Annotated in this window: 50 protein-coding genes and 3 pseudogenes; 16 read left to right on the forward strand and 37 right to left on the reverse strand. The window is 35.0% G+C overall.

Annotated elements, in window-relative coordinates:
* Nucleotides 1-200: 200 nt before the first annotated feature.
* From pyk to dnaE, 3 genes are all read right to left on the reverse strand, one after another.
* Complete coding sequence (gene pyk, locus FHL05_RS04850) at nucleotides 201-1,970, reverse strand: pyruvate kinase (RefSeq protein WP_153384237.1); 1,770 nt, start codon at nucleotides 1,968-1,970, stop codon at nucleotides 201-203.
* A 67-nt stretch (nucleotides 1,971-2,037) separates the two neighbouring features.
* A complete protein-coding gene (gene pfkA / locus FHL05_RS04855; RefSeq protein WP_153384238.1) occupies nucleotides 2,038-2,997 on the reverse strand; it encodes a 6-phosphofructokinase in 960 nt (319 codons plus the stop codon).
* Nucleotides 2,998-3,100: 103 nt separating this feature from the next.
* Nucleotides 3,101-6,421, reverse strand: a complete 3,321-nt coding sequence (gene dnaE / locus FHL05_RS04860) for a DNA polymerase III subunit alpha (protein WP_153522178.1) — start codon at nucleotides 6,419-6,421, stop codon at nucleotides 3,101-3,103.
* Between the two features lie 93 nt (nucleotides 6,422-6,514).
* Here dnaE and FHL05_RS04865 point away from each other — a divergent pair, with 93 nt between their 5' ends.
* A complete protein-coding gene (locus FHL05_RS04865; RefSeq protein ID WP_153384240.1) occupies nucleotides 6,515-6,712 on the forward strand; it encodes a YjzD family protein in 198 nt (65 codons plus the stop codon).
* Nucleotides 6,713-6,793: 81 nt separating this feature from the next.
* On the opposite strand, the gene FHL05_RS04870 is transcribed toward FHL05_RS04865, so the two are convergent.
* The 7 genes from FHL05_RS04870 to obgE form a co-directional block, all read right to left on the reverse strand.
* On the reverse strand, nucleotides 6,794-7,528 hold the full coding sequence (locus FHL05_RS04870; RefSeq protein ID WP_153384241.1) for a hypothetical protein: 735 nt from the start codon (nucleotides 7,526-7,528) through the stop codon (nucleotides 6,794-6,796).
* Nucleotides 7,529-7,593: 65 nt separating this feature from the next.
* Nucleotides 7,594-7,776 (reverse strand): 50S ribosomal protein L32, encoded by a 183-nt coding sequence (rpmF, locus tag FHL05_RS04875; protein WP_153384242.1) that lies wholly within the window; start codon nucleotides 7,774-7,776, stop codon nucleotides 7,594-7,596.
* 88 nt (nucleotides 7,777-7,864) lie between these two features.
* Nucleotides 7,865-8,185 (reverse strand): lipopolysaccharide assembly protein LapA domain-containing protein, encoded by a 321-nt coding sequence (locus tag FHL05_RS04880; RefSeq protein WP_153384243.1) that lies wholly within the window; start codon nucleotides 8,183-8,185, stop codon nucleotides 7,865-7,867.
* A gap of 13 nt (nucleotides 8,186-8,198) precedes the next feature.
* On the reverse strand, nucleotides 8,199-8,996 hold the full coding sequence (locus FHL05_RS04885) for an SDR family NAD(P)-dependent oxidoreductase (RefSeq protein ID WP_153384244.1): 798 nt from the start codon (nucleotides 8,994-8,996) through the stop codon (nucleotides 8,199-8,201).
* Between the two features lie 14 nt (nucleotides 8,997-9,010).
* A complete protein-coding gene (gene rnz, locus FHL05_RS04890; protein ID WP_153384245.1) occupies nucleotides 9,011-9,937 on the reverse strand; it encodes a ribonuclease Z in 927 nt (308 codons plus the stop codon).
* Nucleotides 9,938-9,951: 14 nt separating this feature from the next.
* Entirely contained in the window at nucleotides 9,952-11,877 is a 1,926-nt protein-coding gene (locus FHL05_RS04895) for an acyltransferase family protein (protein WP_153522180.1), read from the reverse strand.
* A gap of 12 nt (nucleotides 11,878-11,889) precedes the next feature.
* Complete coding sequence (obgE, locus tag FHL05_RS04900) at nucleotides 11,890-13,176, reverse strand: GTPase ObgE (RefSeq protein ID WP_337692510.1); 1,287 nt, start codon at nucleotides 13,174-13,176, stop codon at nucleotides 11,890-11,892.
* Nucleotides 13,177-13,371: 195 nt separating this feature from the next.
* Between obgE and FHL05_RS04905 the strand changes: the two genes are divergently transcribed.
* From FHL05_RS04905 to FHL05_RS04915, 3 genes are read left to right on the forward strand one after another with little or no spacing between them, the layout of a single operon-like run.
* Complete coding sequence (locus FHL05_RS04905; RefSeq protein WP_162000214.1) at nucleotides 13,372-14,124, forward strand: DeoR family transcriptional regulator; 753 nt, start codon at nucleotides 13,372-13,374, stop codon at nucleotides 14,122-14,124.
* Nucleotides 14,124-15,044, forward strand: coding sequence for a 1-phosphofructokinase (gene pfkB, locus FHL05_RS04910; RefSeq protein WP_162000215.1), 921 nt, complete (start codon nucleotides 14,124-14,126; stop codon nucleotides 15,042-15,044). Before FHL05_RS04905 ends, pfkB (FHL05_RS04910) begins: the two co-directional genes overlap by 1 nt.
* A 22-nt stretch (nucleotides 15,045-15,066) precedes the next feature.
* Nucleotides 15,067-17,013 carry a PTS fructose transporter subunit IIABC gene (locus FHL05_RS04915; protein WP_153522182.1) on the forward strand — a complete coding sequence of 649 codons (1,947 nt, stop codon included), beginning with the start codon at nucleotides 15,067-15,069 and terminating at the stop codon, nucleotides 17,011-17,013.
* Nucleotides 17,014-17,108: 95 nt separating this feature from the next.
* Here FHL05_RS04915 and FHL05_RS04920 read toward each other — a convergent pair whose 3' ends face one another.
* The 7 genes and pseudogenes from FHL05_RS04920 to FHL05_RS04935 form a co-directional block, all read right to left on the reverse strand.
* Nucleotides 17,109-18,473, reverse strand: coding sequence for a PTS transporter subunit IIC (locus FHL05_RS04920; RefSeq protein ID WP_153384250.1), 1,365 nt, complete (start codon nucleotides 18,471-18,473; stop codon nucleotides 17,109-17,111).
* A 52-nt stretch (nucleotides 18,474-18,525) separates the two neighbouring features.
* Nucleotides 18,526-18,966: a hypothetical protein gene (locus FHL05_RS12475; protein ID WP_202879058.1), complete on the reverse strand. Its 441-nt coding sequence runs from the start codon at nucleotides 18,964-18,966 to the stop codon at nucleotides 18,526-18,528.
* A gap of 15 nt (nucleotides 18,967-18,981) precedes the next feature.
* Nucleotides 18,982-19,644 carry a hypothetical protein gene (locus FHL05_RS12480; RefSeq protein ID WP_202879059.1) on the reverse strand — a complete coding sequence of 221 codons (663 nt, stop codon included), beginning with the start codon at nucleotides 19,642-19,644 and terminating at the stop codon, nucleotides 18,982-18,984.
* A gap of 96 nt (nucleotides 19,645-19,740) precedes the next feature.
* A pseudogene (locus FHL05_RS12830) lies at nucleotides 19,741-19,899 on the reverse strand (hypothetical protein); the annotation flags it as partial.
* Nucleotides 19,857-20,849, reverse strand: coding sequence for a beta-galactosidase (locus tag FHL05_RS12490; RefSeq protein ID WP_202879060.1), 993 nt, complete (start codon nucleotides 20,847-20,849; stop codon nucleotides 19,857-19,859). The gene FHL05_RS12490 and the pseudogene FHL05_RS12830, both read right to left, overlap by 43 nt.
* Before the next feature lie 23 nt (nucleotides 20,850-20,872).
* A pseudogene (locus tag FHL05_RS12835) lies at nucleotides 20,873-22,128 on the reverse strand (oligosaccharide MFS transporter).
* Between the two features lie 109 nt (nucleotides 22,129-22,237).
* Nucleotides 22,238-23,152: an AraC family transcriptional regulator gene (locus tag FHL05_RS04935; protein WP_153384251.1), complete on the reverse strand. Its 915-nt coding sequence runs from the start codon at nucleotides 23,150-23,152 to the stop codon at nucleotides 22,238-22,240.
* A gap of 174 nt (nucleotides 23,153-23,326) precedes the next feature.
* On the opposite strand from FHL05_RS04935, the gene FHL05_RS04940 reads away from it, so the two are divergent.
* Together FHL05_RS04940 and FHL05_RS04945 are read left to right on the forward strand one after the other, a co-directional pair.
* Entirely contained in the window at nucleotides 23,327-26,629 is a 3,303-nt protein-coding gene (locus FHL05_RS04940; protein WP_153384252.1) for a tetratricopeptide repeat protein, read from the forward strand.
* Entirely contained in the window at nucleotides 26,626-27,648 is a 1,023-nt protein-coding gene (locus FHL05_RS04945; protein ID WP_153522184.1) for an aldose epimerase family protein, read from the forward strand. The genes FHL05_RS04940 and FHL05_RS04945 overlap by 4 nt, the downstream gene beginning before the upstream one ends.
* A gap of 138 nt (nucleotides 27,649-27,786) precedes the next feature.
* Here the strand turns inward: FHL05_RS04945 and map are convergent, their stop codons facing one another.
* A complete protein-coding gene (gene map, locus FHL05_RS04950; protein ID WP_153384254.1) occupies nucleotides 27,787-28,623 on the reverse strand; it encodes a type I methionyl aminopeptidase in 837 nt (278 codons plus the stop codon).
* 15 nt (nucleotides 28,624-28,638) lie between these two features.
* Complete coding sequence (gene uvrC / locus FHL05_RS04955) at nucleotides 28,639-30,456, reverse strand: excinuclease ABC subunit UvrC (protein WP_153384255.1); 1,818 nt, start codon at nucleotides 30,454-30,456, stop codon at nucleotides 28,639-28,641.
* A 173-nt stretch (nucleotides 30,457-30,629) separates the two neighbouring features.
* On the opposite strand from uvrC, the gene FHL05_RS04960 reads away from it, so the two are divergent.
* Nucleotides 30,630-31,187 (forward strand): hypothetical protein, encoded by a 558-nt coding sequence (locus tag FHL05_RS04960; protein ID WP_153384256.1) that lies wholly within the window; start codon nucleotides 30,630-30,632, stop codon nucleotides 31,185-31,187.
* Nucleotides 31,188-31,335: 148 nt separating this feature from the next.
* Nucleotides 31,336-31,491, forward strand: coding sequence for an SPJ_0845 family protein (locus FHL05_RS04965; protein WP_153384257.1), 156 nt, complete (start codon nucleotides 31,336-31,338; stop codon nucleotides 31,489-31,491).
* 114 nt (nucleotides 31,492-31,605) lie between these two features.
* Here FHL05_RS04965 and FHL05_RS04970 read toward each other — a convergent pair whose 3' ends face one another.
* From FHL05_RS04970 to pfkB (FHL05_RS04990), 5 genes are all read right to left on the reverse strand, one after another.
* Entirely contained in the window at nucleotides 31,606-32,136 is a 531-nt protein-coding gene (locus FHL05_RS04970; protein WP_153522186.1) for a hypothetical protein, read from the reverse strand.
* Between the two features lie 134 nt (nucleotides 32,137-32,270).
* Complete coding sequence (locus tag FHL05_RS04975; RefSeq protein ID WP_153384259.1) at nucleotides 32,271-32,975, reverse strand: MgtC/SapB family protein; 705 nt, start codon at nucleotides 32,973-32,975, stop codon at nucleotides 32,271-32,273.
* A gap of 96 nt (nucleotides 32,976-33,071) precedes the next feature.
* A complete protein-coding gene (locus FHL05_RS04980) occupies nucleotides 33,072-33,656 on the reverse strand; it encodes a PTS sugar transporter subunit IIA (RefSeq protein ID WP_153384260.1) in 585 nt (194 codons plus the stop codon).
* A gap of 98 nt (nucleotides 33,657-33,754) precedes the next feature.
* On the reverse strand, nucleotides 33,755-35,677 hold the full coding sequence (locus FHL05_RS04985; RefSeq protein WP_153384261.1) for a fructose-specific PTS transporter subunit EIIC: 1,923 nt from the start codon (nucleotides 35,675-35,677) through the stop codon (nucleotides 33,755-33,757).
* A gap of 2 nt (nucleotides 35,678-35,679) precedes the next feature.
* Nucleotides 35,680-36,609, reverse strand: coding sequence for a 1-phosphofructokinase (gene pfkB / locus FHL05_RS04990; protein WP_153384439.1), 930 nt, complete (start codon nucleotides 36,607-36,609; stop codon nucleotides 35,680-35,682).
* Nucleotides 36,610-36,735: 126 nt separating this feature from the next.
* On the opposite strand from pfkB (FHL05_RS04990), the gene FHL05_RS04995 reads away from it, so the two are divergent.
* Nucleotides 36,736-37,497: a MurR/RpiR family transcriptional regulator gene (locus tag FHL05_RS04995; protein ID WP_153384262.1), complete on the forward strand. Its 762-nt coding sequence runs from the start codon at nucleotides 36,736-36,738 to the stop codon at nucleotides 37,495-37,497.
* Nucleotides 37,498-37,510: 13 nt separating this feature from the next.
* On the opposite strand, the gene FHL05_RS05000 is transcribed toward FHL05_RS04995, so the two are convergent.
* From FHL05_RS05000 to FHL05_RS05010, 3 genes are all read right to left on the reverse strand, one after another.
* Nucleotides 37,511-37,966: a low molecular weight protein-tyrosine-phosphatase gene (locus FHL05_RS05000; protein ID WP_153522188.1), complete on the reverse strand. Its 456-nt coding sequence runs from the start codon at nucleotides 37,964-37,966 to the stop codon at nucleotides 37,511-37,513.
* A gap of 1 nt (nucleotide 37,967) precedes the next feature.
* Nucleotides 37,968-38,225 carry a helix-turn-helix domain-containing protein gene (locus tag FHL05_RS05005; protein WP_153384264.1) on the reverse strand — a complete coding sequence of 86 codons (258 nt, stop codon included), beginning with the start codon at nucleotides 38,223-38,225 and terminating at the stop codon, nucleotides 37,968-37,970.
* A gap of 588 nt (nucleotides 38,226-38,813) precedes the next feature.
* Complete coding sequence (locus FHL05_RS05010; protein ID WP_153384265.1) at nucleotides 38,814-39,683, reverse strand: LysR family transcriptional regulator; 870 nt, start codon at nucleotides 39,681-39,683, stop codon at nucleotides 38,814-38,816.
* A gap of 104 nt (nucleotides 39,684-39,787) precedes the next feature.
* Between FHL05_RS05010 and FHL05_RS05015 the strand changes: the two genes are divergently transcribed.
* Complete coding sequence (locus FHL05_RS05015; protein ID WP_153384266.1) at nucleotides 39,788-41,410, forward strand: malolactic enzyme; 1,623 nt, start codon at nucleotides 39,788-39,790, stop codon at nucleotides 41,408-41,410.
* 32 nt (nucleotides 41,411-41,442) lie between these two features.
* Nucleotides 41,443-42,408, forward strand: a complete 966-nt coding sequence (locus FHL05_RS05020; protein WP_153522190.1) for an AEC family transporter — start codon at nucleotides 41,443-41,445, stop codon at nucleotides 42,406-42,408.
* 103 nt (nucleotides 42,409-42,511) lie between these two features.
* On the opposite strand, the gene FHL05_RS05025 is transcribed toward FHL05_RS05020, so the two are convergent.
* Together FHL05_RS05025 and FHL05_RS05030 are read right to left on the reverse strand one after the other, a co-directional pair.
* Nucleotides 42,512-42,841: a hypothetical protein gene (locus FHL05_RS05025; protein WP_153384268.1), complete on the reverse strand. Its 330-nt coding sequence runs from the start codon at nucleotides 42,839-42,841 to the stop codon at nucleotides 42,512-42,514.
* A gap of 90 nt (nucleotides 42,842-42,931) precedes the next feature.
* A complete protein-coding gene (locus tag FHL05_RS05030; RefSeq protein ID WP_153522192.1) occupies nucleotides 42,932-43,783 on the reverse strand; it encodes a fructosamine kinase family protein in 852 nt (283 codons plus the stop codon).
* A gap of 183 nt (nucleotides 43,784-43,966) precedes the next feature.
* On the opposite strand from FHL05_RS05030, the gene FHL05_RS05035 reads away from it, so the two are divergent.
* Nucleotides 43,967-45,298 (forward strand): MATE family efflux transporter, encoded by a 1,332-nt coding sequence (locus FHL05_RS05035; protein WP_153522194.1) that lies wholly within the window; start codon nucleotides 43,967-43,969, stop codon nucleotides 45,296-45,298.
* Nucleotides 45,299-45,355: 57 nt separating this feature from the next.
* On the opposite strand, the pseudogene FHL05_RS05040 reads toward FHL05_RS05035, so the two are convergent.
* The 3 genes and pseudogenes from FHL05_RS05040 to FHL05_RS05050 form a co-directional block, all read right to left on the reverse strand.
* Nucleotides 45,356-46,251 (reverse strand): annotated as a pseudogene (locus FHL05_RS05040) (EamA family transporter).
* Between the two features lie 140 nt (nucleotides 46,252-46,391).
* Nucleotides 46,392-47,528: a glycerate kinase family protein gene (locus tag FHL05_RS05045; RefSeq protein ID WP_153384271.1), complete on the reverse strand. Its 1,137-nt coding sequence runs from the start codon at nucleotides 47,526-47,528 to the stop codon at nucleotides 46,392-46,394.
* 11 nt (nucleotides 47,529-47,539) lie between these two features.
* Nucleotides 47,540-48,823 (reverse strand): GntP family permease, encoded by a 1,284-nt coding sequence (locus FHL05_RS05050; RefSeq protein WP_153384272.1) that lies wholly within the window; start codon nucleotides 48,821-48,823, stop codon nucleotides 47,540-47,542.
* Between the two features lie 344 nt (nucleotides 48,824-49,167).
* Between FHL05_RS05050 and FHL05_RS05055 the strand changes: the two genes are divergently transcribed.
* The 3 genes from FHL05_RS05055 to FHL05_RS05065 all read left to right on the forward strand — a co-directional run bounded on the left by FHL05_RS05055 (nucleotide 49,168) and on the right by FHL05_RS05065 (nucleotide 51,498).
* Nucleotides 49,168-50,217 carry a CdaR family transcriptional regulator gene (locus tag FHL05_RS05055; RefSeq protein ID WP_162000216.1) on the forward strand — a complete coding sequence of 350 codons (1,050 nt, stop codon included), beginning with the start codon at nucleotides 49,168-49,170 and terminating at the stop codon, nucleotides 50,215-50,217.
* A 78-nt stretch (nucleotides 50,218-50,295) separates the two neighbouring features.
* Entirely contained in the window at nucleotides 50,296-51,021 is a 726-nt protein-coding gene (locus FHL05_RS05060; RefSeq protein WP_153384274.1) for an alpha/beta hydrolase, read from the forward strand.
* A gap of 162 nt (nucleotides 51,022-51,183) precedes the next feature.
* A complete protein-coding gene (locus FHL05_RS05065; protein WP_153384275.1) occupies nucleotides 51,184-51,498 on the forward strand; it encodes a hypothetical protein in 315 nt (104 codons plus the stop codon).
* Between the two features lie 123 nt (nucleotides 51,499-51,621).
* On the opposite strand, the gene FHL05_RS05070 is transcribed toward FHL05_RS05065, so the two are convergent.
* The gene (locus tag FHL05_RS05070) at nucleotides 51,622-52,827 is read right to left on the reverse strand and encodes a NupC/NupG family nucleoside CNT transporter (RefSeq protein ID WP_153384440.1); all 1,206 of its coding nucleotides are present in this window, start codon (nucleotides 52,825-52,827) and stop codon (nucleotides 51,622-51,624) included.
* Between the two features lie 238 nt (nucleotides 52,828-53,065).
* Here FHL05_RS05070 and FHL05_RS05075 point away from each other — a divergent pair, with 238 nt between their 5' ends.
* Complete coding sequence (locus tag FHL05_RS05075) at nucleotides 53,066-53,911, forward strand: aldo/keto reductase (protein WP_153384276.1); 846 nt, start codon at nucleotides 53,066-53,068, stop codon at nucleotides 53,909-53,911.
* A 51-nt stretch (nucleotides 53,912-53,962) separates the two neighbouring features.
* Here the strand turns inward: FHL05_RS05075 and ribH are convergent, their stop codons facing one another.
* The 4 genes from ribH to ribD are packed head-to-tail and all read right to left on the reverse strand — an operon-like array spanning nucleotide 53,963 to nucleotide 57,255.
* On the reverse strand, nucleotides 53,963-54,427 hold the full coding sequence (ribH, locus tag FHL05_RS05080; protein WP_153384277.1) for a 6,7-dimethyl-8-ribityllumazine synthase: 465 nt from the start codon (nucleotides 54,425-54,427) through the stop codon (nucleotides 53,963-53,965).
* Complete coding sequence (gene ribA, locus FHL05_RS05085; RefSeq protein ID WP_153384278.1) at nucleotides 54,427-55,629, reverse strand: GTP cyclohydrolase II; 1,203 nt, start codon at nucleotides 55,627-55,629, stop codon at nucleotides 54,427-54,429. Before ribA ends, ribH begins: the two co-directional genes overlap by 1 nt.
* Nucleotides 55,622-56,218, reverse strand: coding sequence for a riboflavin synthase (gene ribE, locus FHL05_RS05090; protein WP_153384279.1), 597 nt, complete (start codon nucleotides 56,216-56,218; stop codon nucleotides 55,622-55,624). Before ribE ends, ribA begins: the two co-directional genes overlap by 8 nt.
* Nucleotides 56,218-57,255: a bifunctional diaminohydroxyphosphoribosylaminopyrimidine deaminase/5-amino-6-(5-phosphoribosylamino)uracil reductase RibD gene (gene ribD, locus FHL05_RS05095; RefSeq protein WP_193563028.1), complete on the reverse strand. Its 1,038-nt coding sequence runs from the start codon at nucleotides 57,253-57,255 to the stop codon at nucleotides 56,218-56,220. Before ribD ends, ribE begins: the two co-directional genes overlap by 1 nt.
* Nucleotides 57,256-57,449 lie beyond the last annotated feature (194 nt).

Genomic DNA, 57,449 nt, shown 5'->3' on the forward strand with positions numbered 1-57,449 from the left:
AAGCGTATCAATCTTCAAATTTTTTGGCTCCGAGCAAGCTCGTCAGCCAAATAAAAAACAGCTAGACCAATTATGATCTAACTGCTTATGTAAACTGCCATCAACTTAATTTGACGAACAGCCAAAAAAACTGAAAGAAACTCGTCAGTTTCTCTCAGTTAATTTATTATTCATTAAATTATTAAACTAAATGTTTAAAATTATAGTGAACGTGAAGCACCTTTGTATACAACACCACGTCTTGAATCAACAGTAACAGTGTCACCATCGTTAACAAGGTTTGTAGCATTCTTAGCACCAACAACTACAGGTAGACCCATAGCAATACCAACAACAGCAGCATGTGAAGTTAAACCACCGTTTTCAACAACAACGGCACTAGCTTTTTCAAGAGCTGGTAGGTAATCTTTGTCAGTCATTTCTGTAACAAGGATGTCACCTTCGTTGATCTTCTTGTTTGCTTCTTCAGCATTGTGAGCAACTACAACGTTACCAACAACTGATTCTTCACCAACACCTTGGCCTTTAACCAATGTTGAACCGATCAATTGAATCTTCATAACGTTTGTTGTACCACTTTCACCAACAGGAACACCGGCAACAACAAGAATCAAGTCACCTTCCTTAGCAAGTCCACGTTCTTGAGCTTTCTTAGCAGCAAGATCGAACATTTCATCAGTGTTTTCCGGCTTGTCAGCAATAATAGGATCTACACCCCAGTTAACTGTCAATCCACGTTGTGTAGTTTCGTCAAATGTGATAGCCAAAATGTTAGCACTTGGACGATACTTAGAAATCATACGAGCTGTGTAACCAGACTTAGTAGCTGCAACAATTGTGTTAATGTTCAATTCTTCAGCAGTTCTAACAACTGATTCACCGATTGATTCTGTAACGTTTGAACCTTTGTAATCTTCGAATCTTTGAATAGCAAGTTGGTTCTTCTTGTCTAATTGTTGTTCTGTACGTTCATCGATACGAGCCATAGCAGCAACAGCTTCTACAGGGTAGTCACCGTTAGCACTTTCACCTGAAAGCATTGTAGCATCTGTACCATCAAGAACAGAGTTAGCAACATCAGTAACTTCGGCACGTGTAGGACGTGGGTTTTCTTGCATTGAATCAAGCATTTGTGTAGCTGTGATAACTGGCTTACCAAGTGAGTTACACTTCTTGATCAATGATTTTTGAACGAATGGTACGTTTTCAAATGGAATTTCAACACCCATGTCACCACGAGCAATCATCAAACCATCTGAAACTTTAAGAATAGAATCGATATTGTCGATACCTTCTTGTGATTCGATCTTAGGGAAAATTTGTACGTATTCACAGTGTTTTTCTTCAAGGATTTCACGAATGTCTAAGACATCTTGAGCTTTACGAACGAATGAAGCTGAGATGAAGTTGATACCTTGGTCAAGACCGAAACGAATATCATCTGAATCTTTTTCTGTAATACCAGGTAGACGAACTTCAACACCAGGAGCATTGATACTCTTTCTTGAACCGATCATACCGTCGTTTTGAACAACTGTAACCAATTCACGGTTCTTGTCATCTTTTTCAGTAATCTTCAAGTCAACAAGACCATCATCGATCAATACGTGACCACCAACGTGTGTATCATCGTAAAGACCAGGGTAAGTAGAAGCAATTTTTTCTGGTGTACCTGTCAATGAGTCATCCATTGAAATACGGATTGTTTGACCAATCTTAGCTTCAAACTTGTTACCTTCTTGAACAGTTGTACGAATTTCAGCACCCTTAGTATCAAGAACGATACCTACAGTCTTACCAGTAATTTTTTCTGCTTCGTGAACCATTTCCATACGAGCTTTGTGTTCTGGATGGTCACCGTGTGAGAAGTTGAAACGGAAGATGTTAGCTCCTGCTTCAATCAACTTAACGATTGTATCAACATCGTTACTAGCAGGTCCGAGTGTACTTACAATTTTAGTTCTTTTCATCGAGAATCCCCTTTTCTTGTCTTATTCATCGTTTATTGTAACAAATTACATCATTTCATGCTTGAAATTATCTGCTTAAAGATTCATTCAAATCATAAAGTGATAAATCTGGTTTGTGCTTGCTATCGAATAAATCAAGAATATCATGTGAAGTAATCTTGTTATCTTCGATACCAATTGCAAGACCACCTTTGCCTTCAAGAAGAAGGTCAACAGCCTTAGCACCCATCTTGCTTGCTAAGACACGATCTCTTGCAGTTGGTGAACCACCACGTTGTACGTGTCCTAAGACAGTAGCACGTGTTTGGAAGTCACCATACTTGTCCAATTCATTCATGAAATCTTGAGCATGCATAACTCCCTCGGCCAAGACAATAATCATATTCTTATTGCCTTTTTCACGGCCTTCTGTAACTTTCTTTGCAATTTCTTTAATATCGAAATCACGTTCTGGAACGACAATCTCTTGAGCACCACCGGCAACACCAGCCCAAAGAGCAACGTCACCAGCACCTCGACCCATTACTTCAACAACGAAAGTTCTTTCGTGAGAAGTAGCAGTATCCCTTAACTTGTCAATGGCATCGACAGCAGTTGAAACAGCTGTGTCAAAACCAATTGTAAAGTCAGTATAAGGAATATCATTATCGATAGTTCCTGGTAGCCCAATTGCGTTGTAACCATGTTCAGTCAAACGTAATGCACCGTGGTAAGAACCGTCGCCACCAATAACAACTAGTGCGTCGATTCCAAATTTCTTCAATTGCTCAATACCCTTGAGTTGACCTTCTACGTTAGCAAATTCAGGGTATCTTGCAGAATGCAAGAAAGTACCACCGCGTTGAATACGGTCAGACACGTCAGCAGTTGTTAGTTGAAAGATGTCACCAGCAACCAAACCAGCATATCCATAATTGATACCAAACACTTCAAGCCCCTTGTCAATGGCTCTACGTGTGACTGCTCTAATAGCAGCATTCATACCAGGGGCATCTCCACCACTGGTTAAAATACCAATACGCTTCATTTGTTCACACTCCAAAATTATTTGTTTCTAAAACAAAACCTAATAAAATATAACATTTTTGTTACTTACTTTGTAGAGCTGAAAACGTTTTAAAATAAATAAATCAGTCTTTTTTTACGAAAACATTTCTTTTACCTAAAAAGTTTTCCAGTTTACTTTGCACATTACTATTAAAATCTATCCACCGGTTAGATTTCAAGAGTAAAGCCTGTCTTTTTTTCTCTCGATAAATTATCACCGGCATTTTACCACGTGAACTTTCAATCAATTGATACAATTCTTCAAGTTTTTCTGGATTGTCCATTTGAGGCATTATCCGTAAATATAACTTTTCTTTTGGTAATTTGACTGTATATTGTTTAGGATCCAAAAGACGTTCAGCAATTAATTCTAAATCTCCTCGCTGACCAACGTTGCTGCGACCTACAAAGAGAAAGATTTTACCATCCAGTTCCTCTTTTTCTATTTTTTGAAATAGCTTTGGAAAAACGGTCACAGATATACGGCCAGATTCATCTTCAATCGTCATAAAACACATACGTTGACCCTTTTTAGTCCTAATCACTCGTAAATTTTTAACTAATCCTAAAACATTAACATTGACATTTTGTCTATTACTTAAATCAACAATTTTGACGGTTTGTAAATCTAAAAGACGACTACGATATTTTTCAACCGGATGTCCTGAAACATAGACTCCCAAATATTCCTTTTCTTGATTGAGCTTTTCAGTCAAAGTAAAATCATTAACTTGATGTTTCTTTGGATCTAAGACATCGAATAACGATAAATTTCCACCAGCTAATTGAATGCTTTCAATCAAATCACGGAAATTATAGAGCAATTCTTTACGATTTTGATTGAATTTATCAAACGCCCCAGACAATACCAGTGGTTCTACGTAATCTGTCTTAACGAACCTTCGGTCAATTCGCTGTAAAAAGTTAATTGGACTAGTATATTCGCCATTTTTTTCACGCTGTTGAATAATTTCTGATGCCAAGTCTCGACGCATCCCTTTAATACTCAACAATCCAAAACGAATAGCCTCTTTCGTATCGACAAATTCATATTGGCTCTGATTGATATCGACATTCAAAATTTTTAAATGTGCGTCTTTAGCATCCTGAATATACGTCGTCACCTTAGATTCAGCATTCAAGTTTGAATTTAATAAGCAAGTAAAAAAGACATCTGGGAAATGGACTTTGATATACGCTAGCCAAAAAGCAATCATCGAATAGGCAACTGAATGGGATTTGTTGAATCCATAGTTACCAAACTTTTCGATATACTGATAAACCTTTTGAGCAGAGGCTTCATCATGTCCTTGAGAAACTGCCCCGTTAACGAATTTTTGTCGATTCTCTTCAATTAAAGCTTCATTCTTCTTACTGATAGCCCGACGTAAAATATCGGCATCAGCCAGTGAAAAACCAGCCATTTCAGATGATACTTGCATTACTTGCTCTTGATAAACCAGAACTCCATAAGTGGGTTTGAGAATTTTTTCAAGCGATTGATCAGGATAGACTACCGGTTCTTCACCGTGTTTTCGGGCAATAAAAGTGGAAATATTTTGCATGGGACCTGGGCGATACAAGGCATTAGTGGCCACAATGTCATCAAAACTAGTTGGAACCAATCTGCGCAAGACGCTTCTGATTCCATCTGATTCAAATTGAAAGACACCGTCCGTCGCTCCTAACTGGAAGATTTTTAAAGTCCTTTCATCGTTTAAAGGAATCTTTTCAGGAATGAAAGTTTTACCATATCGTTTGGAAATCTTTTTAATAGCCTCATCCAAAATAGTCAAATTCTTGAGACCTAAAAAGTCCATCTTCAACAATCCAACACTTTCAACATTGTATTTAGTTTGCTGAGTTAAATTGATGCCATCATCTTCTAATTGAACAGCCACAATATCAGTCATGGGCTTTTTACTTAAAACTATCCCTGCAGCATGAGTTGAATAGTGCCGAGGGATTCCTTCAACTCTTTGAGCAACTTTAAATATTAATTGATTTTCACGAGAATTATTAACTAATTCTCTTAAGGAAGCTGATTCATCAAAAGAATCATGCAAACTGATATTAAGTTTTTTAGGAATTGCATTTGACCATTGAGAAATCTGAAATTGCGTTTGACTAAAAGTTCTCGAAATGTCTCTTAAAGCCATCTTCGCTGCCAAGGTTCCAAAGGTAATAATTTGTGCCATATGATCAGAACCATATTTGTCATGCATATACATAACCATCTCATCCCGTCGGTCATCTGGTAAATCTAAATCGATATCAGGCATATTGGCTCTTTGAGGATTTAAAAAACGTTCAAACAAAAGGTCATATTTAATCGGGTCTACTTGAGTAATACCTAGACAATATGACACTAAAGAACCAGCAGCTGAACCACGACCTGGGCCTGTTTTAATACCAACTTCATGTGCATGCTTAATGACAACCCAAACAATCAAAAAGTAGTCTGAGAAGCCCATTTTTTCAATTACACGCAATTCATAATTCAAGCGATCTACATAATTTTGAGCAATATTATTATTGAAACGTTTTTTTAATCCTTTCAAAGCTAAACTATGTAAAAATTGAATCGAAGTTGTTTTATCTGGCGTTTCAAATTTTGGCAATTCAGTTTCCTTAAATTCAATCTCAACGTTACAGGCATCAGCTATTTTTTCAGTATTTTTGACAGCTTGTTGCATGTCGACTTGTAAAAAATCAGCAGTAAATTCATCCGCTTTTTTTAAATAATGATCGCCAGTTTCCACAACTTGTTCTAAACTTTCAAATCTTTGACCAGTTCGTAAATTATTGACGACTTGATAAGCTAAATGGTCATCAGAATTGATATATCTCACATCGCCTAATGCAGTCATCGGCAAATTCTCCATCTGAGCAGTTTGCTTAATATTTTTGACATTATCGATTTGGCCGGAATTTAATCCAACTCCTAAAAAGAAAGCCCCTTTGTCAAATAAGCCAACTATCTTTTTTAAATAGTCTTTGACATCAACTTGTAAAATTTCAGCTCCGCTGCCTGGTGTGATGACAAATAAATTATTTAAGTAATCTTTTAATTCCAAAATATCAAGAGGTTCTTTATTAGACATTATTTTGGAAGATATTTTAATTAAATTCTTATACCCTGCATCATTTTTTGAGAGCAAGATCAATGAATATTTATTAGTTGTATCAATAATTCCAGCAAGTTCAGCAGTTAAACCAATGATTGGCTTGAGGCCAATTTTTTTGGCATATTTATAAAAATCAATCGAACCATACAAATTGTTAATGTCGGTTAAAGCTAATGCTTGATAGCCTCTTTTTTTTGCTTGTTCGATTAGTTCCGTTAATTTAGCGGGACTGTGCAGTAAACTATAACTACTCATCGCTTGTAGTTGTGCTTGCAATTTGTCGCCCCCTTTGGTTAAAATTATATCAAAAGCAAGTGAAAGTTTATTGGGAAAATTATTCTTTTGTGCTAAACTACTTGAGAAAGCGAGATGGAAGAAATGAGATATATTGCTATTATTTTCTGGTCTATCATGCTGGGACAAGTTGCCGGATTCATTGGTGGTGCTTTAAACCAGCAAACTTTTAACATGAGTTATTCAGCAATCGTCAGCGTTGTATTTGCTGTCATTTTTAGTATAATTCCATTGATTCTAGATAGTTCTGTTAAAGACGAAAAAAACGCTTAATTTTATTAGGCGCTTTTTTATTATTTACAATTTATAAAAAAACTGTTAATTCATAATTTGAATTAACAGTTTTTTTGTTGATTAATATTTAGTGATATAAAGATAGAACTCACTTGTAGTCAAATTAATATTAAAATTGATACCCTTTGAAGTTATTTGATCCATCGAAGTCTTAGTAGAACTTTGTCCAGTATTCTTGATTTGTTTCGAAAAGTCTTTCAAAACCTTTTTCCCATCTGCACCTAAAATATTCGATACGACCATCAAATCAGTTGCAAAGTCCTTTTGTCCTGATTTAGACTTCAAATCTTTATATGAAAATTTCGTAGCAATGCCCATCAACTGATTATTTTGGACATTATAGTACCATTTAGTCCCATCATTCTTCTTATGAGTAAAAATCCCATTTTTTGAGATCAACTGTAATTGATCCGTTGGTTGACCTAACGACAACAACGTATAGTTATAACTTTGAGCAAAAGTCAGGTAGTCTGTAAGAGCCTTGGCTTTTTTTACTTTTACTAATTTAGTTTCAGTATCTTTTCCATTTGTAGCTTTGATTCTAACATTTTGATTTGTATTAGAAACTGGTACTGAAATGGCAAAATGTCCTCCATCAACCGCAACTTTCTTAGTTTTTCCAGCAACTGTATAAGTCAATTTTTTATAATCAGTGGCTTTCCCCTTGATTGTTGCTACTAGTCCATTGGCACTATATGACTTTTTAGTCGTAGACAGGCTTAAAGAAGAGCATCCCGTTAGCAATAAAAAGAATAGCGGAATAACCATCAATAACATGTATTTAAGTTTTTTCATAGTTGTTTCCCCATCTAATTTTAAATATGAAAAAAAGCCAAGACTAAATTGACTTGACTTTTTTATTAAGCTTCTTTGTTATCGTCGATAACTTTTTCACCTTTGTACATACCTGATGGTGATACGTGGTGACTCAAACGATATTCACCTGTAGCAACATCGAATTGCATGTTTGGTGTAGCTAATTTAATATGTGCACGTCTTTGACGCTTTCTTTGTTTTGATGATTTTCTCTTTGGAACTGCCATGTTTAAAAACTCCTTTATTTATATTAACCTAATCAAATCTAACGTTTAATATAATACTATCATAAAAACGTTTGAGCAAGCAAATTTACTATTTTGTTTGCTTTTTAGCATTATTTTCCTTTAATGCGTCAGCAATTTGACTGTCATGAGAAACTTTAACATTGGAAATTTGTTTCTTAGCATGACGGTTTAAATCATTATCTTTTTTCTTACCAGTGCCAGCTAGAAGCAACGTAACTAATGCCCCTAAAAGTAACGATACGATGATCAAAATGATCAAAGGTAACTTAACACGCGTGAAGCCAAAGCTGACTGCCACTGGATCTACATTTAATACAGCGAAGATCACTACGATTAAAACAATAACTAATCCGATGACGAATTTCGATTGTTTTCCATTACCATTCATTGTAAAGCTCCCCCTACTTCCGATTTCCAAGTGTTGAAGCAAAATAATCCCCAAGACTTGGAGCTAATTTATAAAGCACTGCTGCTAATTCCATATAGCGAGGACGATTAATCTCACGTTTATTCTTATCAAAAGTATTAACGATTTCCCATGCTAACTTATCCGGATCTAAGACAAAATTTTTGACCGAATCGAGATAAGTACCATTATGATCAGCCACATTGAAGAAATTAGTCTTCACTGGCCCTAGATTAATAGTTGTTACATATACACCCATTGGTCTTAATTCAAGTCTTAGACCATCAGAGAAGGCAATCACGGCTGCTTTTGTAGCTGCATAGGCTGCTGACTTAGGTGTTGTTATCTTACCAGCCATAGAGCCAACATTCAAGATATGTCCTCTGCCATTTTTGATCATTTCAGAAGCCACTAATCTCGTCATCAACATCAAACCGAGAACATTTACTCGAAACATCTTTTCAATCTTATCGAAGTCTGTTTCTAGATAATTAGAAAAGTCTCCAAAACCGGCTGCATTAACTAAATAGTCAATGTCGTCATTAATCTCATAAACGTCTTTAACACCTTGAGTAATTTGTTTTGGATCACTCATGTCAATTGATAAGTACTCATGATGCGCACTTTCAGCACCAACACGAATACATTCATTTTTAACTTGAAGCAATTTTTCTTCATTTCTGGCAATTAGAATTACATTGGCACCACATTTAGCAGCATTAACAGCCACGTCCTTGCCAATTCCAGAAGAGGCTCCAGTAACGATCAGTGTACGATTCAATAAATTAGTCATAACCATCCTCTTTTCTATTTAAATGGTACCTCATACAGGTCAAAATCTTTAGCCACGCGCGTATTCTTAAAAATCTTTTGAGCTTCTTTTTGTAAAATCAAAGCACCTCTACCAGTATATCTAGCAGAAATATGCGTTAAAATCAAACCCTTTGCATGGCATCTTTTCGCAACTTGAGCTGCTTGAGTAGCTGTGGAATGGAAATAGTTATAAGCCATTTGTTTCTCATCATTTGAAAAAGTCGATTCGTGAACGATCACATCAGCATCTTGAGACAACTTATCTATTTCTGGAGTGTATCTCGTATCAGAAATGATTGTCACGATTTTACTTGGCTTATCTGGTCCAATAAAATCTTTACCATTTAAAACTGTTCCATTTTCTAATTCAACAGTTTTCCCAGCTTTTAATTGACCAAAGATTGGTCCATTAGGAATATTATACTTCTTTAAATCATCAACTAACAATTCACCCGTTCGAGGTTTTTCAACAACTCGATAGCCAAAACAAGTAACACGATGCTTCAATTTTCCAGCGTAAACACTAAAGGTCTTATCATTAAAAATCTCGCCTTCATTTTTTAACTCGATATATTTAATTTGATAGCTCAGTTTGCTGCCAGTGACTTTCAAAGATGTTTCTACATATTCTTTAATTCCCACTGGTCCATATATTTCAAGTGGAGAATCGCCGCCTTGATTGGCCCGGCTAGACAACAACCCAGGAAGTCCAAAGATATGGTCGCCGTGTAAATGGGAGATAAATATCTTAGTTATCTTCCTTGGTTTAATTGTTGTTCTCAATATTTGATGCTGTGTAGCCTCGCCAACGTCAAAAAGCCATACTTCGTTTCTTTCATCAAGCATCTTAAGTGCTGTACTTGAAACATTGCGACCTTTCGATGGAACTCCGGCACCAGTTCCTAAAAATTCTAATTCCATAAAAAAATCCTATTCTATTTTTTATCTATTGTTTTCAAAATTTCTTTAGCAACATATGAAGTGTAATACATTGAACCATCAGGATTTGGATGAACATTGTCATCATAGAACCAGTCTGTATGGTTTTCTGAATAACCATTCCAATCAATGACTGTTAAATTCTTATACTTCTTTTGTGCTTGGTCTAAGACACCATTAACAGTCTTTTCCCATGGTCTTGTTGGTACGTGAACATTAATCCAGTAAACATGACGTTTAGGTCCAACTAAATTCATAATCTGACCTAATTGTTGCATATTGAATGGTCCGTTAGTTCCCAAACCAATCATAACATTTTGAGCTAAGACGCCTTGATCTTTATAGTTTTGCAAAATATCCACACTGGCAGTTAATTGACGACTGACAGCAGCATCGACGATAACTTTCTTATCATCGAATAACTTCAAGAAATTATCTGAACCATCGGCCATAACAGAATCACCAACAGCTGTCATTGGGATATCCTTTAATCTTTGCAAGTCAATTTGCGTCAAGCCATATTTCTCGAAATCAGTATTGATAGGATGATCTTTTGCAGCCTTCTTATACTTAGCATAGTCTGCTGCAGACATCTTACCTGTTGAATTCTTTTGCTTCTTAGCTTTCTTCAAATTCTCAATTGCTCGTTGTTTCTTAGCTTTATTAGCTTTTTCATTCTTAGTAATCTTGTTAGCTAATTGGCTGTGGTTAACATTTGGCTTAGGAGTACTTACCGCTTTAACCACGCTATAACAACCAGTAATACTAATAACAGCTACTACTAAGGCAATAATTCTTTGCCAACCTGAAGAAATCTTAAAGAAGTTCTTTACATCGCTCCACTTAGCATGTGCTAGTGGTTGTTCAACAAATCTAAATGAAAATTCAGTTACTAAGAGAATCAAAATAACTTCGATTACAGGATAAAGCACTGGATGATCAGCGACATTCTTGAATTTTGATTCAAAGAATATCATTACTGGAAATTGATATAAATATAATCCATAACTTCTTGCACCTATATAGTGGAAGACGCGATTCGATAAAATATCATTCCAGAATGAATCAGGGTGAGCTACAACAGCAATGAAAATACATGTCGTAACTGAGAAAATAAACATTCCGCCACGATACAAGAATGGATCAGAATCTTTGATTGTAAAAATCATTAAAATCATTAAAGCAAGCGACAATAAACCAACTATATTTAGCTTCCATTTATCGCTCTTATGCAAATTGCTCTTCAATTTTTCAGCTGGCCAAATCAGTGCCAAACCGCAACCTAAAAGAATTGAGAATAATCTCGTATCAGTTCCATAGTAAATTCTACTTGGGTCAACGCCTGGCTTAAATAACATTGCCATCCAAATTGCTGAAGCAATTGAAACTATTAGAGAAAAGCCAAAGATACGACTCTTCTTAACGTGAAACTTAGTAAATAAAATCAAAAGAATTGGCCAAATAATATAGAATTGACCTTCGATTGACAGTGTCCATAAGTGAACGAATGGCGATTCATTATTAGCGAATCTTTCAAAATAAGATTGACCATTAAAAATTTGCCACCAGTTATACACGTTCAAAACATTGGTTAACACTATCTGATCTAAATGATAGAGTAACCCCTTTAAAAATATAACGATATATGCCCCAGATGCTAGTAAAACAAACAGCATCCCAGGATATAGTCTCTTAATTCTCTTTACATAGAAATTACTTAATGAGAAGGAACCACCATAATCAACAGTATTGAAGAAATGATCTGTGATTAAATAACCCGATATCAGGAAGAAAATTGGCACTCCCAAATACCCGCCGGAAAAAACATTAGGATTCAGGTGATACATAATAACACCAATCACACCTAAGGTACGTAGTCCATCAAATCCAGTAATAAACCTTTTTTTCGGTGATTTATCCATTTTTTATTGCCCCTAAATAAATTCAAAAGTGAAATCAAGAATTGTTACTGAATCGCCTGATTCAGCACCAGCCTTGATCAGTGCATCTTCGATACCCATCGACTTGAGTTGACGAGCAAAACGCATAATTCCATCTTGATGATCCATATTGGTTCTTTGAAGAAGCGATTCAACTTTCTTACCCTTAACGATAAAGCTGTGTTCATATTCTGGATCTTTTTCAATCGTGAAGGCTTTTTCTTCAGGTTCATAGTTGTAATCCTTATTCTCCTGCGTTTGAACATCAAAATGAATTGGTTCTGCCTTAGATAATACTTCACTAGTATGATTCAATAATGCCTTTACACCAGTATGTTGAATACTTGAAATTGGGAAAATATCAACATCATCTGGCAATTGTTTCTTGAACTCATCTAGACGTTCTTGCGAACCAGGTACATCCAATTTAGTTGGTACGATGATTTCTGGACGTTTTAAGACATTTTCATCATAATTACCCAATTCTTTTCTAATAGCTTGGTAGTCTTCCATTGGATCACGACCACTATTAGGATCCATATCGACTAAGTGCAAAAGAACCCGAGTTCTCTCGACGTGTCGTAAGAATTGAATTCCCAAGCCAACGCCATTTGAGGCTCCTTCAATCAAACCTGGTAAATCGGCGATAACAAAATCGTTACCATTATCTAAACGAACCATCCCTAAATTAGGCGATAAGGTTGTAAAATGATAAGCCGCAATTTTAGGCTTAGCAGATGTTGCTACAGATAATAAGGTAGATTTACCAACAGATGGGAATCCAACCAAACCAACATCAGCAATCAATTTCAATTCAAGTTTGATATGTTTTTCTTGACCAGGTTCACCATTTTCTGCCAATTCAGGTGCTTGATTCTTAGACGTAGCAAAATGAATGTTGCCTCGTCCGCCATCGCCACCTTTAGCAACGACCAACTCTTGGTTATTTTCTGTTAAGTCACCAATTAAATGTCCATTATCAACATCATAAACAGAAGTTCCCGTTGGAACATTGATATAAACAGGATCAGCTTTGTGACCATACATTCCCTTAATTTGACCATTTTGGCCAGGATCGGCTTTAAATATTCTCTTATATCTAAAGTCCATTAGGGTATTCATCCCTTCGTTAGCCCTAAGGATGATATCGCCACCGCGACCACCATCACCACCAGAAGGTCCTCCAAGCGGTACATACTTCTCGTGACGAAAGGCTACAGCGCCATCGCCACCCTTTCCGGATCTAACGGTGATTTTAACGTTATCTACGAACATTAAAATCCCCCTTTCTAAACTATAATTATCATTTCTAAATTTTAGCACAAAAACAGCTTCCATAATACGTTGAACTGACATTGATTGTCCAGTAATTTATTAAATGGTCTATAATAATTGAAAGTTTTTGGAAGATTTTGGCATTTTATGATTGATTTTGACCGTTAATGGTTGTATTATATTTTTTGCGAGGTGATGAAAGTGCTTACTGAAGAACGACAACAAATTATCCTTGAACAACTAAAAATTCATAATATTGTCAAACTCCACGATTTAATTCCATTAACTGGTGCTTCTGAATCCACCTTGCGTCGTGATTTACAAGACTTAGAAAATTGTCATAAATTACTAAGGATTCACGGCGGTGCTCAAAACGTCATTTCTTTACATGAAGAACCTGCTTTATCGCAAAAAGCAGCCGTTCATATCAATGATAAAAAAATGATTGGCCAAACAGCTGCAAACTTGGTTAGAAATCATGAAGTGATTTTTTTGGACTCTGGTACAACCATCCAATTCATGATCCCTTATCTAATCGAGCACACAGACTTGTTAGTCATTACCAATAGTGTCGACAATGCTTCGATGTTAGCCGATTACAATGTGAGCACATTTCTTCCTGGGGGAAAGTTAAAGTCATCTACTAAGGCTTTGGTTGGAGCAAACATTATTCAAACTTTGGAAAATTACCATTTTGACCGTGCTTTTATAGGTACGAATGGTTTTTCAGTGGATGCTGGCTATACAACGCCAGATCCAGAAGAAGCTGCTATAAAAAGTTTAGCGATTGCGCAGTCAAACCAATCTTATATATTGTCTGATAGTTCCAAGTTTTCGCAAGTCAGTTTTAGTCGTTTTGCTACTTTAGATGAGGTTCCATTAATAACTAACCGACTATCGGATAAAGAAAATGCTGTTTTAAGTAAATATACCAAGATAACGGAGGCAATATAGTGATTTACACAATAACAGTCAATCCTTCAATCGATTACGTTTTACAATTGAAGAATTTAAATACCGGACAAGTAAATCGGACTTCAAACGATGTCAAGCTTCCCGGCGGTAAAGGAATCAATGTTTCAAGAATTCTAAAAGAATTACAAATTGATTCAACTGCACTCGGCTTTGTTGGCGGTGCAACTGGTTCAATGTTTGAAAGTTTACTTTCAAAACACGACCTCAAGACTTCTTTCACTCAAGTTAAAGAAGATACACGTATCAACGTTAAGATCAATGCTACTGATCAAAACGAAGAAACAGAAATCAACGGTGCTGGTCCAGCTATCAGTTCTGATGAAAAACAAAGTTTTCTAGATAATCTTAAAGATATCGGTAAGGGCGATGTTGTGATTATGTCTGGAAGCCTTTGCAAAAATTTGGATTCTAAATTTTATTTGGATATCGCTGAAATGATTCAAAAACAAGGTGCTGACTTTGTGATTGACACTACTGGTCAAGCTCTTCTTGACACTTTGCCATTGCATCCATTAGTGGTTAAGCCAAATCACCATGAACTAGCTGAATTATTCAATGTTACATTTAAAAATAATCAAGAAATTATTACTTACGCCAGAAAGCTTTTGGAAAAAGGTGCTAAACATGTGCTTATTTCCATGGCTGGCGACGGTGCATTACTAGTTACAAAGGATAAAGCTTATAAAGCCAATGCCCCTAAGGGTACAGTCATTAACTCTGTTGGTGCCGGTGATTCTATGATTGCTGGTTTTGCAGGAACATTTATGGAAACAAATGATCCTATTGAAAGTTTCCATATTGGTGCTGCTTGTGGTTCTGCAACTGCCTTCAGTCAAGATATCGCCATTAAATCAAAAATTGACGAAGTTTATAAGAATATTTCAATTACAGAAGTTTAATAACTAAGGGAGACTTTTAAGAATGGATTTAAAACAACTATTATTAAAAGACGCCATGATTATGGACTTGAAAGCTACTAACAAAGAGGATGCCATTGAAGAAATGGTTGATAAGTACTATCAAGTCGGCGTCATTGATGATAAAGAATTATATAAATCAGATATTTTAAAACGTGAAGCGCAAACTAGTACTGGTATCGGTGATGGTATTGCTATGCCCCACGCTCGTGATAAGGCCGTTAAACGTGCTACTGTCTTATTTGCTAAGAGTGCCAAGGGAATTGACTATAAGTCACTTGATGGCCAACCTGCTTACTTGTTCTTCATGATTGCTGCTCCAGATGGTGCAGATAATCTTCACTTGCAAGCTCTTGCTGCTCTTTCTTCACTTTTGATCAATCCAGAACTCGTTAAGAATTTAAAAGCTGCTAAAACAGCTGACGAAGTTCAAGAATTGTTCGATAAAGCTATGAAGGAAAAAGAAGCTAAAGACAAAGCTGACGAAGAAAAGGAAAAGGCTAAAGAAGCTGCTGCCGCAAAGGCTGCTGCTAGTGACAATGACAAGCCTTATGTTGTCGCCGTTACTGCTTGTCCTACAGGTATCGCCCACACATACATGGCTGAAGCTGCTTTGAAAGAACAAGCTGAAAAAATGGGTGTTGACATCAAAGTTGAAACTAACGGTTCTGAAGGTGTCAAACATCAATTAACTTCTGCCGATATCGATCGTGCTTCTGGTGTTATCATTGCTGCCGACAAAAAAGTCGATATGCCAAGATTTAATGGCAAGCACTTAGTTAGTCGTCCCGTTAGTGATGGTATCAACAAAGCTGAAGAATTGATCAACTTAGCCGTTGAAGATAAAGCTCCTGTCTTCCACTCAGAAGGTGGCGAAGAAGAAGAAAGTAGCGACTCCGGAGAAAAGAGATCGCTTTGGTCAAGAATTTACGCCGACTTAATGAATGGTATTTCTAATATGCTTCCATTCGTTGTTGGTGGTGGTATTTTAATGGCTATTTCCTTCCTATTGGAAAACTCTGTTGGTGCTAAGTCCCAATGGTTCTTGTTCTTCAATAACGTTGGTAATTATGCCTTTAGTTTCTTGATTCCTGTTTTAGCCGCTTATATTGCCGTTTCAATCGGTGATCGTCCTGCTCTACTACCTGGTTTCGTTGGTGGTTATATGGCATCTCAAGCTACTGCTTCAGTTGTTTCATCAAAGAGTCCTGCCGGATTTATCGGTGGTCTACTAGCTGGTTTTATCGCTGGTTGGATTATCGTTGCTTTAAAGAAATGGCTTAAAGTTATGCCTAAGTCATTGGATGGTTTGAAGACAATTCTAATCTATCCAGTTCTAGGATTGCTTTTAACTGGTGCCGTTATGTACTTCATGGTCGACCCAATCTTTGCGGTCGTTAACCACGCTATCACTGCTTTCCTTGAATCAATGGGTACTGGTAATGCTGTTGTTCTAGGCGCATTGCTCGGTGGTATGATGTCTATCGATATGGGTGGTCCTTTCAACAAGGCTGCTTACACATTCGCTATTGGTACCTTTACTGCAACTCAAGATGGTGCTTTGATGGCTGCCGTCATGGTTGGTGGTATGGTTCCACCTCTAGCTATTGCGATTGCTACAACTTTTTGGAAGAACAAGTTTACTGAACAAGAAAGACAAGCTGGTTTATCTAACTACATCTTAGGTCTTTCATTTATTACCGAAGGTGCTATTCCATTTGCCGCTGGAGATCCATTGCACGTTATCGTATCAAGTGTTATCGGTTCAGCTATCGGTGGTGGTTTGACACAACTCTGGGGCGTTAACGTTCCTGCTCCTCACGGTGGTATCTTCGTTACTCCATTAGCTAACAAGCCTTTGCTTTACTTAGTTGCCGTTATTATCGGTGCTATAATTTCAGGTGTTATCTATGGTGTTTGGAAGCCTGCTAAAAAAGAAGCAAATAAATAATTAAATTAACCAAAAAGGTTTCAAGTTGAGATTAATCTCTCACCTTGGAACCTTTTTTACTATTAATATAATAAATAGAAACTATTTGGCATCTTTTAAGAAGACTTTGAAATATATCGAGTATTACGTTTTTTCATTTGTTCTTGATACCAATAAAATAGCAACAAATAAATCACAAGTGAAATCACTGTTATTAGAATATATTTAACATTACCTTTTGAAGATTTACCGATCATAATTGCTAATATTTGTTCTATAGGTCCCTCTTTAGTTGCTGAACCTATTAAACCAATGCTTGTATTTGAAGTTAATAGAATATTTTTAAACATTGAAGTAATGAATGGTGCACTTAACGTTGCTGACCAAAGAAAAATTGGAATTTCAACTACTCCTATTACAATCATTCTCAAAACTTTTCCACGAGTAACAACTAATAAAGATGGCGTTATTCCCATAGCAATCAAGCCACCTAAAGGTAAAATATGATTCCCTGGTAAAATAAATGATTCAATAATGAGACAAGGTGCTAGAATATTAGCAACTGTCCAAACTTCTGGCCTACTGGATAAAAACGCCCAATCTAGGCCAATAAAACGTATTTGACCACCAGCTTTTTTGTTCAATTTGTCACTCAAAACTTGAATAATGGGATTCAGTGATGACGTTAACCAAGAACCAATAACATTGAAGAGCTCCAAAAAAGCACCTAAAAGAAACGCTAATCCTAAAGTATCTTTTATTGTAATTTTACCCACTATTCCAATGAGTATACCCACGAAGAAACCAGTGGCAAATTTTGAACCCCAAAACCCGACAATTTTATTTAATTTAGCCGAATCAAAATTAATTTTATCAATATTAGGAATGGTCCAAGAACATATCTCATTTAAAAGGAAAACTATTGGATTCATTAAATAATTCATATGAGTCGATGTCATTGGACTATTTTGATTATTCATTAAATCATCGAAAGTTGGTTTCATTAAATCAGAATTTTTTAACTTTAAAATCCCTAAACCCATAACAAAAATTAAACTTAATATAATGTTTGCACCCATATATACGGTTAATAAACCTACAAAAGATAAATGCCACATATCGAATATATCAATATCTAGCGTTTCTGTATAATGATAATGTAACATTGTTAAATTAACTACCATCATTAACGATAAAACTATCAAATTATAGATTGAACTCCATGTAATAATTGCAGCGGGAGTCCATCCCAAGTCGATGATATTTAATTTTAACGATGTTCTTTCAATTACTTTAGCGATGTCGTTATTATAAGTTCGCATTAATACGACAACTAACGTGGATGTTGCCATAATTGAAATAATGAACTTTGTAAGACTTTCAATCACTTTAGTAAATGAGGTCTTATTAATTGTTAAAACAACTGCTATGACTAAACATACTAGTGCTAGTCCATTTCCATACATTAAAAAATTATTCATCAGATTCTCCTAATAAAAAGACTGAGGAAATTAAGTTCCTCAGTCTTATTTTTTAAACTTTAAATTCATAAACTGGTTCAAGCTTAATTTCTTCAAGGTTGATTATTTCACCTGAATCAACTTCACTTCTAGCAGCCATAGGTGAATCACTTTTTATTTCTTGATCTTTTCTAATTGGAGTAATAGAAATATAAATCTTTTCATCGTGTCCAACATTCACATTATGACGCAAACCAATTTCCCAAGTTCTGCCATTCGAATAATTATCATTAATCAACTTATCTCGATAAAATGCATAGCCAATATCACCTTGATAATCAATCTTTAGTCGTAAATCTTTGATAGATTTTTTTATAAGGGCATTCGTATCAACACTTAATAGAACCTTGCCATCACTAATATATTCTTCACTAAATGAAGGTTTGATTTTAGCAGTCGTTAACGTATAGTCCGTTGTTAATTGATTTTTCGATTTGAGTGTTAATTTACTCAACAATTCATCTGAAATCTAACCATTGATAACTTTAATCTTAATTTCGTTATCTGAGCTCTCAAATCTCAAACCATTATTATCTACTAATAATTGAGCCGATGATAAAATCACATTATCACGCTCACCATAATTGAATTTCCAAAAATTCAAACTTTGTTCGTTAGTCAAAGTATATAAATCGATTTGTTCGTCATTTAAATCAGTTAAAGTAACCTTTGTTATTTCCGAACTTTCAGGATGAACAATAACCGAACCGTTTACCTTGTTGATAGTCCCTTTAGAAATTTGAATATCCTTAATCGTATCTTCATCAAAAACATATTCAGGCTTCATGCCACGTGGTTGATAGAAAAAGTAAGCTTCTTTATTTCCCCCTACTTTGGTGATTAATTGAACAGTTGCAGTTTTGAGGAGTATATTCTTAATATTTAAATTAAATGGCAAAATACAACTTTCTTCTTTATCTAAATCAAAGCCACCATTATAAGGGATTCTCAAGTTCTCATTATCTAGCTCTAAATCAATAGATTCATTTTTCTTATCTTCATTTTCAACGTGATCTTGGTAATTATTAATGAAAACAAACCCGGACCCATCATTTTGTCTAACCGAATATCTTAATTTATTAGTATCTTCTGGTTTGATATCTTGAGCTCCGTTAGGTAAAACGGTTTCCATCTTGCAAAATTGATTTTCAAAAGTCGTGAAAAAATAATGTTGACGTTTGAGCCGATAATATGAAGGTCTAGCTTGACCAAATTCTCCTAACGGTGCTTGATAATCATAACTAATTTTTGGTGTCGCATTTTCGTTAAGATATGGTGTTTTAAGCCCCAGTGGATTGGAACCACCATGAAAGACATAATAACCAACAAAATTACAGCCACTGGCTATTTTACATTGGTCATAGCATCGACGCTTTGATATGGCAATTTAAAACGATAGCTGTAAAATACCGTCATACCACCACCCATTTCACAGGCTGCATAAGGTATTTTCTTAGGATCATATTGCGGATCAAAATTATAGGTTGGATAACGATAATCACGATATATATATTCTGGTGTAGCAGGATGTTTTTTGATAGTTTTATCATAAAAAATCCAAGGCCAAAATGCATAGCCACCCCATAATGGCAGGACAGTATCGGTATGGGCAACGGCACCACCCCAACCAGTTCCAGTATAAATTGGAGCAATCATACCGGCATCTTGAGCTAATTTTTTCAAAGTTTTAATGTGTTCATTGCCATCTGAACCAGAAGGAATCCATTCTCCACTAGTACCTGTAGTTATTTCCCAAGCGGCACCAGCATGTTGAAACTCATTTTCCAATTGAATTCCAATAATTGGTCCACCATCTTTAAAAAATAATCCATGAACTTGTTTCCCAATTTCATCATATAACTTTTTAACATATCCTAAATATCTCTTATCATTAGAACGAGTTACTAACGGCTCTGCATAAAGCCAATCAGGGAAACCACCATTTCTAGCTTCACCATGGTCCCAAGGACCAATTCTCAAAATGACATCAATCGAATGTTTCTTACATAATAGGATAAACCTACGTAAATCCTTATTACCCGTCCAATCAAAATGTCCTTTGATTTCCTCATGATGATTCCAAATTACATAAGTAGGAACAATATTGATACCAGCCATTTTCATTTTTATTAATTCGTCTTCCCATTCATCGCAATTATACCGACTAAAATGAAATTCACCACAGATTCCAAAGAATGGATGATTATTTCGAACCATATAATGATTAGTAAAACTAAATTCATCACCCTGAGGATCTTTACCATGCAATTGTGGTAAAGCTGGTTGAATATCACTTTTTTGATTTCTTAAGTCTATCGAATGTTCAAAAATCTTCATTATTTATATTCTCCTTTTTTTAATTATGCCGTTGCTTGTTCACCCTCAGCAAATTTATTTCCGTAATTAAGAGCTTTCTTATCACCCGTTAATAATTTGCTGGATATTAATGTGAAGACGCACGCAAGTAGACCAATAATCACATACGTTTGAGAAAATCCAATCGAAGCATAGAATTTACCAAATAATGGCGAAAGAATAATTGACATTGCTGAACTAGTAAACAAGCACCCTAAATAAACAGATGATGATAAACGTAAATCAAAATTCAATGAAATATACTTGAATTGAGCAACCAAGAATAGTGGTTTTTCAAACGAGTGGATACATTTCATAGCACCTATCCAAAGTGGTCCCCATTGAAAAGAAGAACCCACGATTCTAATCGACATAATAGTACCTGCCAACAACAAAGTTCTCTTAGCACCTAATTTCTTGCAAACAACTGGAGCAACAGCTAAAAAGATAGCTTCAAAAATGTCTGGATGGATCCCAAATCACCGAACCACTTATTGCCAGCTGCTGCTGAAGAAAATTGTTGAACAAAATAAGTTCCAAATTGTTGATCATAAACATCATAAATTGAACCAACGCCAATCATAAAAATCAATAAAAAGATAAATTTCTTATTTTTAACAAGTCCAAAAGTATCTTTTAATTTGACTGAATCGGCTTTTTCTTTTTCTTCTGCTGAAAGATCAATTCTAGTTGATGCTAAAGCGATCATAGCTAACAAACTAGCACCTGAAGCAAGCCAAAAAGTAATATTAGGATCAATATTAATAATTCTTCCGGCTAAAAATGTAGCTGCGGCCCAACCAAATGAACCAAACATTCTACATCTTCCATATTCAAAACCATACTTTCTAGAAATTTTATCCATGAATGAATCGATTGCACCATAACCTGCATTAAATACAAATCCTAAATACAAACCACCAATGATAGCACCTACCCAAAAGGCACTCTTTAACAAAGGACCATATACATAAATAAAGAATGGTCCAATTGGTAGCAAAATTAAGAGAATCCCCAATAGCAAATTCTTTTTCAAGCCGATTTTATCCGACACATAACCAAAAAGTGGTTGCATCACTAAAGCCATAAAAGAATTTGCAGAGTACAAAATCCCCGTCTGCGTACTACCTATTCCCATTACTTGACCTAACCAAATAACGAAGAATGACATTGCAGCTGACCATGCAAATAAGTAAAAGAAACTAACTGCACTAACGGCAATATAATTACGTTTACGTACATCAAGTTTAAGCAATTTCAAACAACTCCCTTGTTCTATTATTTCGTAGACCTACTTTTGAATTCACCAAAATAATATATTGAAATCGCTTACATAAAAATAGACATTTTCACTAAAAAGATGGACTATTTTACACGCCAGTCGTATGACTCGTACTAGAATGATACGTTTTCCGAAAATTTACTGGAGAAATTTTATAAACTTTTTTAAAAGCTCTTGAAAAATAATATGGATCTGAATAGCCAAGCCCTTGAGCAATTTGTTGAACTGATAAATTAGTATTCTGTAAATAATGACTAGCCTGTTTAATTTTAACTGACGTTATGAATTCATTTACTCCCATATCCAAATTTTTCTTAAAAATCCTGCTTAAATAACTAACTGACACTCCTAAATAATTAGTCAATTTCCTTAATGTAATTCGTTGATCTAAATGATCATAAATATACTGAATTGCTTTTGTAAGATGCTCATTTCCCATATTCTTTTTCTCACCAGGTAGTTTTGAATGCATATTCATGTATGCCAATAAAGTACCCAATATTTGTGAATCATAAAAAACTGCTTCAAAAGAAAAACCTGAAGTTAAAGCTTGTATCATCTGCCAGAATAAGGACATGAGATAATTAATGTCATCTTCAGAGATTTCTTTTGAATATCTAAAAGTATTTTTTGCCTTTGCTGGAATAGACAAATACTCATGTACTAATTTCCCAGAGAAATGAACCCAAAATATATCCCAAGGGTATTTTTCTGAAGCAAAATAAGTATGTTCCACATCTGGAGGCATTATAATAATTGAACCTCTTGACATTGGCCATTTTTGAGTTTGTGATTCAACTGTACCCTCTCCACTAGTACAAAAAATCATAACCCACTCGTTAGCCCCAAGTGGACGATGAACATAATGGTACTTAGCTCTTGGGTAAAAACCTAAATCAGTTATATATAAATCTTTAATAATAGAAGAGTAATCAAATTGTCTCAGTATTTCATTTGGCAAAACAAATAAGTACTCATTAGCAAATCCCTCTAATTTATGCATACATATCCTCCTCAATTTATTATTTTCATTTCCAATATACCATGAATAGCTTTAACAGTAAGTAGTAATCAAATATAGTGTAAGATTATCCATCTTTAGTGAGTAACTTTGCATTTAAAGTAAACGGTTTCAGTAATAATATATCTTTAGAAAAAGCAAAGGAGATAATTGCTGATGGATACTGTTAAAAGTACAAATAATTTAAAAGTTACTGTAACTGAAAAAAACATCACTATTCCAACTTATAAAACTGGAAAGCCTGAAAAAAACCCCATGTTTTTAGAAAATCGTGCCTATCAAGGTAGTAGTGGAAAGGTTTACCCTTATCCAGTAACAGAAAAGATTGAAGACACTAAAGAAGACAAAGTTTATACTGCTGTCATTTTGGAAAATAAGTATGTTCAAGTTACCTTCTTACCTGAATTAGGTGGTCGAATTCAAAGAATGCTAGACAAAACTAATAACTATGATTTTGTTTACTTTAATCATGTTATAAAACCAGCTCTTGTTGGTTTAGCAGGTCCTTGGATTTCAGGGGGAATTGAATTTAACTGGCCACAGCATCACCGTCCAGACACATACTTACCAATCAATTATCAAATTAAAAGTAATTCTGATGGCTCAAAAACCGTTTGGATGAGCGACGTTGATCGGATGTATGGCACCAAAGTAGTTGTTGGATTCACACTTTTCAAAGACAAATCTTACTTAAAGCTTGAAGAATCATTTTCTAATCCAACTGAATTACCACAAACTTTCCTTTGGTGGGCAAACCCCGCTGTTCCAGTCAATAAAAATACTCAATCGATTTTCCCACCTGATGTACATGCTGTTTTTGATCACGGGAAAAGAGCCGTTTCAACTTTTCCTATCGCAACTGGAGAGTATTATAAAATGGATTACTCTTCCGGAGTAGACATCTCTAGATACAAAAACATCCCTGTTCCAACTTCTTACATGGCGGCCCACTCCAATTATGATTTTCTCGGAAACTATGACTATAAAAAAAGAGCTGGACTATTACATGTAGCTGACCATCACACATCACCTGGAAAAAAGCAGTGGACTTGGGGTAACGGTAATTTCGGTAAAGCTTGGGATCATCAATTAACTGACAATGACGGACCTTATATTGAATTAATGGTTGGTACTTTTACTGATAATCAACCAGACTTTACTTGGCTACAACCTCACGAACAAAAAAATTCAACCGAGTATTTTATGCCCTATCGAAATGTAGGTGCTGTAAAAAATGCCACGATTAATGCTGCAATTAATCTGACAAAGAATGATAATCACTTAATGATTTCTGCATATACAACCTCGGAATATAAGAATGCACATCTTGAATTAAAAAAAGACCAGCAAATCATCAAAATTATCAATTTAGATATTGCACCCGATAAGCCTTTTACAACTGAATTGTCAGAGATTAATTATCCAATTGATAAATTAAATTTGAGCCTTTTCGATAATAATAATGAATTGCTAGTTAAATATTTGCCAAAAGAAAAGAAAATCGAAAAAATCCCTGACCCTGCTAAAAAAATACCTATTCCAAAAGACATAAAAAGTAATGATGAACTGTTCTTTGCTGGTCAACATTTGGAACAATATCGTCATGCAAGTTTTCAACCAAAAGATTATTACTTGGAAGGTCTCAAACGAGATCCATACGATGAACGTATCAATGATGCCTATGGACTTCTTCTATTCCGGAATGGACTATTTAAGAAAAGTGAAATGTATTTTAAAAATGCCATCAAACGCTCTAACGAACACAATACTAATCCCGTCTCCGGATCGCCCATGTATCACCTGGGATTGAGTCTGGTCAAGCAAGGTCAATTCAAGGAAGCTTACGCTGATTTCTATAAAGCCACTTGGTCAGAGAATACTAAGTCTATTAGTTTCTTTGAAATGGCTAAATTAAAGCTTCGACAAAAAGATTATCAAAAAGCTCTTAGCTTTATTCAACAAGCCTTAAACGACAATTATCGTGATACCACTAATAGTTTTCTTCAAGCTCACGTATTAAACCTATTAGGTAAATCTCAAACTGCTCAAAAAATTATTGAAAAAAGTTTAGAAATCGATCCTTTAAATTTAGGATTATTGTATGAGGCAGTTTCAATCAATCCAAACAATCAAAAAAATACTGAATTACTTTCTAAATCAAGCACTAAATTAAACGATGTTTTAACTTTGGCCTCATTGCTTATTGAAGCTGGCCAATATCAAGATTCAATTAATGTCTTAAATCTATCTAAATCAAAAAATCCTCTAAAAGAATATTATTTAGCTTATATTTTTGATTTATTGAATCAAAAAGAAACTGCTCTAAAACACGCTCAAACAGGTGCTAATTTATCACCAAACTATGTTTTCCCTAATAATCTATTTGATATTTTAGTTTTACAAAAAATCATTAAATTGAATCCTCAAGATGGCTTAGCCAATTATTATCTGGGTAATCTCCACTATGACCGAAAAAATTATGACCTAGCTCAAGAATATTGGGAAAAATGTACTCAATTAAATCCAAATTATTCGATGGCCTATCGTAATTTGGCAATCAAATATTTTAATAAAGACAATAATCCTGATAAAGCTTTATCGTCCTTAGAAAAAGCTTTCAAATTAGACCCCAATAATACCCGTTTAGTTTTTGAATTAGATACTCTATATGAAAAAATGAATCTTTCTTTAAACGATCGTTTGAAATTCTTAATTTCAAATGAAAGATTAGTTGAAGAAAGAGATGACAGTTACATTCAACTAATAACCTTGTTAAATGACACTGGAAAATATCAAGAAGCCTACAAAAAAATCATGGCACATAACTTTCATCCCTGGGAAGGAGGAGAAGGTAAAGTAAGCACTCAATATAAATATTCCTTAGTTGAATTGGCTAAAATTGATCTTAAAGAAAAGCATCCTTTAAAAGCAATTGAAAAATTGACCAAAGCATTGACCTATCCAGAAAATATTGGCGAAGGTAAGCTAGTTACTCTTCACGAAAATATTGTTACATATTATTTGGGCCTGGCGTATAAATTGATAAATGATTCCCAAAATGCTAACTTTTACCTCACTGATGCTACAAAAGGTATTAATGAACCAACCAATATGCTGTATTACAATGATGAACCAGCAGATGCTATTTACTATCAAGGTTTAGCTTGGGAGCAACTTGGAAAGCCTGAAAGGGCTGTAGCAAAATATCACAAACTAATTACTTATGGTGAAAAACATCTCTTTGATAAAATAACTGCCGATTACTTTGCCGTATCTTTACCTGACTCACTTTTATTCGATGAAAATCCTCAAAACAAAAATAGTATTAACTGCTATTACCTGATGGGCTTAGGATATTTAGGATTAAATCAAACTACTACTGCCAAAAAAATGTTTGCTAAAATTGACGCTTTAACAAATCACTTCCAAGAAATCAAGCATATTAAAAATAACTTATGATAAAAACCTCTAAAGTTCAGTACTCAAAAAATCAGTACGAAATTACATTACAAAACAACAACGGCATGATAGTTAAACTTCTGAATTATGGAGCAACACTTGAAAAAATATTGGTTCCTACCGAAAATGGCGAATTAGTCGATTTAATTTTAAGTCTGGATAAACCAGAAGACTATAGCAAAGAGCAAAATTTTCTGGGTGGAACAATTGGGCGAGTTATCGGTAGAATCAAGTCAGGTATTTGGCAAAAAAACTCTTCAAAAACCTATCATTTGGAATTGAATGAAAACAATATTACTCATTCACATGGTGGTACCAAGGGATTGGATACTAGGAATTTTAAATTTGAACTAAAGCAATCGGCTACAAAATGCAGTGCTAGTTTTTACTATTTAGATAAAGCTTTCACTAATAATTATCCTGGCAATTTAAATATAAAAGTAAAATACCTTTTAAATGACCAAGATACACTCTTTTATTCCGTTTCGGCTTTTACTGATGAGACAACCCTTTGCAACATAGGCAATCATGTATATTTTTGCTTAGATGGACCTAAGACAACTGTTGAAAATAACTTTTTAAAAATAAATGCTGATAAATATTTGCAATTGGACAAAAATCATATTCCCTTTGGCAAACCCAAAAAAGTTCTTAATAATTGTTTTGATTTTCGAAAAGCAAAAACTATCAAACAAGCTCTGGATTCATCTGATTATCAGATTAAGAATGAAAACGGACTGAATCATCCCTTCATTTTGAACCAAAAATTAGCACCTGCAATTAAGCTTTACTCTTCAAACAAAAAGAGATCAATGACTCTAAGAACGACCGCTCCAAGTATTGTCGTCTACACCGGAAATCATTTTAATTGCACTGGCATTACTCATAATTTCAAGAAGTATGCGGGAATTGCTTTGGAAACACAAATACCTCCAAGCGCCGAAAATCATTTACAATCCATCACTCTTGAACCAAATGAACTTTATCTAACCAAAACTTCTTGGAGCTTTAAATATTGATTTGAACTAAAAAAAAGAAATCACTTTTAATTTGAAGTGGTTTCTTTTTTCGATAATGATAAAAAATTATGAATTTTTAGTGTTGAATAAAAATTGAAAACTAGCTACGTTATGTCTTGGCATTAATCAAAAGTTCAATTAAGCTTGTTTGTGTTCTTTTAAATATTTACGAGCCCAAGTTAAGTACTTTTCATCTTCAGCAGCGTCTTGAGAGGTCAAAATCTTGGGACCATCTTCGGTAATTGCTAAAGTATGTTCATATTGAGCTGACCATGAGCCATCAGCACTAGCATAATAGATCCAATCATCGTTTGGGTCTTTAAGTGAGCGGTCAACGATTTCCCAAGTACCCTCATTAATCATAGGTTCGATGGTAATTGTCATACCATTCTTTAAACGCAAGCCTTTGCCTGGTTCACCATAATGCAAGACATCAGGCTCTTCATGCATTGTAGGTCCAATTCCATGTCCACAGAGCTCTCTAACATCTCCATAGCCATGTTCGTCTTCTGTATAATGTTGAATGGCATATCCGATATCGCCTAAACGTTTGCCTTCAACGCTTTGGGCGATTCCAAGGTAAAGTGATTTCTTAGTTACTTCCATTAAATCAGATGTTTCTTGAGTAACGGAACCGACACCATAACTCCAACAAGAGTCGCTTTCATAACCTTTATAGTTAACAGTCATATCGACTTTAACTACATCGCCTTCTTCAAGAATTAAATCTTTTCTGGGTGTACCGTGAGCAACTTCATCATTGACATCGACACAGGTAGCATATTTATAGCCTTCAAAGCCCTTTTCTGAAGGAGTTGCACCGTGACTCTCGATATAGTCATTAGCAAATTCTTCAATTGAATAAGCTGAAATTCCTGGCTTAATCATGTCGCGAAGTCCCAAATGAACTCCAGCCAAGATTTTACCAGATTCGCGCATCCCTTCGATTTCTCTTTCTGATTTTAATGTAATCATCTAAATCCCCCAATATTAACCTTTATAGTATTTTTTATGAAAATTCGTACTTGCTAACGTAATTTTAATTGTCTGAGCAGTCGTCTTAGGAATTCCCAAGTCAGTAAATTGCTCGATAGAAGCTTCTTTCATCTTCTTAACTGAGCCAAAATTCTTCAACAATTTAGTTCTAGTTTTTGGACCAACGCCTTGAATACTGTCTAAACGTGACGAAAGAGCATTCTTACTCCGAGTCTTACGCTGGAAAGTAATCGCAAAGCGGTGAACTTCATCTTGTATTCGTTGCAATAAATAAAATCCCTGACTCTTACGGTCTAATGGTACAAAAACTCCATCTTCGCCAGTAATCAAATGCGATGTATTATGGTGATCATCTTTGACCATCCCTGCAACTGGAATATCGATTCCTAATTCGTTGACTAAGACATCCATTACCGCACGCAATTCAATGATACCACCATCCATGAGAATTAAATCTGGCAGTGAACCATTTTCCTTAATCAATCTCGAATACCGCCGATAAATCACCTCACGTGTATTTGCCGCTTCATCAGCACCCGATTGGTGTTCAACCTCGCCTTTAATCTTATATTTTCGATAGCCGCTCTTTTGAGGACGACCATCTTGGAACATAACCATGGCTGAAACTGGATTTGTTCCTTGAATGTGTGAATGGTCAAAGGATTCAATGATGTGCCCATAAGGCAAATCTAGCGCATCAAAAATCTGCTTCTGAGCTCCATAGGTCTGGCGATTGTCCAATTCCATCAAGCGAAACTTTTCTTGTAAGACTAATTTAGAATTTTCAGCTGCCATATCCATTAAATCCTTTTTTTGGCCTCTTTGAGGCGTTCTAAAAGGAATATTTAACACTTGAGATAAAGTATCTTTATCCAAGTTATCAGGCACGAGAATCTCTTTTGGCAGGACCTGATTGCGTCGATTATAAAATTGAAGAATAAAAGTTGATAATTCTTCTTCTGGACTGTTGATACAAGCAAAAACCCTTTTTTCACGTTTCATCAAACGCGCTTGACGAATAAAGAAGATTTGAATTGAAATCCAACCTTTTTCGACATAATAATTAAAAATATCTCGAGGCGTACTGTCATTAGAAATAATTTTTTGCTTCTCAACTGTCGTCTCAATATATTTGATTTGGTCACGCAATTCAGCGGCACGTTCAAATTCCATTTTGGCAGAAGCCTTTTCCATTCGGTCCTCTAATTGACCCTTGACTTCAGCAACATTGCCACCGAGAAATTTCTTGATTTTTTCAATTTGAGCATCGTATTTTTCTTTGGGAACAGTTTTGAAACAAGCACCGAGACACTGCCCCATATGATAATACAAACAAGGTCGACCTAAATTCCCCTGACATCTGCGTAGAGGATAAACCTTTTGCAAAAAATTCAAGGTATTAGAGGCTGCCCAAACGTTTGGATAAGGTCCAAAATAGTAGGCTCCGTCTTTTTTGATCAGGCCAGTAATTTCCATCTTGGGATCTCGTTCATTGGTTATCTTGATATATGGGTAACCAGTGCCTCGTTTTAATTTAATATTATAATATGGCTGATGTTTTTGAATCAGTGTGATTTCAAGCAAAAATGCTTCTTTATCATTAGAAGTAATAATCGTTTCAAAATCGCGAATTTCTGAAACCAAACGAGCAGTCTTTCCTTCATGGGAACTTTTGAAGTATGATCTCACACGATTTCTGAGATTTTTAGCCTTTCCAACGTAAATTATCTTCGAGTTGATGTCCTTCATTAAATAGCAACCCGGACGTGGAGGTAACAGGCTTAATTTATGTTCAAGATATTGTGTCGCCATTGAATACCCCTCCCTCTTAGTTCGAACTTATCCTATATTAAGGTAATCTTGATAATTGTCAAATTAACTGCTACTTAATTATACCAATTTATAGTAAAACCGCTTTCTTGCCAATGATTTTTATTTATTTTAAAATAATGATGTCAAAATTGTTTTTTAAAGGAGGATTTTTTATGAGTAAGAAGTACATTGCAAATATTGTACCTTTGAATGATGAATTTATCGGCACCAAAGCTCATGGCAAAGCAGAATTTGAGGAAACTGACGACGAACTGAAGATTAAAATCGAAATGTTCGATACCCCTGCCAATACTCAACACTGGGAGCATTTTCACGGCTTCCCTGATGGCAATGATGCTCAAATTGCAACCATGGATCAAGACAAAAATCATGATGGTCTAGTCGATCTCCCTGAAACAGAAAGTGTTTCTGGTACCACCATGGTTCCTTTCGACAATGCTCCACATCATATGAATGTTCCAAATGACAATTACCCAGTCTCTGACGCTGATGGCCACTTTGAATATGAAATCACTGTTCCTTTAAAAGAGCTACAAGCTAAATTTAAAGAAGTCTTTGGCAGCGACGACTTAGAATTAGACAAACGTGTTATTTATATTCACGGCGTTGCTAAAGATTTGAAATTACCTGACACAGTTGCCGGTGTTGTTGGTAAATATGATACTCACGTAACGCTACCTATTGCCACTGGCAAAATTGAATTAGCTTAATTAGCTTTTTGATTACTATTTAATGACAAAATGACAATTCCCTAACATTTAGTTCAGGGAATTGTCATTTTTAAAAAAAGGAACTATAATGTATTTAAGAATAAAGAAGAAATTTAAAGATTAGAAAACTTGAAAGGGGCTGATACCGATGGGCCTAACAGTGAAACGTGAAAGCAATTTTGGCAGTTTATTTGATAAATTTGCCTCTCTTCCCGATGATGTAAAAGAAAACGAAAAACGCGTAGATGCTGCAGATAAGAAAAAAGCTGCAACAGATAAAAAGAATCTAAAAGATAAAAAATAAAACTTCTCTTGTTTTGATGTCACTTTCTATAAGTGAATGCCATTTATTTTACTATTTCTTTAACAGAGAATTCCTTTAAGAAAAGACCTAGGACAATTTGCCCTAGGTCTTTTTTTAAACAATACCATTATTATCACTACGATTATTATTTTTTGTTTGAATAAAATCGGCTGAAACAACTGGTCGACTAACATCTCGTCCCTTTTCATTAACATAACTATCTGTTGACATTACACGCCCGTAAAATTTAACAGGATCATTTTCCTGTAAATCAACGTCCCCACGCGCGAAGCTAGATAAATTATATTTTAACTTGATAGTCCTCGACTTATCATTTCCATCTAACGCAATTAATAAGTATTTATGTGCCGAATCAAAATTCTTAATATGTCCAACTTGATAAATCTTCGTTCCATAATACAAGTCAGTATTTGAATACAAATTATCAAATGATACATACGAGTACTCTTTACGCTCTTTATTAAATTCTGAAACTGTTTTTTGCTTGGACCTGTTAGCCATGGCAATTTTAGTTTCCTGAATACTACCGGCAATTTCATCCCTCGGAGTAAGTAAACCGATAATTAACAATAAAAAAAGGCATAAAAAGACAATTAAGACCCTGGTCGGTAAATGTCTTATCATTTAATTCCCCCAATAATTTAAAGATATCAAAGCTCAAATGTAAATACAATCAATTTAAGCCATTTAAAAATTTAAATATCTTTTTATAAAAATTCCCAATAAAAAATACTCTCGAGTAACTCGGGAATATTTTTTTAAACATTAATAGTTTCTACTTTAATGATATTATCGTTCATTGACAACCCCTCGACAATATCGACGTAATCTAAACTCTTACCAAAATCGATCGAGTAAACATTAGTATAGACCTTGATATTATCACGATTCATTACGCTAAAGCGAACACCTTCAACCGTGATATTATTTTTTTGAAAGAAATCATCAATAAATTTCTTCGTATCAACTTTATGCTTATATTCAATCTTTAACTTTCGAACTGGACTAATCCGGATAATTTTCTTCAAGAATCCTAAAACCGCATAAACGACAATAAATCCAGCAATAGCAATGATATAGTCGCCCATTCCAATGGCTAAGCCTAAACAGGCAACGACCCATAAACTGGCTGCTGTAGTAAGTCCTCGAATCGAATGGTGTTCAACGATAATCGTACCAGCACCAAGAAAGCCAATACCACTGATGACTTGCGCAATCAAACGAGCATCATCAGCCCGTAAGACATTTTTTAATTGTGGATATTGTTGAGCAACTTGTAAAGCGTTGAATCCAATATTCTTTTGAATCATTGCGACGATACAAGCTCCTAAGCACACTAGAATATGGGTTCTCAAACCAGCTGGTCGATGCTTATAGGCTCGATCTAAACCAATTATTCCGGCAAACAGAACTGATAATAACAACCTAATTACTACTGTAAGAACATCTAATTGACCTTGCAAATAAACCCCTCCAATGTTCTACATAGCTGATACTATACAGTATATCATTATCGACTTAATTCTTTGGTAAAAGTAACAAAAAAGTTTAAATTTCACCTAAGAAAATAGCCTAAGAACTGCCTCAGATGACTTTGCCTGTTTAAGCGACTTCAAAAAATCCTTTTTTAGCATCAAACGAGCTAAAGTCGACATATAAGGAACGTGTTGATAATCCTTTTCTGGATCAGGTATTAACAAACTAACTACCACGTCAACTTTTTCACCCTGTGCCCAAACGATTGGGTTTTTGAGCTTAAGAATAATCGCACGTAACTTGGAAATTGACGAATCCATTGCATGAGGCATGACGACTCCTCCACCCATTTGCGTCGAAGCCTGGTTTTCTCTCATAATCAATTTTCCGTAAAGTGCTTCAGAATCAATTTTTGAATCAGTTTCATGGGCAAATTTAGCAATATACTTCAATAATTCAATTTTTGATGAAGCATCGACGTCTAAAATAATATCGCTTGCAACCAAAACTTTTGAGAAATCACTCATCTTATCAACTCGAGGCCGATTATTTGGCACATTATTATCATTAGTAACGATGACAACAGTTCTTTTTGGAGCATCATCTGAATTCGGTGATTTTTTAAAATGATTCTTAATCCTTTGCCAAAGCGATGTTTTTTCTGTCATTAATCTTCACCTCTTAATTCAATGATACATTTTTTTATATGATAATGCTTTCAAAACAAAAAAACTGCCATTTCTGACAGTCCTTTTAATTACTTTATTTATTCTTGAAATAGATTCAAAATTTCATCTTTAGTCTTAGCTTTTCTTAATGAATCAACGAATTCACTATGCATCAATAGCTTAGAAGTACTTGAAAGATATTCTAGGTGACTATCGCCACTATCTTCATCAGGTATCAAGAATGAAATTACGATATCAACTGGTTGATTATCAAAAGTCTTCCAGTCAATGGGCTTCTTTAATTTAGCAATCAACATAGCTGAGTTCTTGATTGTCTTATCTTGAGCATGTGGAATGGCAATGCCTTTCTCCATCCCAGTTGAACTTTCTTTTTCACGAGCTAAATATTTTTGATAAACAGCTTTTGTATCAGTAGCATAGCCCAACTTCTTTGAGAAATCAGCCAAATATTGTAATAATTCGTCGCGTGACGCAACATCGACATCTAAGGCAATATTATTTTTATTCAAAATTTCACTTAAATCAGCACTGGAACTATTCGAAGAACTAGTTTGTTCAGCAGGTTCTTCATCAACTGAAACTTCACCAGCACTTGTTACGAGTGCATCATGTTTACTTTGACGTCCAGCGATGATTGAGAGTAAGAATCCTGATACTAAAGCACCGATTACAATCCAAAGAACCCAAAGGAATGGTTTATTTACTAATGGCAAAACAATGAAACCACCATGAGGTGCTGGAACAGAAATTCTAGTTACATAACTTAAAATAGCTGCAATCGATGAACCAATCATAAATGATGGTAAATTCAACAAAGGATTCTTTGCGGCAAAAGGAATAGCCCCTTCAGTAATGTGAGTCGATCCTAGTAAGAAATTAACATATCCAGCACTACGTTCCTTAGCTGTATAAGCTTTTTTATTGAACAAAACAGCAAATCCAGTAGCTAGTGGTGGTGCAATACATGCAGCTGAAACACCGGCCATGAAGAAATAATTACCTTGAGCAAGCAAAGCAGTACCTGTTAAATAAGCAGCCTTATTGATTGGACCACCCATATCGGCAGCACACATGATTCCGACGATCAATCCTAAAAGAATTGGACTAGAATTTTCCATACTCTTTAGAAATGACATCATACCTTGGTTTAAATCTTTCATAGGTACTGACATGTACCACATGATTGTTCCGGAAATCAAAACTCCCAAAACTGGGAAGATGAAAATTGATTTCAATCCATCAAGAGACTTTGGAATCCCTTTGAATAATTTCGCTAATAATACGGCAACATATCCGGCTAAGAAACCACCTAAAATGCCACCTAAAAATCCAGTTCCGTTAGTATAAGCAATCATCCCAGTAACAAAACCAATGACCAACCCAGTTCTCTTACCGATAGCCTCAGCAATATAAGCACAAAGAACAGGTACCATCAAGTTCATGGCGAAACCGCCAACAGTATTCAACAAGGCAGCGATAGAATTATATTCGGCACTCTTAGGGTCAGCAGAATTAATACCCCAGAAGAATGATACAGCAGTCAAAACACCACCAGCGACAACTAATGGCAACATGTGCGAAACACCATTCATCAGATAAACATAAAGTTTATGCCAAAATGTCCCTGTCAATTCAGCTTCTTCAGAACTGCTTTCTTTTGCGGAACCAGCACTATGATAGACTGGAACATTTTTATCATTTAAAATTTTATCAATTAATTCATCTGGTTCTTTCATACCTTTTGTTACTGAAACATTGACCAAGCGCTTGCCGTCAAAACGATCAATATCAACATCCTTATCAGCGGCAATAATAACACCATCAGCTTGATCTATTTCTGATTGACTAAGTGCATGTTCAACACCAGATTGTCCGTGAGTCTCGACCTTAATAGTAATCCCCTTTTTCTTAGCGGATTCTTCTAAGGCTTCTTGAGCCATATAAGTATGAGCAATTCCAGTTGGACAGCCTGTCGCTGCAATAATCTGATACTTTGCCATATTTAGGCCTCCATTTCTGTTATTTTAATTTGATCCATTAGAACATTAACATCTGAAAAGTCAGTTAATCCAGAAACGCTTGCTGTTGAACTAGCAGCAGCAATACTTCGTTTCAAATTATCTTTTAATGAAAGTTTTTGTTCGATGCCTGCAACAAAAGCGCCTAACATTGTGTCACCGGAACAAGCTGTGTTAACAACTTTAATTTTAGGAGCGTTTCCATAAAGAACTTGTTCTTTATTGACAAATAAGGCCCCTTTACTCCCAATTGACAAAAGAATGTTCTGTGCACCCTTTGCAATCAATTTTTTAGAATATTTAACAAGTGTATCCAAATCACTAGTTCCGTCTTCATCGAACCAAGAAGCTAATTCCTCATTATTTGGTTTTAGGAGATAAGGATTCTGTGGCAATGTTTTAACAACTTCCGGATAGCTAGTATCGACAATCAAGTCAAAATCTTGTTCTTTTGCCATTTGTGAGATTTTAACAATGGTTTCAGGTGCAATGCCTTTAGAAAAACTACCTGAAACGACTAATTTATCGCCCTTTTTTATCTGAGCAACTTTTTCTAAGAATTCAGCTTCTTTTTGAGAGCTCACTTCAGGTCCATTGTTTACTTGCTTAAATTCTGTATCATTTTCCAGAACACGCGTAAAAACATTGATGCGAGAAATTCCTTCGATATGAGTGAAGTCAGTTTTAATTCCCTCTTTTTGAAGAGATTCTTCAATAAACTTACTAGTAAATCCACCGCCAACTCCTAAAGCAGTATTATCAATCCCTAAATCTTTTAAGATGAAGGAAACGTTAACACCCTTTCCGTTTGGCTGAATATCATAACTATTAGTCCGATTAACGACTTCCGGCTTTAAATGATCTGTTTCAATAAACAAATCTATGGCTGGATTCAAAGTACATGTATAAATCATCATCTGACCCCTTTCCCATTTCTTAGATTCATCATACAATGTGATATTATGTAAATGTTTACATAAACGTTTAATTAACGAAAATTTATGAAAAATGCTTTACAATTTCAGGAGGATTAATTATTAATGAATGACAAATTAAGTTCTTCAGAAGAATTCCTATGGCAATACATCCAAGAAAATCTAACTGACATCCCTAATCTATCAATCATCAAATTGAGCGAAGATGCTAATGTCTCCACCGCAACGATTGTTAGAACGATGAAAAAGAAAGGCTATACTGGCTACACCGATTTTCGCCAACAATTGACTGCTAGTACGCAGAACAATTTCAAATATAAAAATCTTGAAAAAGTTGACCATGATATCAAACAAGCCATTTTCAAAAATAAATACGAAGTCGACAACACTTTACGAATGATCAATATTGGAACGATTGAAGATGCTATTCAAAAAATCAAAGATTCGGCTGATATTTATATCTTTGCTCGTGGTTTTTCAGAATTCATCGCCAATGAAATGACCACAAAACTCCAACTTCTTGGCAAAAATTGCATTATGAGTTCCGACCCCAATATTATTATCACGATGAGTAAACGCATCAAACGAGAAGACTTAGTCATTTTAATCACCTTAAACGGCGAAACTAAAGAACTGGTCACTGGCGCAAAGAATGCTTATAAAAATGGCGTCAGTACTTTGACCATTACAACTAGTGAAAACAGTTCCGTCGCAAAATATTCTGATATGATTTTATTAGGTTTTAAATCTCAAACTTCTTATTTTCCAGATTATGAAGTTAGATCTCGTTTACCTCTTCAAGTTATCAGCCGTATTTTATTAGATTCATATGTTATTAGAACGAAAAAAAATCATCAACTCGATTGAGTCGATGATTTTTTTATTTCTCAGATATTTTTTTCAGCCAAAGTGGCAACAATTTTTTCAATTGTTGATAAGTCCGATTGAATTTATGATCGTACCAAGGATCTTCTACTTCCTTATTCTGATTCAAAATCTCAAAAGCAAGATGAATTTTTTCTTGATCTTTATTTGGAGCCATCTTTTTTAAATTAACAATATTTTGTTGATCCATACCAATAATCAAATCAGCACTATCAAAATCATCCTGCGTGATTTGTTTAGCCTGATGCTTGATTATCGGAACATCTTGACGCTTTAATTCGGCAAGTGCACCAGGATGTGGACCATTGCCTATTTCATAAGTCGATGTGGAACGTGATTCGATTTGAAATTGTTTTTCCAAGCCTGCTTTTTTAACTAAATCCTTCATCATCATTTCAGCCATTGGTGAACGGCAAATATTTACCAGACAAACAAAAATGACTTTTTTCATTTTAAATTAATCCTAATCGTTTCTTGACTTCTTTTAATTGCGCCTCTAAAACAGGATCTTTTCGACTAAGTACATCAAGTGTCGTGGCCTTTGCAGCTGGTTTTGTTGCTTTCTTACTTTCGTTATTCTTATACTTTCTAACCCAAGCAGCCACTTGTTGATATGAAATTCCATATTTTTCACCGGTTGCTTTGTAATTGTTGTCATGCTCCATTGCGTAATTAGCAATTTCTTTTTGTTGACTTTCATTGTAATTCATACTAAAAACTCCTAAATGGCTTGTTATGAAAAATTATACCATAGAAAAATGCATCAATGCCCATATATCGCAGTTTTCGCCAGTATAGAAAATTTGAACACAAAAAAATGGTAGCTCAGGGAGGAACCACCATTAAATCGACAATAGTTTAAACTATTATAATCATGAAATTATCAAGAAAGAGGAAACATAGGATTAATCTCCTCTTCGTACCAATGATATCACAATTACTTTCAAAATTTGACTCCTATATAAATTAAGCATAATTTTATAAATTTCTGAATAAACAGTAAAATTAGCCAAATTGGCTCTACAATAGCATTTCTCGTCAATTAAACATTTTCTATCCCATAAATCCCAAAAATATTTACCGTAAAAAGTGCAAATAATGTAATAAAAACACAATATAGTTTATTATATTGATGAGGTATAAATAATTGTATATTGTATTTGAACAAAAACTATGTCGACAAATAGATAATAAGCATAAATATTATCTATAGATTAATCCACCAATACTAATTGGCAAATACATTATAACGTTATTGGACTATACCTGTATACCACGAATGTTTTATAAAATAATATCTATATATTTTTAAAAACATCAATCAATTGTTTGAGCGTTTTATCACTTATCATGTTGTGGCGGTATACAAAAAGTATATAAAATGGCGGCAATTTTACCCCCTCAAGCTTGACTTCCTTGATTCCAGGTACTCCTTCAAATGCTGTCTGCGTTACGAAGCTGATTCCTTTATCTGCTTGAACAAGGTTTAACATCAACTTGTAATCAGCAGTTTGAAAGGTAGTATACGGGGAAACATTATAGCGTTCCTCGATATTTTGTAGAACTTGTTTGTGAACTGAACTTTCATCCAATGAGATAAAATCTTCATCAAACAATTGTTCAATCGTAGTTATTTTTGAAGTATCTCTTTTAGCTGAAGCAATAAATTTAAACTGATGCTTCTTAATGATTTGATAATCAAGATGATTTTCTTGTGGCAAGGTAGTTGTTCCTAAAAAAGATATATCTAATTTTCCATTTTTTAGTTTAGACAATAGTTCTCGAGAACCTTCGGATACTGGAACAATCGTGTTAAGCAATCCGTTTTGTTTTAATTTGTCAAAGACTTTGGGAATTAAATAATTTGTAATAATCGGTGGCCACCCCATTACAATCTTGTCTCTTTTAATACGATGCATATCTTCTTCAATTAAATCATTTTCCAGAAGTATCCTATTAATATGGACTAATAATTGCTGTCCAGCTTCAGTTAATGAAAGCGAGTTCGCATAGCTCTTCCGTTCTACTAAAGAAATACCATAAGTTTCTTCAAGTCGTTTAAGTGAATAAGTTATCGTGGGTTGACTAACTTTATAGAACTTGGCCGTTTCTGAAAAGTTCTTTAATTCAGATAATTTTTTAAAATATTGATAATCTTTTAGATTCATGTTTTTCACCTATAAATTTTATTTATTAATAATAACATATTTGACTATGTTTTTTATTATGCTGTATAGTTCCATTCGAAAGTTAATTAGGAGGCATAAAATTTATGAAATACACTGGTTTAGATTTACTAAATAATCATTTCTTAAATAAGGGCACTGCTTTTACTAAGGAAGAGAGAAAAGAAAATCATATCGAAGGCTTACTACCTCCATTTGTTCAAACATTGGACCAACAAGTAGAACAAGCCTACGAAAACTATTCCAATAAAGATACATTTCTTGCTAAGAGAATGTACTTAATGGATATTTTTAATGAAAATGTTACTTTGTTCTACAAATTGTTCAGTGAACATGTAAACGAGTTTATGCCAGTCGTTTATGATCCAACTATTGCTGATACAATCGAAAACTACAGTCACTTTTTCTTAGATCCACAAAATGCTGCATTCCTATCAATTGATGACCAAGATGATATCGAAGCTTCATTGAAGAACGCTGCTGCTGGTCGTAATATCAAGTTGATCGTTGTTACTGACGGTGAGGGAATTCTTGGTATTGGCGACTGGGGTGTTCAAGGTGTTGATATTTCAGTTGGTAAACTAATGGTTTACACAGCTGCTGCTGGCCTTGACCCAAGAACTGTTTTACCAGTTGTCTTAGATGTTGGTACAAACAGAAAATCATTACTTGATGACGACCTTTACATGGGTAATCACCACGAACGTGTTACAGGCGACAAGTACTACGACTTTGTTGACAAATTTGTTGAAACTGCCGAAGACTTATTCCCTGACATGTACTTGCACTTTGAAGACTTTGGTCGTAGCAATGCTGCCAACATCTTAAACAAGTACAAAGATAAGATTCTTACATTCAATGATGATATTCAAGGTACAGGTATTATTACACTTGCTGGTATCCTTGGTGCATTGAACATTTCTAAAGAAAAGCTTACTGACCAAGTTTATCTATCATTTGGTGCTGGTACTGCTGGTGCTGGTATTACTAAGAGAATCTTTGACTCAATGGTTGAAGAAGGCTTATCAGAAGAAGAAGCTAAGAAACACTTCTACCTCGTTGATAAGCAAGGTCTCTTGTTCGATGATACAGAAGATCTTACACCAGAACAAAAGCCATTCACTAGAAAACGTAGTGAATTTGACAATGCTGATGAATTAACAAACTTGGAAGCTGTCGTTAAAGCAGTTCACCCAACAATCTTAGTTGGTACATCAACACAACCTGGTACTTTCACAGAATCAATCATTAAAGAAATGGCCGCTCACACAGAACGTCCAATTATCTTCCCACTTTCAAATCCTACTAAATTAGCTGAAGCTAAGGCAGAAGACCTATTGAAGTGGACTGATGGTAAAGCACTTATTGCTACAGGTATTCCTGTTGATCCTATCGAATACAATGGTACTACATACAACATCGGACAAGCTAATAACGCTTTAGTATATCCTGGACTCGGTCTTGGTGCTACTGCTGTTAACGCTAAGTTGCTTAGCGATGGCATGATCAATAAAGCTGCTCACTCATTGGGTGGTATCGTTGATGCTTCAGAAGCTGGTGCTGCTGTATTGCCTCCAGTTTCAAAACTTGATAAGTTCAGTATCACAGTTGCCGAAGGGGTTGCTCAACAAGCAATTGACGAAAACTTATCAGATGCAACAGATGCTAAAAAAGCTGTTGCCGATCTAAAATGGGAACCTAAATATTAATATATAAATTTTCAAAAAAGGGGAATTAATTTATGGCTGCATTTATCACTTCATTAGAGAGTGTTGCTGAAATCGTTCTAGTTATTGCCTTGGGGTATTGGCTTAGAGGCTCAGGTAAACTAGGCGACGAATTTAAGGGTAATATTTCATTCATTATCATGAAGATTGCCTTACCTGCTTCAATCTTTGTTTCTGTTCTTAAGTATTTGACAAGAGACAAATTAGCAAGTTTATCAGGTGGTTTGGTCTTCACCTTTGCCAGTTTTACAATTGGCTACATTGTAGCTTGGCTTTTAACAAAGATCTTCCATATTAGAAAAGGACGTCGTGGTACTTTCATTAACATGTTCGTCAATGCTAATACAATCTTCATTGGCTTACCTTTAAATATGGCTTTGTTCGGTGACAAGAGTTTACCTTACTTCCTTGTTTACTATGTTATGAACACAATTTCAACTTGGGCTGTTGGTATCTTCTTCATCTCAAGTGATGATCCAACGGTTGATAAGGGTGAAAAGAAGGACTTCAACTGGAAGAAACTTCTACCTGCTCCACTTGTTGGTTTCTTAGTTTCATTAGTATTCTTACTTATTGCTATCCCAGTTCCAGAATGGATCAATAAGACCTTAGACATGGTTGGTGGTATCGTTACACCTATGTCACTTATCTACATTGGTATTATTTTAGCCGATGCTGGTTTGAAATCTATTAAGTTCGACCGCGATACAATTCTTGCCTTAATCGGTAGATTCATTATCGCCCCTGCACTTATGATTGCCATTATCTTAGTTGGTAGATCAATGACAGGTAACACATTGCCTTCACTAGAAAGCAGTTCATTCATCATTCAATCAGCTGCTCCTGGTTTAGCCGTATTGCCTATCTTGGTTGACCAATCTCATGGTGATGTCGATTACGCTACAAACCTTGTTACAACGTCAACGGTTCTCTTCGTTATCGTTGTTCCAATCTTAATGCAAATTGCAAACTTGATTTAATTATTGAAAACAATTAAAAATCACGTTCAGATCCTCCTCAAATAAAAGTAAAGAAAAAGTTCGTCAACATTCTGCGGTTGACGAACTTTTTTTGTATCTTTTCTTATTTAGGTGAAACCAATATAATCAAACGATTTACTAAGTCAGTTATTCTCTTAGCATCTTCAGCAATATCAGTACTCTTCCTATTTTTTACCGTTGAATGATTGACCTGCAATAAACTGATTGAATCTGTTTGGTCATTGAACTGCGCAATCGGCAAAACGATTTCTTGGTCATAAACAGAGATATTGCCTGATTCAACTTTAACGATATGTGACCCCTCTGGCATACTTAAAATATAGCTTTTAATTCTTTTTTGACTAAATTTATCTTGATAAAAACCATAAACAACGTTTAATTCATCCATAATATATTTAATTTCATTATTCATCTAAGCCCACTCCCTTCAAGAGGAAAACACCCTTATATTTAAGTATTACTCACTAACCAAGTAATTGACAAGTCATCGCAAGAAATAATTTTATTTTTCTAGGCTTTTCATCAAAGCATTTTCCAAACTAGGACCGTAAGTTTCTCCAAAAAGATTCAGATGAGCTAACAAATAATACGTTTGATACCAAGGAACACGCTTTTGCCAATTGTCTGCCATGGGATAGGTATCATTGTATCCTCGATAAAATTCTTCGCTGAAGCCACCAAATAATAACGTCATTGCAATGTCCATTTCGCGATTGCCAAAGAAAACATCAGGATCATACAAAATTGGCTGATGGTCGTCTTGAAAGGAAGCATTGCCATTCCACAAATCACCATGTAATAAACTAGGCGTGATGGGATTTTTTGAATAGTATTCACGAATCATTTCTTCAAATTGCTTCATCAACTTATCACGAAAACCATTCCAATTATTTTTTTGCTTAACTTGTTTGATCAATACTTCTAGACGTTGGTTGATGTAAAAGTCAGCCCAATTATCTTGCCAAGTATTGATTTTTTTATTTTTAGCGTTTAAGACATCATGATTTAAACCAAATTTTGACGCATGCTTTTGATGCATCTGAGCCACTAATTTACCTAAATCAAATTGAGACCCAGTTCCAAACTCGATATAATTCAAAATCAAATAGCCATTATTCTTGAAAGTTCCTGATTTAATCACTTGCGGAGCATTAGCTACTGAATTGATCAAATTTAAGCCTTCAATTTCATGACCAAAAAAACTTTGATCATTCTTAGGCTGAACTTTCAAAAAATAATTTTTTTGTGCTGTGGTTATTTTAAAAGCCAAATTAATATCTCCACCAGAGACTGGTTGAACTTGCTTAATATCACCTAAGTTCAATTCATCATACCAACTCTTATCAATTTGCATATCGTCACCCTTTCATCTAGCTTAATTTTAAAGATGATCTCAATTATCTTCAAGAATCAAAACTTTTTCTTGCGAGCTTATTTTACCTAGCGTATCATTAATATGATTGTTTTTTATTATATTCTCTGTTCGTCAAGTCATATTATCTGACAAGCGACTGTTCAGATAAGGAGTGACAAAATTTTGAATGATTTATTTGAAAAAGCCCCAATTCCAAAATCCTATATGCAACTGGCTATCCCAGTTGTTTTAGGAATGGTCGCTAGTATGGTTTATAACCTTGCTGACACCTTTTTCGTAGCTCAGACGGGGAACGCTGATTTGGTGGCTGGAATTGCCTTAGGTAGTCCGCTGTTCTCATTTATGTTAGCCGTTGGTGATATTTTCGGTCTCGGTGGCAGTGCTGTTATTTCACGAGTCCTTGGTAAACATGACTACAAACAAAGCGCAAGAATCAGCAGTTTTTGTTTTTACATCGCGATTGCTCTAAGTTTAGTCTTAACAGCATTACTGCTTTTCTTTGAAAGCCCAATTTTGAATCTTTTAGGTGCAACTGATGCTACTCGTCCCTACATTGCTGACTTTTATCGTGTCTTAGTTTTAGGTTCAACTTTTATTATCGTTTCGCTGGTTCCTGGTAATATTATTAGAACTGAAGGTTTAGCCCAACTTTCTATGATAGCTACCATTAGTGGAACAGTTTTAACAATTATTCTAGACCCGCTTTTCTTATTCGTTTTCCACTGGGGAGCTTCAGGAGTGGCCTTTGCTAATGTCATTGGTTACTTCGTAAATACCAGCTTATTAGTTATTTTTATGCGTCGCGCTAAATCGCTGTCTCTAGCTCCTAAATTAGCACATATTTCCCGTCCTGCTTTTAAGGAAGTCGTAGCTGTCGGGATTCCTGCCTCCTTAACCAACTTGACACAAAGTTTTGGTTTAATGTTACTAAATGTTTATTTAGCCGCTTATGGTGCTCAAGCAGTTGCTGCCATGGGAATCGTCCAAAAAGTTTATATGGTCGTAATGATGATCATGGTCGGTTTTGCCTTTGGAGCTCAACCATTGATTGGATATAATTATGGTGCCAAAAATTGGTCTCGGCTAAAAGGCATTTTACATTTCGACTTAAAAATCGAAGGCGGCTATGCTTTGGTGTGTGCGGTAATTTTAATCATTTTTTCACCACAACTGATTAAGTTGTTCATGAATCAAGCGGCCATCGTTTCAATGGGAACCGTGATGCTACGAGCTATGCTGATTACAACGCCTCTAGTTGGTTTTATTTTAGTCTTTACAACAGTTTTCCAGTCCATTGGAGCTGCAACTAGCGCTTTAATTATGGCCTTGTCACGACAAGCTGTAATTTTAGGAATCGCAATCGTTATTTTGGCAAAATTATTTGGACTTAACGGTATTATTTGGGCTCAACCAGTAGCTGATGTTTTAACCTGCTTAATTGGTTGGTATCTTTATAAAAAAGCCTTTGGCAAGAAAAAACTTGCTCAAGATTAATCAAAAGGAGCTATCTTCATTCCATTTGGAAGATAGCTCCTTTTTTACTTTTAAAATTTACTTTTGTGCTTTAATCTTTGATTGACGCATCCCTAAAATATCCGGCAAAACTACGGCCAAGATTATTAGAATCACGCCGACAATTTGTACCCAATCAACTGTTTCTCCTAGGAGAATAAAAGCCACAACGATCGATGATGGCAATTCTAATGAAGATAGAATTGGTCCAATTCCTAAATCTAAATATGGCATGAAAATTGAATAAGCCACCAGAGGAAATACCATTGAAAATAACGCAATCAAAACGCCCCCTTAATCGTTGGCAAAGTGACTGACGAATGGATTATTTGTGGCGTCCAAACAATCGTTATCAATAAGAAAGCTCCTAAACACAATAGCCAAGTCTTTGATAATGGATCCAAATTATTTCCTAAACTAGCCGTAAACTGCATCGTACAAGCGTAAGCACAAGCGGCTAAGAAACTAAACAACAAACCTAACGGTGAAATTTCTTGCGTAATAGGAAACAGCCCTGCTGCAAGAACTGTTCCCAGTAAAACTAAAATAATATTAAAAACTTGCAGGCGTGATGGCAAACGATGATGAATCACTGATCCTAACAGCGTTGATAGCCAGACAGCTTGCATTAACATAACGGCTGCTACTGCGACGGGAATCAATTTTAACGCTTGAATATAAAAAGTGTTTGTAAAACCAGATGCTGTTCCAGCAGCAATCACTAACCCAATTTGTCGCCAATTAGTATGCTGATTATGCAACCATTGACGACGAATCACTTGGATAATTCCTAATATTACTACGGCACTCAAAAATGACCAAAATAACAATGGACCATTAATGACTCCTTGATGTCGAGCAATTTTAAAGAGCGATGCTGGGATTCCAAAACTAATTGCCCCTAACCCAACAAAAACTGGTGCTAATTTTTTCAAAAAAATCATCCTTCTACTATTATATATAAATAATTCCAACGCAATTCATGTTACACGTAAATTTTCAAAACTGCTATGATTTCTCCAAATCAAAATAATAAATAAGTGCTTTACCATTTAATAGGCAAAGCACTTATTTATTATTTCGTATTTTTGATCAAGCGAGCAATATTTTCTGCCACTTGTTGAACGTTCTTATCTGTATTTTGAATAGCATCTGATAAACTTTCTACACCCGGAACACAAGTGAAGATAGCATCAATTCCTAATGGATAAAGTTCAGAGATTTTCTCACCAATCGAACCAGCAATTGCAATGACAGTTGCCTCAGGATTAACAGCTTTCGTTGCTTTAGCGACTCCAATCGGAGTTTTGCCAAATTTAGTTTGAAAATCAATCTGACCTTCACCAGTTATAACGACATCGGCATCTTTAACTTTTTCTTTTAAATCAGTGAAGTCAATCACGATATCGACTCCAGATTCTAATTTAGAATCAGTAAATGCCAATAAGCCCGCACCTAAACCACCAGCAGCACCAGCACCAGGCACATTTTCCAAATCCTTATTTAAATCACGTTTTAAAATATCAGCATAATGCGATAAAGCGTGATCTAAAAACTCGACCATTTCCGGATTTGCACCTTTTTGAGGTCCAAAGACATGACTAGCACCATTTGGTCCAGTTAAAGGATTAGTCACATCTGAAGCAATAATCACTTTAACATCCTCTAAGGATGCCATTTTTGAAGTATCGATATGGTCTAACTTCACCAAATTGGCTCCACCAAAACTCAATTCCTCACCTTGATTATCTAACAAATGGGCTCCTAATGCTTGTGCCATTCCAGCTCCACCATCATTTGTTGCCGAACCACCAATACCAATAATGATAGTCTTAGCGCCACGGTCAATTGCCGACTTCATTAGTTCGCCAGTCCCAAATGTCGTCGTAATATATGGATTTTGAGTAAATTGATTGATATATTGAATCCCACTGGCTTCGGCCATTTCAATGACAGCTACTTTTCCATCATTTATCAAGCCATATTTAGCAGTAGTCTTTTTACCTAATGGATTAGTCACCGTTTCGGCGATAATTTGACCATTTTTAGCATCGACTAATGATTGAACAGTCCCTTCACCGCCATCTGCCATTGGTACATTAAGATACTTTGCATCAGGATAGACTTTTTCAAATCCTTTACGCATTGATTGAGCAACTTGTTTAGCTGTCAAAGAATTCTTATAAGAATCTGGTGCTAAAACAATTTTCATTTACTTCACCCCTAAAACAAATTTCCGTACATTAATGTTGCGACGATCGTCATTGAAAGTCCAACTAGCATTTCCCAAAAGACAACTGTCATTCTTTCCTTGAAATGCATGTTGACTGCTTCAGCTGTGACGTGGAAATAATTACCATGTGGCAATTGATCGATAACAGTAGCACCAGTATGAACCATAGCTGCTGCACCAGTTCCAGAAATTCCCAAAGACATAATCGACTTGCTAAAGGAATTAGAAGCTAAGATAACACCAGTTGAAGTTGAAGCCGTAGCTGCAGCCATTAAGATTCCGGCGATTGGCGCTAAGAAAGTTCCGGAGATTCCAGAAATTTGAACGACTGAAACCACCTTTTGTGGCAAATTAGAAGCTGAAACTAAGCCAGCTATTGCACCAGCTCCGATTAAAATCATAACAACATCTGTCATTCGAGCAAGTCCTCTAGCCATGTACTTCAAAAATTTCTTTTGTTGTCTCATCGCTAAAGTACCGATCAATCCAGCAATTGGCAAAATATACATTGCATCAAGATTAAATGACGCCAAAACCTTTATTCCTAAAATATCGCCAACTGGCGTAATCAATAATAAGATAACGGCAACTAATGGCGTCACAATAGCTGCTTTTAAGCTGGGTAGATTCTTTGTTTCTTTAGTTTCGGTTTTATTTGTTTTAGGAACGAAACTACCTTTATTCTTAATTAAAGTTGCCAAAATAACTGTCACGATCAGACCAACAATTGCAGGAATAAAATCGGCAATCATTACTTGTGATAATTCGACATTGAAGCCCTTTGCGGCTGCAATGGTATTGGGATTAGGTGAAATAACATTTCCAGCTTTCCCACCACCAGATAAAGCAACTAATAAGGATAATTTGCTGTAATGCATTTTTTGACCAACTTCTAAAGCAATTGGCGCAACAATCAAGACAGCAACAGGAATAAAGATTCCTACACCTGTCAATACCATCGTCGACAATGCTAATGCAAGAATTGCCAACTTATCGCTGAAATGATTGACGATATTAGAGGCAATTACATTTGCAGCGCCAGACTCCATCATGACTCCAGCTAAAACTCCAGCTGCAATTACTCGAATAATAGTCCCCATGACACCAGAACTACCTTTAACAATCGTATCAGTTGTTTGTGACAAGGACATACCTCCGAGTAGACAACCAACGATAGCACCAAAAATCAAGGCATACACTGGATTAACTTTAAATAGAATCAATCCAATCGCCAAAAGCAGCCCTAATAAGGCCGCCCACCAAGCAATAACCATTATATAAAAACATCCCTTCTCAACAAATATTGAGTCAATTGTTAACTATTGAACAATTGATTAACGTGTGTATAATACCGTGATAAAAGGGCAAAATCAATGTGCATTTGCACAAAGTTATTTGTAATTAACGTTGTATTTGTTATCCAAATGGCTTTAAATCAACAACACTATTTTGGTAATTTATTTTAATTTTTTAATCTGCACAAATTGAGGTTGACTTGTCAACAAGTACAAGTTTGCACGTTATTTAACAAGCAAAAATCAATCTAAACGTACACAAATCTTTAAAACAAGGTAAAATGTTCATAATAATTAAATTAATTGTAAACGAAGGAAATAACATGAAATTAGATCCCAATTTGGCTCAAACGATTGTTGATAAAATGATGGAAAATATCCCTTATAATATCAACATGATGAATGAAAAAGGCGTCATCATCGCTAGTGGCGACAAAAAACGTCTTAATTCACTCCACATTGGTGCTATTGACACTATCAAGAGCGGTAAAACTAAACCAATGATTGAATCATATGGTAAATTTGGACAACCTGGAGTTAACATTCCAGTTGAATTTAAACATCAAACAATTGGCGTCATTGGTATCACTGGCGACCCAAAAAAAGTGACTCCTCTAGCCTCTCTATTAAAGGTCTCAACTGAATTATTGATTTCTCAACTCAATGATTCAAAATTAGAAAATCAGCACAAAGAAACCCTCAATCATTTCCTTTACCAGTGGACCAATACTGATAACGTATTAGAAAATGATGAATTAAGTATCCGTGCTCATTCTTTAAATATTGATTTATCATTGCCACGTTTTGCTGTGATCATTGAGACTAATAATACCAACGGCCTCATCATCAATCAAAGCGACTTCCACTTCAATCAGACTGCTGAGCAAATTTTGATTATTACCAAGAAGCAAGAAAATATTGAATACTATTTAGCCTTTTGTCAAAAAAATCATTTTCCTATTGGCATCAGCAACCGGGGGTATAACCTCAAGCAAGCTGTTAAAGAAGCTCAGGCGACAATTAAAGTCACTAAAGAATTGAATCTGACTAATATCTATTATTTTCAACAAATCAAATTCTCAAATGAATTGCTCAACAGCAACCTGTATTCTGACAAATATTTGAGTGTCTTCAAGAATTTTCTCAAAACTAAATCAGGCAATGAATTACTGGAAACATTGGAATGTTACTTTAAGCATAACGGTAACGTAACGGATACGTCACAAGCCCTTCAGGTTCACCGAAATACCACAAACTACCGTCTCAATAAAATATCAGAATTTTTTGAATTGAACTTACATGATTTAACCGATATTTTTCAACTCTATATCAATTTCTTACAATTCAAAAAACAACAGTATCACAAGAAATAGTTGCTTCTTTTAAGTGGACATTTTTTCACTTTATGCTTAAAATTTGTGTGACTAAAAATGTATTGCGAGGTTTAAATAATGGTCTTAATGAATCTTAATTACAGAACAAATTACTTACATACTTACTTTAAAACGACTGTCGTTTTACCAGACACCAACAAATCTGACTATACGACTGTTTGGCTGTTGCATGGCTATACCGGAGACGATACTGCTTGGATCCGGCATGTAAATATTGAACAACTAGCTCGTAAGCACAACTGGGCTATCATAATGCCAGAGGCTAGAAACTCATTTTATTCTGATTCTAACTTTATCCCCTACTATTCTTATTTCATTGAAGAATTCATCCCTAAAATGCAGCATATTTTACCTATCTCAACTAAACGAGAAAAGAATTACATCGTCGGCTCCAGTATGGGTGGCTATGGAGCATTAAAAATTGCTTTTATGAATAATGACATTTTCAGTAAAGTCGCTGCACTTTCACCAATCACTGACATTGAACACTTTCGCGATAATCCTAAGAGCCCAATGGATAAAAAGACCTTTGACAGTATTTTCGACAGCCCTGAAAAGGTTGCTCAAAATCAGTTGATCAATATTTACAACAATCGCCAACCTAAACAACAAATTCTAACTCTATGTGGCGATAGTGATTTTATGCATGAAGACAATATTATGTTTAAGAATTTTTTATCGATTCATGCTAAAGGTAGATATACTTGGATGCCAGTTGAGGGCGATCACTCTTGGAAAACTTGGAGTCAAAATATTGATCGAGTTTTTGACTGGTTATCTTAATTTTTACCGATATATTTTATTTTGCAATCGACGTCTAAGCCTACTTTGAGAGTATTTATAATCAAAAACAACTTGTTATTTTTAATATCTAATCGAACCAATTACGAGTAAATTAATAATTGGATTTAAGATAGTTCTTTACATCGAAAGGAAAATGACAAGATGAATTTAATTCAGTTACATGATTTTATAAAAGAAAATTACGAAGATGGTACATTTCAAAGTACTCAAGATTCTTATCGTCAAGTCAAAAATGACTATCAAGCCTCAAAGGATTTTCATGCCAGTACTGAAGACGATTATCAATTAGGTTATCAACAAGCAATGTCAGATTATCGAAGAGATCATGCTTTTCGTTACTATCCAAAGAGTTTGCTACGTTTTGCCAATGAAATTTCTGATAATAAACTAATCGAAATCACTAATTTTATTGATGGATATAAAAATGCACAAAAAGATATTTCCAAAAAACTATAACTATAAAAAGCATAACTATAAAAGAAGAGAATGAGACATTACGCCCCATTCTCTTTTTTTATTATTAATATCAATTTGAGTAAAAAAAACAAACTAGAAATATTCCAGTTTGCCTTTTTTATATTACCAAACGAATAATCCTACAAAAGCAGCTGACAATAATGATACTAAGATACCTGATAGCAACATATAGCCAACGTTTTTTGAAATAACATCATTCTTTTCTTTATCAACAATGCCCTTGAAACAACCAATAATCATTCCTAGAGTCGAGAAGTTTGCGAATGAAGTGATGAAGACTGTTAAAACAGCCTTAAAGTGAGGGTCAAAATTCTTGATAATTCCTGTAACTTTACCCATAACGACAAATTCATTCGTTACTAATTTTGTACCCATATATTGAGCCATTTGGAAAGAATCATGTGAACTCAGTCCTAACAGCCAAGCAAATGGATACATAATAATTCCTAAAATATGTTCTAAAGTTAACCATGGATTAACTAATTGTAAAATTTTATCGATTAAAGCTGCTAAAGCAACAAACGCAATTACGTTAGCGGCAATAATTAAAATCAAACGACCGGCTCCTAAAATTGAGTCACCTAAGAATGAGAAGAAAGGTTCTTTTTTGCCACCCTCGCCTTGGCCATTCAATTTGGCGATGGTATCTTCTTCAGGCGTGACAGTTACTGGGTTCAATAAACTCGTTACAATAATTGCATTGATAATATTGATGGGAATAGCCGTCAGAATAAATCTTCCTGGCATCATCTGAATATAAGAACCGATAATTGATGCCGTGACACAACTCATTGACATCATAGCCAAAGTGACATTTCTTTGAGCTTTGATTTGCTTTAATTGCAAACTTGAAACTGCCAAGGCCTCTGTATTACCTAAAAACATCATTTCAACTGCAAAGAATGATTCAAACTTTGGTTGACCAGTAATAAAGGATAATCCTTTACCGATCCACTTAATAATAAATGGTAGAACTCCAATGTATGTCAAAATATCAAATAATGGCACAATCAACAAAATTGGAAGTAAAGCACTTGTAACGAAATCCATGCTCTTGACATGGACCCAACTTGGTAGAGCAAATTCAATTCCGACGTAAGCAACTTGTACTAACCAGTTGAATCCATCAGCGGCACCAGAGACGATTGCACGTCCAACTGCAAAACTAGTTAAGAACCAAGCCAAAACTAAATTTAAAGCGACCATAATGGCAATCGACTTCCATCGAATTTCTTTTTTATTCTTAGAAAAGAGAAATCCAATCGCTAGAAAGACGATTACTCCTAAAGCGTTAACTACTAAGTACATACTCATTATATATACCTAACCCCTTTATAAATTTAGAAGTTGCCAATGCTAGATTATTCACTTCTTCAATTAATATTACATGGCGTAAAAATGAAAGTAAATAAATTTAACAAATGTGAACCAATTAAATCGTCTTCATTTTTAAATTAATTATATTGGCTATATAATAATAGTGTTAGCAGTTTCATAACATGAAATATATTCAATAAATAATTATTTGAAGAAATGAGGCAAAATATTGAAGTCAATCACATTCAATCAACAAAAAACGTCAGCTATCGGTATTGGTACTTGGCACATTGGCGAGGGCGATGCCAATAAAACTGAATCAGAAATCAAAGCTCTCCAATATGGACTAGATAATGGCATCAATCTTATCGATACCGCTGAAATGTACGGTGAGGGATTATCGGAAACATTAATCGGCAATGCCATTAAAGACTACGACCGAAGTAAATTTCAATTAATTTCAAAATTTTATCCCTATCACGCGACTGAGAAATTGATTGAAAAAAGTTTAAAAGCTAGTCTGAAACGTCTTCAAACTGATTACCTAGATTTGTACCTATTGCATTGGCGCGGTCAAACTCCTTTAGCTGAAACTGTTAATGGATTAGAGAAAATGGTCAAAGCTGGATTAATTAAAAACTGGGGCGTTTCTAATTTTGATCTCAATGATTTAAAGGAATTAGACTCAATTTCTCATGGTTCAAACTGTCGCATCAATGAAGATTTATATAATATCAGCAGTCGTTCAATTGAATATTCGATTCTACCTTGGCAAAAAGAGCATCAAATGTCATTTGTCGGCTATTCTCCTTTTGGATCAGATGGCGGACAATATCTAAAGATTAAGCCCGTTATTAAAGAGATGGCCCAACAAAAACACATTACCGTTCATCAATTGCTTTTAGCCTGGGTCTTAAGAAATCATGATGTACTCAGTATCCCAAAGACATCTTCAGTTGAACATATGAAAAGTAATCTTTTCGCTGTTGATGTTGAATTTTCTCAATCAGAATTGGATCTTTTGGATGAATCTTACCCTAAGCCTAATGAAAATTCTCAATTAGAAATAATTTGATTCATAGCTACTAAAAGCCTCGACTATTTTTCAATAATCGAGGTTTATTTTTTACTCTAATTTTATTTCCAAATTAATCATTTCTAAAATATCTTCAGCACATTCCGAGCCTTTGTTGCCAGCTTTACCGCCTGCTCGATCTAAGGCTTGAGCCATATTTTCTGTTGTCAAGACACCATAAGTCAGTGGAACTTTTCCATTCAAGGAAGTTTGAGCAATTCCGCTGGCAGATTGAGCACATACATAATCAAAATGAGCTGTTTGACCTTTAACTACAGCACCTAAAGTAATGATTCCATCGTAATTTCTTTGTTGAGAAATCAACCTAGCTATTCTTGGTATTTCCATGGCTCCAGGTACTTGAAAAGTTTTAATATCAGAAGCATTAACTCCACTTTGTTCTAATTTTGCAACTGCTCCATCAATCAACCGATCAGTCACGATTTGATTGAATCTTGAGACAACGATTGCTATTTTTAAACCTTGTCCTTTGATTTCACCTATTACTGGTCTCATTATTCCACGTCCTTTAACATATGATTAAATTTGTTCTTCTTTGTTTGTAAATACTTCAAATCAATTTCATTAGGTACTATTTCTAAGGGAATTCTTTTAGTAACCTTGATTCCTAAACGTTCTAATTGATTAATTTTGTCAGGATTATTAGTCATTAAAGATACTTCATTAATCTGCAATTTATTCAATAAATTAACCGCTAAACCGTAGTTTCTAGCATCAGCTTTAAATCCTAATTTTAAATTAGCTTCCACTGTGTCATTGCCTTCATCTTGCAAACGGTAAGCTTTTAACTTATTGATTAAACCAATTCCACGACCTTCTTGATGAAGATAGATCAACATTCCAGAACCATTATTTTCAATTTTTTTGAGTGATTCCTCCAACTGGGCACCGCAATCGCAACGTTTAGAACCAAAGATATCGCCTGTAAAGCATTCTGAATGGATTCTTAGTAATGAATCAGCCTTCAATTGTCCTTTATAAATTAAAAGGATTGACTTATCATCCTTAGTCAGATACGAACGTAGTCGAAAATGCCCATAACGCGTGGGTAAATCTACATCAGAATCTTCCTTTAACAAATCTTGTTCCGTCATATAACGATATTCAATTAAATCATGAATTGTAATTAAGTTAAGATGCCATTTTTTTGCTAATGGTCGCAAATCTTTTAAACGCGCCATCGTGCCATCTTTTTTAATAACTTCGCAAATGTAAGAGACTGGATTGGCTCCAGCAATTTTTGCTAAATCGACTGCGGCTTCAGTATGTCCAGTTCTTTGCATAACGCCGTTATCTTTTGCTACCAGTGGGAAAATGTGCCCTGGATGATAAAAATCTTGAGCTTGACTGGTAGGATTGGCCAATTGAGAGATTGTTTTGGCACGATCAAAAGCTGAAATTCCAGTCGTTGTCGTCTTCACATCTGTACTAATGGTAAAAGCTGTATTAAATGCATCGTGAGATTTGGTCATTGGTTCAAGATTTAATCGAGTAGCAAATTCTTTACTCATGGGGACGCAGAGTAAGCCCCTTGCGTGAGTAATCATAAAATTGACATTTTCGGGTTTGACAAAATCAGCTAAACCAATCATATCTCCTTCTGACTCTCGATCTGGCGAATCAGCCACGATAATTAATTTTCCGGCTTTTAAATCTTCAATGGCTATTTTGACTTTTTCTATAATTTGATTACGCATGAGAATTCTCCTTAGCAACTTGATTTAAAATATATTTTGCAAGAATATCTGTTTCAAGATTGACGGTTTGATTGATTTGTAAACTTCCTAAAACAGTTTTTTCATGAGTGTAAGGTATAATGCCCACACTAAATTTATCCTCTTTGACATCAATAATCGTTAAACTGACGCCGTCGAGTGCCACAGAGCCTTTTTCAACTAAATATGGTTGATATTTTTCATCAATTGAAAATGTTAAGAGAGTAGAATTTCTATCTGCTTTTTTAGCCAACAACTGGCTCGTCGTATCAACATGCCCTAAAACAAAATGACCATCAAATCGTTTTTTGACTTGCATAGCTAATTCTAAATTAACCAAGCTACCAACTTTAAAATCTCTAATGTTACTCCTTGAATACGTCTCTGGCATTACATCAACGCTAAATTCATCCTTTGAGAAATTGGTAACTGTGAGGCAAATACCATCAATAGCAACGCTTTCCCCTTTTTTTAAACTTGAAAATTTATTTTCAACGATTAACTGATAATTGCCTTTAGTATGTTCGATGCCGTATATTTTGCCGATATTTTGCACAATACCTGTAAACATTATTTTTTCCTCCAAGTTGATATCCTGATGTTGTCTCCTAAAAATTTGTATTTAGGTTTTTGAAATTCAATTGTTTTAATTTGTTGATTTTGACCGTTACATGCTCCCAAACCATTGCCAAATATCATTGGTGCTAGATAAATTACTAAATGATCAATCATACCTGCCTGAGCAAACTCGCTTTGAATTTTACTGCCACCTTCAACCAGCAAGGCTTGAATTTTTTTCTCATTCAACAAATTTAGAATATTTTTGACATTCCAATCGCCAACAAAAACCTCCACATTATCAGGCAAATTACGGTGGGCTTTGGTTTCGCTTAAAAACCAAATTTTGGCTTGATTTTCAAAGATCCTTTTTGATAAATCAACTGAATTAACATCTCTGACTAAAACAATTCTAACCGGCGGAAATTTCATTTTTTTATTACGAACTGTTAATTGCGGATTATCAGTCTTGAAAGTATTTTCACCAATCAAAACAGCTTGGTTATTACTACGTAAATCCTGTGCATCGTCATACGCAATTGAATTAGATATTAATGAGCGCTCGTTTGAAAATTTGTTAATTTTTCCATCCAAAGTCATTGCATATTTTAAAGTCACTAAAGGACGATGATTATTAAAAGAAAACATATAAGCTTGATTCAGGTCCGTTTTTATATTTAAGTTTTCAACTTCTATCCCGTGATCTTTTAAATATTTGACTCCGTGCCCACTTACCAAAGGATTAGGATCAAGACTTCCTATCACGACTTTTTTCAATCCAACTTCAACAATTCGTTGAACGCATGGTGGTGTCTTGCCAAAATGAGAGCACGGTTCCAAAGTTACAAAAATCGTTGCGCCTTTTGCCATTGATATATTTTTTAAATTGTTTAAAGTATTGATTTCGGCATGTTCATGACCAAAAGTTTGATGATGACCACTAGCTAAAACCTGACTATCTTTGACGATTACAGCACCAACTTTTGGATTAAGCCAAGTATCCGTTCCTTTCCTAGCTTCATCAAAAGCTAATTTCATAAAATCATTCATAATAATCCTATTCACCCCACAAAAAAAGGGCTGTACGATAAATAAAGTTGATAGGTATTTTGCCATAAACTTTATTTTTGTATACCATTTATTAGTAATAACCATTTAAGAACACCAAAAAAGGACACCATTCATGCCCTTTAGATGTTCGACCCTCTACAGCTTCACAATGAAAGGAATTTGAATGATGCCCT

The sequence above is a fragment of the Companilactobacillus halodurans genome (assembly GCF_009600995.1).
Classification (GTDB): Bacteria; Bacillota; Bacilli; order Lactobacillales; family Lactobacillaceae; genus Companilactobacillus; species Companilactobacillus halodurans.

Bases quoted from the DNA above. Each gene is read 5' to 3' on its own strand.
- pyk (WP_153384237.1), bottom strand. From the start codon at position 1,970: ATGAAAAGAACTAAAATTGTAAGTACACTCGGACCTGCTAGTAACGAT.
- pfkA (WP_153384238.1), bottom strand. From the start codon at position 2,997: ATGAAGCGTATTGGTATTTTAACCAGTGGTGGAGATGCCCCTGGTATG.
- FHL05_RS04865 (WP_153384240.1), top strand. From the start codon at position 6,515: ATGGAAGAAATGAGATATATTGCTATTATTTTCTGGTCTATCATGCTG.
- FHL05_RS04870 (WP_153384241.1), bottom strand. From the start codon at position 7,528: ATGAAAAAACTTAAATACATGTTATTGATGGTTATTCCGCTATTCTTT.
- rpmF (WP_153384242.1), bottom strand. From the start codon at position 7,776: ATGGCAGTTCCAAAGAGAAAATCATCAAAACAAAGAAAGCGTCAAAGA.
- FHL05_RS04880 (WP_153384243.1), bottom strand. From the start codon at position 8,185: ATGAATGGTAATGGAAAACAATCGAAATTCGTCATCGGATTAGTTATT.
- FHL05_RS04885 (WP_153384244.1), bottom strand. From the start codon at position 8,996: ATGACTAATTTATTGAATCGTACACTGATCGTTACTGGAGCCTCTTCT.
- rnz (WP_153384245.1), bottom strand. From the start codon at position 9,937: ATGGAATTAGAATTTTTAGGAACTGGTGCCGGAGTTCCATCGAAAGGT.
- FHL05_RS04895 (WP_153522180.1), bottom strand. From the start codon at position 11,877: ATGGATAAATCACCGAAAAAAAGGTTTATTACTGGATTTGATGGACTA.
- FHL05_RS04915 (WP_153522182.1), top strand. From the start codon at position 15,067: ATGGATTTAAAACAACTATTATTAAAAGACGCCATGATTATGGACTTG.
- FHL05_RS04920 (WP_153384250.1), bottom strand. From the start codon at position 18,473: ATGAATAATTTTTTAATGTATGGAAATGGACTAGCACTAGTATGTTTA.
- FHL05_RS12480 (WP_202879059.1), bottom strand. From the start codon at position 19,644: ATGGAAACCGTTTTACCTAACGGAGCTCAAGATATCAAACCAGAAGAT.
- FHL05_RS12490 (WP_202879060.1), bottom strand. From the start codon at position 20,849: ATGAAGATTTTTGAACATTCGATAGACTTAAGAAATCAAAAAAGTGAT.
- FHL05_RS04935 (WP_153384251.1), bottom strand. From the start codon at position 23,152: ATGCATAAATTAGAGGGATTTGCTAATGAGTACTTATTTGTTTTGCCA.
- FHL05_RS04940 (WP_153384252.1), top strand. From the start codon at position 23,327: ATGGATACTGTTAAAAGTACAAATAATTTAAAAGTTACTGTAACTGAA.
- FHL05_RS04945 (WP_153522184.1), top strand. From the start codon at position 26,626: ATGATAAAAACCTCTAAAGTTCAGTACTCAAAAAATCAGTACGAAATT.
- map (WP_153384254.1), bottom strand. From the start codon at position 28,623: ATGATTACATTAAAATCAGAAAGAGAAATCGAAGGGATGCGCGAATCT.
- uvrC (WP_153384255.1), bottom strand. From the start codon at position 30,456: ATGGCGACACAATATCTTGAACATAAATTAAGCCTGTTACCTCCACGT.
- FHL05_RS04960 (WP_153384256.1), top strand. From the start codon at position 30,630: ATGAGTAAGAAGTACATTGCAAATATTGTACCTTTGAATGATGAATTT.
- FHL05_RS04965 (WP_153384257.1), top strand. From the start codon at position 31,336: ATGGGCCTAACAGTGAAACGTGAAAGCAATTTTGGCAGTTTATTTGAT.
- FHL05_RS04970 (WP_153522186.1), bottom strand. From the start codon at position 32,136: ATGATAAGACATTTACCGACCAGGGTCTTAATTGTCTTTTTATGCCTT.
- FHL05_RS04980 (WP_153384260.1), bottom strand. From the start codon at position 33,656: ATGACAGAAAAAACATCGCTTTGGCAAAGGATTAAGAATCATTTTAAA.
- FHL05_RS04985 (WP_153384261.1), bottom strand. From the start codon at position 35,677: ATGGCAAAGTATCAGATTATTGCAGCGACAGGCTGTCCAACTGGAATT.
- pfkB (WP_153384439.1), bottom strand. From the start codon at position 36,609: ATGATTTATACATGTACTTTGAATCCAGCCATAGATTTGTTTATTGAA.
- FHL05_RS04995 (WP_153384262.1), top strand. From the start codon at position 36,736: ATGAATGACAAATTAAGTTCTTCAGAAGAATTCCTATGGCAATACATC.
- FHL05_RS05000 (WP_153522188.1), bottom strand. From the start codon at position 37,966: ATGAAAAAAGTCATTTTTGTTTGTCTGGTAAATATTTGCCGTTCACCA.
- FHL05_RS05005 (WP_153384264.1), bottom strand. From the start codon at position 38,225: ATGAATTACAATGAAAGTCAACAAAAAGAAATTGCTAATTACGCAATG.
- FHL05_RS05010 (WP_153384265.1), bottom strand. From the start codon at position 39,683: ATGAATCTAAAAGATTATCAATATTTTAAAAAATTATCTGAATTAAAG.
- FHL05_RS05015 (WP_153384266.1), top strand. From the start codon at position 39,788: ATGAAATACACTGGTTTAGATTTACTAAATAATCATTTCTTAAATAAG.
- FHL05_RS05020 (WP_153522190.1), top strand. From the start codon at position 41,443: ATGGCTGCATTTATCACTTCATTAGAGAGTGTTGCTGAAATCGTTCTA.
- FHL05_RS05025 (WP_153384268.1), bottom strand. From the start codon at position 42,841: ATGAATAATGAAATTAAATATATTATGGATGAATTAAACGTTGTTTAT.
- FHL05_RS05030 (WP_153522192.1), bottom strand. From the start codon at position 43,783: ATGCAAATTGATAAGAGTTGGTATGATGAATTGAACTTAGGTGATATT.
- FHL05_RS05045 (WP_153384271.1), bottom strand. From the start codon at position 47,528: ATGAAAATTGTTTTAGCACCAGATTCTTATAAGAATTCTTTGACAGCT.
- FHL05_RS05050 (WP_153384272.1), bottom strand. From the start codon at position 48,823: ATGGTTATTGCTTGGTGGGCGGCCTTATTAGGGCTGCTTTTGGCGATT.
- FHL05_RS05055 (WP_162000216.1), top strand. From the start codon at position 49,168: ATGAAATTAGATCCCAATTTGGCTCAAACGATTGTTGATAAAATGATG.
- FHL05_RS05060 (WP_153384274.1), top strand. From the start codon at position 50,296: ATGGTCTTAATGAATCTTAATTACAGAACAAATTACTTACATACTTAC.
- FHL05_RS05065 (WP_153384275.1), top strand. From the start codon at position 51,184: ATGAATTTAATTCAGTTACATGATTTTATAAAAGAAAATTACGAAGAT.
- FHL05_RS05070 (WP_153384440.1), bottom strand. From the start codon at position 52,827: ATGTACTTAGTAGTTAACGCTTTAGGAGTAATCGTCTTTCTAGCGATT.
- ribH (WP_153384277.1), bottom strand. From the start codon at position 54,427: ATGAGACCAGTAATAGGTGAAATCAAAGGACAAGGTTTAAAAATAGCA.
- ribA (WP_153384278.1), bottom strand. From the start codon at position 55,629: ATGCGTAATCAAATTATAGAAAAAGTCAAAATAGCCATTGAAGATTTA.
- ribE (WP_153384279.1), bottom strand. From the start codon at position 56,218: ATGTTTACAGGTATTGTGCAAAATATCGGCAAAATATACGGCATCGAA.
- ribD (WP_193563028.1), bottom strand. From the start codon at position 57,255: ATGAATGATTTTATGAAATTAGCTTTTGATGAAGCTAGGAAAGGAACG.